Origin of the sequence: Sulfuricurvum sp. (assembly GCF_022759005.1) — a bacterium.
Lineage (GTDB): Bacteria > Campylobacterota > Campylobacteria > Campylobacterales > Sulfurimonadaceae > Sulfuricurvum.
Map to the genome: position 1 here is coordinate 1 of NZ_JAEMQA010000084.1, position 40,757 is coordinate 40,757.

The following is a 40,757-nucleotide window of genomic DNA, read 5'->3' on the forward strand; positions in this document are numbered from 1 at the left end:
AATGGACGATTCTCCATTTACGACCTCCTTAAAGATTCAAAGCATAAGAGCCTATTAGGGCACCTCTGACTTCGCAAAAATTGTGAAATCAAAGATGCCCTTAACACTTTTGTAACAAAAGTAGGCTATTAGACACTCTAATGATAGCAATCGGAGTATTTAAGGAATCTTAAATTATTAAATGTTTTTAGCTATATTGAAACTCAACGATTAATTTAAGTTTATTTACAGGATCTAGGGAAGAAAAGTAACACTTTTGTACTTTAAGAGAGAATTTAAACGGCTTTGGTCATCCAAAGCCGTTTTATTGACGTTGTAGAAGTTGAAGAAATTCACCGAAAATATATCGGCTCTCTTTTGGTCCCGGACTCGATTCAGGATGGTGTTGCACCGAAAAAACATGGCCGCTATTGTAGCGTAACCCTTCAATGGTGTTATCAAACAGATTCACATGCGTCACTTCAGCGATTTCGCGCACTGTTTCAGGGACGTTATAGTTATGATTTTGTGCAGTAATCTCTACCATCCCCGTTTTAACGTTTTTCACGGGATGATTTCCGCCGTGATGCCCGAATTTGAGTTTGTGGGTATCGTAACCGTGCGCGATGCTAAGGAGCTGATGCCCTAAGCAAATTCCAAATAAAGGTATTTTACGTGCAATGAGCTTTTTGATCTCATCTTGTTCTCGTTTTAAGACCAAAGGATCTCCGGGGCCGTTTGAGAGAAAAACACCGTCTATCTCTTTCGCATCATATCGCGCAATCAACGCATCCGCACTAAAGGTATTCGGGAGAACTTCCACTTCTAAGCCCGCTTCGGTGAGTTCGTTAAGGATATTGCGTTTTACCCCGAAATCGATCGCCGCGATACGTGCTTTCGGTGCAGGCGCATCGTTATAGCGGAAGTTGAACGGATCATAAATACCGTTTCGATGAGTATACGCGGTTTTAGTACTTACCTCTTCGATGTAGTTAATCTCTTCGATACGAGGGGAACGCTCCAACATCGCTTTGAGCTCGTCTTTGTCTGACACTTTTGTTGAAGCGATCATCATCATCGCCCCTTCGGTGCGGAGCATTTTTGTAATAAAACGGGTATCGATATCGCAAATACCGATAATTCCATTTTTTTCTAAAAAAGTATGCAATGCCTCTTCAGCACGGAAACTGGAGTACTGAGATTGATATTGACGTACAAGCACCCCTTTGCAGTGAGCTTTGCTGCTCTCCATATCTTCATCATTCACACCGACATTCCCGATCTCCGGCATAGTAAACGTGACAAACTGTCCTGCATACGATGGATCGGTGATAATCTCCTGATATCCGCTCATAGAGGTGTTGAATACGATTTCACCGACCGCTGTCGTATCGGCACCGAAACTTTTGGCACTCAGATAGGTACCGTTTTCGAGATAAATCCATGCGTCGCGTAACATTATGCCATCCCCCGTCGTAGCAATTCATCTTTGTAGAGTTTTTCGTATACGATCTCATATTCGTCTGTTCCAGGGATCAAATTGCGTTTATAGCTTTTGATCTTTTGGAATACGGCAGATTCGATTTCGCTCGTATCGGCAATCGATCCGGTAATCGCATCGTAAATGATATTTTTGATTCGGTTTTCACTCACATCGTAATTGATCAAATCTTCTTCATACAGTTCATTAAGGATTTGGTGGGCAATATCGGAATAGCGATCTTCATACGAGAGGACAACACCGAACTCCGGTGCCAATTTCTTTTTAATCATGAAAAAGAGCTGACGTTCATCGGCAAGATAAAAATCGATTTGATCTTCATTGGCATTAACGATCTCTTTGACTTTTTCTTCGAGTGCCATTTCTCGTTTGATGTTGGCGATTAAGACCTTTTCAGCCTCTTTGGCGGTACTTTCAAGCCCTTTGGTCATCGTGACCAATCCGCTGCGGCTAAGATCGACAGCGATTCGCGTCGCGATATGGGGTACGTGTGTCAGTGAAACCTTCATTGCCAGCCCTGAGTGAAATTTTTTGCATTTTAGCCAAAAATACCTCTCAAATCGCTTAGAGGAAATAGCGAATTATTTAGGAGGTTCCGGTATTTTTCTCAATTTTTCGGTAATTTCAGACCCTTTTTTTGGATCCATCTTCGCCAATATTTGTCCAACAACTTTTGAGTTCAATGTACTCATAATATCTGAAGCATCCGAAGCGGACATCTGAGAAAGGATTTGTGCGGATGCGGCAGGTTTCATTTTGGCAAAGGTTTGAGAAACTTTATCCGCCTTTAACTGCTTGATTTCATCCAGCACTTTTTTATTTTCATCTAACATTTTTTTAATAGAAGCCTCTTTTGCTTTAATCTCACCCAGCTTTTGATCTACTTTTTGATCTTTACCCTGAACCATTGCCTCTTTTTTACGTAATAAATCTTCCGTTGCCCGCTTGAGGGAATCAAGCGATTGTTTTTGTTCATCAATCCGCTCCAACTCAACCAAAAGCTCATTTTTACGGTCTTCAAAAATTTTGGTACACTCAAACGATTTCGTTGCCTGCGCTCCATAGAGTGACGCGAATGTTACGAGTGTTAATAGAGCGATTTTCTTCATAGTTCCTCTTTTTTATAAGCCATGATGCCGATCTCATCGATCATTTTATCTTCTTGGCGTTTGAGATGTTTAAGTTTCATGTTCATCTCTTGTACTTCCAAATATTTGAATTTTTCAAAGTCGATCATCGCCTCTTTGAATCGCTCTCGCATCCGATACTGTTGGTGTTGCGCACTTTGCAGTGTATGCTGATACGTTTCGATGGTTTGATGCTGAGCATGAATCATAGCGGCGGCTTGGGTAAATTCACCGACAGATCCCTGCGTCGGCAAACTCATGCGTGAAAGTTCATCGTAGGCTTGATTGAGTTTGTCGGTTGCAGAGGAAAGAGCATTGTTTGCAGAAATGAGGGCACGCTCAGCGGTGTCGAGAGCCTTTTTCTTTAGTTTTACCAAAGGCTCATAACGCGACTTTGCCATAGCGCCTCCTCAAAATTATAAAATAATCGTGTCGTTTCGATCCGGAGAAGTGGAGATCATGCCGATTTTGGTTTGGGTCAACTCTTCAAGGGCGCGAAGATACTCTTGCGCGGTAACCGGAAGATCTTCAAAACGGCGAACACCCTCTGTTTTATCCCATCCAGGGAAGCTTTTATAGACCGGTTTGACGTTTTCGAGATCAAGCGGCATATAATCAATCACTTCGCCATTCACTTCATATGCGACACACACTTCGATTGTCTCAAACCCGTCTAATACATCCAGTTTCATGATGGATAGATCATCGCATCCGTTCAATCGGCTCGCATAGCGGCATGCTACGGCGTCAAACCATCCGCAACGGCGAGGACGTCCGGTAGAGGTTCCAAACTCATGCCCTATTTTGCGCAATCTCTCACCCACTTCACCGTGATCTTCCGTCGGAAACGGTCCGTTTCCGACACGGGTGCAGTATGCTTTGACAATCCCCGTCACTTTGCCGATGTCTTTGGGATTAACCCCAAGACCGGTACATGCTCCAGCAGAAATGGTCGATGAGCTGGTAACGTAGGGATAGGTACCGTGGTCGATGTCGAGCATCGTCCCCTGTGCACCCTCAAGGAGGATTTTTTTCTCATCATCCATAAGCTTCCATGCCATTTGGGTTGTATTGGCTAAAAACGGTACCAATTTTTCAGCATAGCCGTTCAGCTCCACAACCAAATCCGCACGACTCGGCAAAGCAATCTCCAACGCATCAAAAATCGCTTTATTTTGCTCAAAATACTCCATAATGCGGTTACTCAAAGTTTCAACGTCACGAAGTTCACCGAGACGGAATCCAGCACGAGCGATTTTTTCGCTGTACGCCGGTCCGATACCGCGTCCTGTCGTACCGATCGCTTTTTCACCACGACGTTTCTCTTTTGCTTGATCGATTAAAATATGAAAGCCCAAAATCATGTGTGCCGATTCAGAGACGAACAAACGCCCGAGCAAATTATCAAACTGTTTCATCTCTTTGATCAACGCTTCAGGAGAAACAACGACACCGTTACCGATGATATTGATCGCTTTTGGATTCAAAATTCCTGAGGGGATCAGATGAAGAGCGTGTGTTTTACCGTCTACAACGATAGTATGACCCGCATTGTGTCCCCCCTGATAACGGGCAACACAATCGTAGCGCTGCGCGAGCAAATCGACGATTTTCCCTTTTCCTTCATCTCCCCATTGGATACCGACAATCAAATCTGCTTTCATAAACAATCCTATCTTTTATTGGCGTAATGCGTCAATCAACGCATCGGTGTAAATTGCAAAACCGACCGAAACGGTCTCGTCGCTTTTGTAGCGTCCGCCCATCGCGTACACTTCGTTGCCTTCAATAACGCGGAAAAACAGCTCATCATAATAGAGCATTTTAGCGTAATACAACGGCGCAATGACTATATTGGGATATTCCAACCCAACGCAGAGCTCTTTTATTTTGAGTAATTCCGGTTTTAACGCTTCAGGAACAATCGTAACAACCGCATCAATTTCTTCCGCATGCTGCATATAGACCAAACGGGTCAGCCAGTCGATTTTAAGCGATAAAAACTTCTCAATATTCACATGGCGAAAATCGTCCAAAGTGAGATCCAATATTTCGCTCAAAATGCGAGGGATATTGATGTTCGAGATTTGAAGCAACGGAGCCATTTTTAGCTCATTTAAAATCCGTGTTGCTTGTACGAGCGCTACCGATAAATTCGGCTCATCAATAATTTCGACCCCGATTTGATACTGCTCATCGGCAGGGTAGCGATACACCGGTTGAATATAGAACCATTTTTTATGCTCCGTATTACCGCCAAGCCGTTTATTGAGAATACGAACCACGTCAATCGTCGAATCGGCACGGAGGCTGATCGGGTGGTTTTCGCTGTCATTGACACGGATAAGCTCACGCTGATCACAGACACTCATGTGCTGATGGTACGAAAACAGCGGTGTAATGATCTCTTCAAATCCGGCATCACTTAAAAGCGTGCTGGCTTTTGTTTCAATATTCCGCTTGGTCTTTGCCGTCGCGGCAAAGTAAAGCTTCGAGCCTTCGGGAATTTCGTGTTCAAATACCATGAGATTAGAGTCCGAAATAGGCGGTGTTAAACACACGGTTCGCGGTTCCGTCATACGCTCTGCGTCCCATTTTATCGAGTGCCAATTCTACCGCATTCGCTGCCCAACACGCTTCGTAGGGAGCGATGAGCCCCATGTGGTTGATACGGAAGATCGAATCTTTGATGTGATCTTGCCCACCCGCGACGTTGACATCGAACGCTTTGAGGGTGGAACGGATTTTTTTCGCTTCCGCATCCCCTACCGTCGTCATCGAATCGGCAGGATTGGTCGGATAGATGGAGAGACCGATCGCCTTCATCGCTTCACGGGTCGCACGTGCGCGGCGAGCCGTATCGGCATAAAGCTTATCCAAACCGCCCTCGGCTTTGATACGGTTCAATACCGATTCCAAACCGATGGTAATCGTCGTAGCCGCCGTCCATGCCGTCGTATTTTTGCGTTGGTTTTTGATTTCGGTCGCAAGGTTGAAATAATACCCTTTGCCACTTCCGATCTTTTCAATAGCCGCATTGGAGAGTCCCATAATCGCGAGCCCTGGAGGGAGCATCAACGCTTTTTGGCTCCCTGAAATCAAACAGTCGATATTGCTCACATCGATTTTCTCAACGCCCACCGCCGTGATACCGTCCGCAATCACCATGATGGCTGGGTTGTGCGCTTTGACTGCTGCGGCAATCGCTTCAACGCTGTGGCGCAATCCGCCGGCACTCTCGCAGATTTGGATCGCGATGGCATCGATGTCAGGGTTGGCATTCAACGCTGCTTGAACTTCTTCAACACTCGCCGGGGTATCCCATTCGTGCTTAATCTCAACGTTTGCAATCCCATGAGCAACAGCGATTTTCCCGAAACGCTCACCGAATTTCCCCGAGTTGATCGAAAGCAATTTGGAGTGAGCCAAATTGATCACCGCCCCCTCCATCGCACCGGTTCCGGAGGATGCGAGCATCAGTACCTCATCCATGCCGAGAAGTTCAAAAAGCAATGCGCGTGTTCGCTCAAAAATCGCTTCAAATTCAGGAGTTCGGTGGTGCAGTGTCTCACCGGCCATAGCGATACGTACGGACTCAGGTACCGGAGTTGGTCCAGGGGTAAAAAGTAACATTCAAAAATTCCTTGAGGGAAAGTGTCATAAATCCGCGAATTTTACCCTATGTGAGGTTAGGAGAGGTTTAAGGTTAATAATCATGTGTTAGAATTCCGCTAAAAAGAGATTCTATGACATTATTTGACTCACTGATTTTGGGCGCATTGGAAGGGGTAACCGAATTTTTGCCCATCTCTTCAACCGGACACCTTATCCTCGCATCACAGCTTTTAGGGCTGCAACAGACCGCCACCCATAAAGCGTTCGAAGTCTCTATTCAACTCGGAAGCATCCTCGCCGTCTTATTTTTGTACGCCCAGCGCCTCTTGCAAGATAAAACCCTCTGGTTCAAAATCGCCGTCGCATTTCTCCCAACCGGAGCACTGGGATTTTTGTTCTACAAACACATCAAAGCCCTCTTCGGTGTCGAGACGGTAAGTATTATGCTGATCGCCGGAGGGGTTATTTTTCTCATTATTGAGTATTTTCGTCGAGACAAAGCGATCGATGAGGGGAAAGATCTCAGTGCTCTTACGATCAAAGAGGCGTTTACTATCGGCTTTTTCCAAAGTCTCTCGATGGTTCCAGGGACAAGCCGCTCAGGCGCCACCCTCATCGGCGGATTGTTTATGGGACTCAACCGTAAAAGTGCGGCAGAGTTTTCGTTTCTCCTCGCAATTCCGACCATGTTTATCGCCACCGCCTATGATCTAATCAAACATCGTCATGAACTCGTTGTGGATGATTGGTCGATGCTCATCATTGCGTTTATCACCGCATTTGTGTTTGCATTTGTAACCGTCAAAGCCTTTGTCGGTTTCGTCAGTCGCCACACCTTCGTCCCGTTCGCAATTTACCGCATTATCGTCGGGGTTATTTTCTTTTATTTTGTAGCTACGCTTCCGGCGTGAGAACGTAAAAACTTAATCTGATCGATCAAAATCTTCGCCAACTCGAGCGCTTTGGATCGGTGCGATAGCCCTTTTTTCACATCATTGTCCAACTCTCCGAGCGTAAGCTCAAAACCGCTCGGGAAAAAAATCGGATCGTATCCAAAACCGTTCTCGCCTCGCAACTCCGTGATAACATCCCCGTGCATCCACCCGTGAACACAACTCTCCCCTTCCCGCGAGACAATCGCGATCGCCGCCGTATAGTGGGCGGGTGATGTGGAGAGATTTTGTGTTTTTAGCGCCTCTACCAGTTTGAGCAAATTGTCCCGATCGCTAACCCCTTCACCCGCATAACGGGCACTGTAAATCCCCGGAGCCCCGTCTAACGCGTCAACACTGATTCCGCTATCATCGGCAACCACAATCGCTTCTCTATCCCCCAAAGCATTGTAAACGGCACGCGCTTTGATCAGGGCGTTGGTTTTAAACGACTCACCGTCTTCGATAATCTCGAACCCCTCCATCAAATCGGTATAGGGAAATACCTCCCGATCGTGCAAAAGTTCGATAATCTCCCGAACTTTCCCTTTGTTTGACGTTGCCAAAACGATTTTCATTGCTTTCCTTACAGTAGACTTTAACGTTCAATGTTTACCCGACGTTTCATCTAAGGGTGTAATATAATGTTGAAAATTTTAACGTATCTAAGGTTGCACGGTGTTTAAAACAGTTCTTCCCCTCTCGGCGATTCTTTCGCTTCGATTTTTCGGTCTTTTTCTTGTTCTTCCGGTTCTCTCGGCCTATGCGCTGGGGCTAGAGGGTGCTACACCTCTACTCATCGGTGTCATCGTCGGCGGCTACGCCCTCACACAGGCAATTTTCCAAGTACCGTTTGGGATCATGAGCGACAAAATCGGTCGCAAACCGACACTGCTCCTCGGTCTCGTCATCTTCTTGATCGGTTCAATCATCTGTGCAGTGAGTACCGATATTTATACGTTGATGGCAGGGCGCTTTTTACAGGGTGCCGGAGCGATCGGTGCCGTTATCCCCGCTATGATCAGTGATCTCGTGAATGAAGAAAAACGGGGTCATGCGATGGCACTTATGGGGGGAACGATCGCTATCAGTTTTGCGGCGGCGATGGCTCTGGGACCTGTCCTTGCGGCTGGGTTTGGGTTTTCATCGCTTTTTTGGATCGCGGCTGTTTTGTCGATCCTCTCGATGATCGTCCTTTTCACGAATGTTCCAAACCCTCCGAAAATCCGCCATATCTACCACTCAACCACAACCACCAAAGATATTCTCAAGAATCCGAATTTGCTCAGCATGATCATCACCAACGGGATGCAAAAAGGGCTGATGACCGTTTCGTTTGTCCTCATCCCTATCTTTTTGACCAAACCTGAATACGGCTTTTTATGGGATAAAAAAGATCTTTGGCAAGCATTTATCCCTGCAATGGTGATGGGGCTTTTGGCGATGGGACCCGCTGCCGTTTTCGGAGAAAAGTACAACAAGCCGCGCGAGATTTTCCTCATCTCCATCGTATTGTTCATCGTCGCATTTACCCTTATGGGATTTGCAACCAAAGGGTGGGAGTTCATCGTCGGAGTAGTGAGCTTTTTCATGGCGTTTAATATGATGGAGCCGTTGGTTCAGTCTATGATTTCCAAATACGCCAAAGTACACCAAAAGGGGGCGGCACTCGGTATCGCCAACGGGTTCGCCTATTTCATGACGTTTGTCGGCGGTGCGGCGGCAGGGATCGCACTGCAATACTCAAGTCGTGAAGTGTTCACCATCGCGTTGATCGTTATCAGCACATTATGGCTGTTATGGACACTTAAAATGCAAAATCCGCACCGCTATTCCCACCTCTATATGCCAGTAGATCACGTTGATATGGAGAAATTAAACGCTTTGGAGCATGAGCATATCGCGGAGTGGTTTATCAATGAAACCGAACAGATCGTTGCGGTCAAATACCGCAAAGATATGATCGAAGAAGAGGCGATTAAAGCGAAGATTGCGAAATAATCTTCGTTCGTGGTGAGCTCGTCAAACCATAAACAAAACACCCTTCGACTGGCTCAGGGCGAACGGAGAAGACAGAGATTAAAATTTGATAACGCGAACCAATGTCCCCACTTCCAAATCCCCATCCTCTTCACCGCAGATCATCAATCCCGCATTGCCGAGTAGATTGGTCAAAATCGCAGAGCTTCCCGTCTTTTTCCCCTCAAAATCGACCCAATAGCGCCCCTCTTCAAAGCTCAGATTGCACGCCGTAAATTCGCTTTTGTTGGAACGCTTGGCAAACGGCACTTTGAGCGTCGCTTCAATCACCTCGTAAGGACTTTCTACCCCCAACATCCGTGCGATCAGCGGCGCGGCATAGAGGATAAAAGTGACGGTAGAGGAGTAGGCAAATCCCGGTAGAGAGACGATAAAGCTCTCACCTCGCTGAGCCACCATGACATGCTGCCCCGGTTTGATATTGACCCCTTTGAAGATCACTTCGGCACCGAGTTTCGGGACGATGTGTTTGACGAAATCGTAATCGCCAACACTCACCCCTCCCGTACTCACTACGATGTCACACGAGCTGATCGCCTCTTCGAACCGCTCCATAATCGCCGTTTTGTCATCTCCAACAATCCCCATCTGAACGCTCTCACCGCCGAGTTGATCGACGAGCGCTTGGAGGGTGTAGCTGTTAGAACTTCGGATTTGTCCCTCGTGACGCGCAACCTCTCCAATGTCGAGAATCTCACTCCCCGTTGCGATAATCGCAACACGTGGGCGCTGAGCCACACGAACCATAACTCGGTTGATCCCTGCCAATACACCGATCTGCGCAAATCCGATTTTTGTCCCACGCGGAATCAGGATTTCCCCCTCACGGTAGCTTTCGCCGACCGGACGAACGGCAAAACCGTGCGGAACCGCTTTTTCGATGATGATAGAGGAGCCATCGACACGGACATTTTCAATCGGTATAAGGGTATCAGAACCCTTGGGCATCAAGGAGCCGGTAAAGGTCTTGATACACGCACCGCTCATCACCCCTCCGATTTCATCGGCTCCGGCTGGATTATCCCCGAGGATTTCAAGCGATTCATACACTTCCAAATCACTGTGCAGTATTGCGTACCCGTCCATCGCAGAGGTAGGATGAAGGGGATAGTCGCCATCGGCAATGATGTCTTCGGCTAAAATCCGTCCCAATGCTGAGGTGAGAAAAATACGCTCGCTTCGGACATTGCCGATACTGAGGAGGCTGATCATATTTTGGGAGGTCTCATACGAAATCATCGTTTTCCTCCCAAAATACCCGCTCCCGCAATCGCTGTTGAACGATCCGCAGCATAAAGGCGCGCACCGTTTTTGAGATCGTATTTCCAAATCGGAGCCGAAGCTTTAAAATCTTCGACAAATTTCTCGATCGTCTCCAATGCGACACGACGCTTCGGCGAAAATACCGCTGCAATATAGGAGCTTTCATGCACCAAAACATCCCCTCGACTGTGCGCCATTTTGAGCTTCGCACCAAGAACTTCTGTCTTGGTTTGCCATGCATCAAACCAACTAGAGAGAATCGGCTCATATACATCGAAACTCAATCCCTCAATACCGTCCTCTTCGCGTACCGTACCGATAAAAGGGATATACGCACCGTAGTTGTATTGCGACTCTTCCGCGTACCAGCGGGTAATGATTTCGGGGACGTTCAATGCCCCCTCATAAAGCTCTAACGTACTCATCCGCCGCACACCGGAGGAAGAAGCGATACTTTATCTCCGTCTTTGAGAGGCGTATCGAGAGTCGATACCAACGTATCGTTGACGGCTACCGCGCAGTTTTCGATCCACTGTGCCATTTCGCTATCGTGTTTCAATACTTCAGCAATATCATGCAACGATGCGGCGTCCAATGTGAGCGGAGCCTTTTGGATCGGTCCTAAAAATTCGATTGTCACCATAATAATTTCCGTAGTTAAATTGGATAAATTATAGCGAATGATCAATAACAATCCCTTGTTAGCTATGGGTTAGTATAATACATTCATATTTTAACGCCAAAGGGATACATCCCTTTGGCTACCCTTGCAGCACAAGGCACTAAAGCTTGCCTCTATCAAGGCAGAAGTTTAAAGAGGATTAGGTGTGATTTTCGGAAAAATTGATTTTATAAACCTTTTGCCGTTTCATGTTTTTATTAAACGCTATACGAGGAGCACCCGATTTCACCAAAGCCTCCATTACCATAAAGGGGTCCCCTCGGCGCTCAACCGTGAGTTTGCCATGCGGCGAATCGATGCGGCGTTTATCTCCAGTATCACTGCCAAAAATTGCTACCACTTCGGAGTCGGAATCGTCGCACAGCGCGAAGTGCTGAGCGTCCTTTCACTTCCCAATGCGGACAAAGCGGATGAGGATTCGGCAACCTCCAATCTCTTGGCTCAGATTTTAGACGTTCACGGAGAGGTGCTGATCGGAGACAAAGCGTTACGCTACTACTACAGTGGCGGTGAGCATATCGATTTAGGTGCACTTTGGCATAAACGGACAGGTTTGCCGTTTGTTTTTGCTCTGCTGTGCACCCATCATCACACCGACGACCTTCGCCGACTTAGCCATGCGTTTGTTTCTAAAAAGGTGAAAATTCCCTATTATATACTGATGGAAGCGTCTCGCCGAAGTGGACTTACCCCTGCACAAATTATCCATTATCTAAAATTTATCAGCTACAAAGTTGGGGTGAAAGAAACGAGAGGATATAAACGATTTGTGGGAGAGGCGAAAAGGAGGGGGTTAAATCCCTCTCTTTCAAAGATTAGATATTAGTGATTCAATAGCGCTTCGATACGAGCCAACGTCTCATCAACACCGATAATCGCCATCACCGTATCGAGTCCCGGTCCTGAGAGTTTCCCCATAAGGGCAATACGGAGCGGCTGACCGATTTTCCCGAAACCGATTTCGAGTTTTGCGACCACCTCTTCCATTACATGGTGGTAGTCGCTCGGCAAGTGAAGTTCGGAAGCATTGCGCAACGCTTCGGCAAATGTTTTGAGGATCATCGGGGATTCCTCTTTGTACCCTTTTTTGAGTGCCGCTTCATCAAACATCTCAGGACGTACCAAAATCTCGTTGATCTGAGCGGCCATCTCGACGAGAGTTTTGGAACGCTCTTTGAGAGCATCAAGCAAAATTTCGCGTTTATCGTGGCTGACCAGCATCACCCCATGAAACTCCAACAGTTCGCACAATTTGTCATTCGGGGTATTTTTGATGTAGTGGGCATTGAGCCAGTCGAGTTTTTCGACGTTATAGACCGATGCGGAGCGGTTGATATCGTTCGGATCGAAAAGCTCCAACATCTCTTTCATCGAAAAAATCTCCTGATCGCCGTGACTCCATCCCAAACGGACCAAGAAGTTGAGCAACGCTTCAGGGGTATATCCGAGCGTTTTGTACGCCATGACGTCGGTAGCACCGTCCCGTTTTGAGAGCTTCTTCCCCTCGTGATTGTGAATCATCGGAACATGGAAAAATCGCGGTATCGGGAACCCGAGCGCTTCATACACGACCATCTGTTTAGGGGTATTGGAGAGGTGATCGTCGCCTCGTATAACATCAGTTACCCCCATCAGCGCATCATCGACGGCGACAACAAAGTTATACGTCGGCGTCCCGTCCGCGCGGGCAATAATGAAGTCATCCAAGATGTCAGCAACATTAAACACCACATCCCCTTTGACCCCGTCATGCACGGTAATCGTCCCCTCTAACGGCGCTTTGATACGGATAACCGCTTCACGTCCTTCCGGCGGAGTTCCGGTAAAATCGCGATAGCGGTTGTCGTATTTCGGTCGCTCTTTACGAGCGCTCTGCTCTTCACGCAAGGCATCGAGTTCTTCACGGGTCATATAACATTTATACGCTTTGCCGCTGTCAAGAAGCTTTTGGACATACTCTTGGTAGATCGCCAAACGTGAGGACTGATATTCGATCGTTCCGTCATGCTCCAATCCCACCCATTTAAACGCTTCGACGATCGCAAGAGCGGCCGCTTCATCGTTACGGCTAAAATCGGTATCTTCGATACGGAGCAAAAATTTTCCGCCGTTGCGGCGCGCCCACAAATAGTTGAGCAAAGCGGTTCGTAAACCGCCTATATGTAAATACCCTGTCGGGCTTGGGGCAAATCTGGTAACTATCATCGGTTAATCCTTTGTGGATACAATGTCGGAATTTTAGTTAAGGCTTTGTTAAAAGCGGGTAAAATAGAAAACTTTGACTTAGGAGTATCAATTGCGCTCATTCACCCTTTCGGCATTACTAGCCACTTTTTTATGGAGTGCCCCGATCGGCGGTGTCGCCGTTCTCGTCAAAAACAGCCCCATTACGTTGTATGAAGTACAGCAAGAGATGAAACAAAGCGGAACTGGCGCAAACCAAAGCGCCGATACCCTCATCCGTAAAAAGCTCGAACAGCTTGAAGCGGCAGAAAAAAAGATCACGGTGAGCTCCACCGAGATTGATGAAGAATTAGCCCGTATGGCAGCCCAAAACAACCTCTCTAAAGAGCAGTTTTTAAATGCGATGCAGACGGTCCGTGGCTTGAGCGAAAAAGAACTTCGCGGCAAAATCGAAGAGAGTATCAAAGGGCAAAAACTTTATAGTGCTATCGCATTTTCAAAAATGTCTCAGCCGAGCGCTGAAGAGGAAAATGAATACTATCAACTCCATTTGGACGATTTTTCACGACCCGAAAGCTTTGAGGTAACGACCTACGTCTCTCCGTCCCAAGAAGCTTTGGCAGCTAAGATTGCCGATCCGATGCGCCATATCGAAGCGATTGAAAGCAAAGACGAAACAATCCCGTTCGCTAAAATCAACCCTCAATTGGCACAACTTCTCAACAAAATACCTAACGGGAGCTTCGGACCAATCCTCCCGAACGGAAAAAACGGTTTTATGAGCTTTTATATGCGTGATAAAATCAATGTCGTAACAGAGAACGTTGATTCAGTACGCCCTCAAATCGATAATATGATCATGGGAGAAAAACGTAATCAGGTGCTTAACGATTATTTTACCCGCCTTCGTCTCAGCGCAGATATCAAAGTATTGCGTCTCCCTTAAATCAGAGAGCTGCTTTTTATTTTACGACCATCTCGTGGGTGGGTGAGTGGTTACGAAAAAAGGGGAATTACAGCGGCAATCAGCCGTTGTAATTTTCGAGATATTTGGTATCGAAGTGATTATTGATGAAATCGGGGTTTTTCATCATTTTCATGTGAAACGGAATCGTTGTTTTGATCCCCGTGATCGTAAATTCGCTGAGCGCTCGGTGCATTCTCTTAATCGCATCATCACGATCTTTTCCGTAAACGATCAATTTTCCGATCATCGAATCGTACGTCGGAGGGACAATGTATCCCGCGTGGGCGTGGGTATCGATACGGACATTACGTCCGCCCGGAGCGATCCACTGTGTGATTTTTCCCGGACACGGCAAAAATTTCACCGGATCTTCGGCGGTAATACGACACTCAATCGAGTGTCCGGTGAGAACCACGCTTTCTTGGCTCGGAAGCGCCTCACCCTCTGCCACGCGGATCATCATCTCGATCAAGTCAAGCCCACTCACCATCTCGGAGACGCAGTGTTCTACTTGAAGACGGGTATTCATCTCCATAAAGTAGAAATTTTTATCGGCATCGAGAAGATACTCGAATGTCCCTGCGCCCTCATATTTGATGTATTTGGTGGCACGAACCGCCGAGGCGTGCAACTCTGCACGGATTTCAGGAGTCAACGCTACTGCAGGGGATTCTTCGATCAGCTTTTGGTGACGGCGCTGCATAGAACAGTCACGCTCGCCGATGTGCAATACGTTGCCGTGGCTGTCCGCGATCACCTGAACTTCGATATGGCGAGGATTTTTAATGAATTTCTCCATGTAAATCGTACCGTCACCGAATGCACCGATCGCTTCCGCTTCGGCCGCCAAAAAGGCGTTTTCGATATAGCTTTCGTCTTCGACAACACGCATACCGCGTCCACCGCCGCCGGCTGCGGCTTTGAGGATAACCGGATAACCGACCTCTTTGGCGCGTACTTTTGCTTCGGCGATGTCTTTGATCGCACCATCAGATCCCGGAACGACCGGAACGCCTGCGGCGATCATCACCTCTTTGGCTTTGGATTTATCCGACATCATCACCATAACTTCGGGAGTCGGTCCGATAAATTTGATCCCGTGGTGGGTACAAATCTCTACAAAATGTTGGTTTTCAGACAAAAACCCGTATCCTGGAAATACCGCGTCACATCCGCTGATTTCACACGCCGCAATAATAGCGGGGATATTGAGATAACTTTGAGAGCTTGGAGCCCCACCGATACAAATCGCTGCATCGGCAAGCTTCAAATAGGATGCCTCTTTATCGGCAGTGGAGTAGACCGCTACCGCTTCTTTTCCCATCTCTTTGATTGTACGAATGGCACGAAGCGCGATTTCACCACGATTCGCGACTAAAATACGTTTGATCTCTGCCATGATTTAGAGCTTCTTGACAGCAAATAACGGCATATCGTATTCGACTGCTTGAGCATCAGATACCAAAATACTCACGATTTCGCAATCAAATTCAGCTTCCAATTCATTCATAATTTTCATTGCTTCCAAAACAGCGATCACTTGTCCTTTTTTAACACGGTCACCAACTTTGACAAACGGAGCCGAATCCGGTGACGGAGCCGCATAAAATGTCCCTACCATAGGTGAGAGGATCATGTCTCCGGTATGAACCGGCGCAGCAGGAGCAGCGGCTTCAATCACAGCCGCCGGCGCAGCAGGGGCTGTCGCAGCAACCGCCACCGGAGCAGCCATAGCTGGTGCGGCAGCCACACCGATATTTTTTTCAAGTTCAATCGAAAAAGCGTCTTGAGTAATTTTTAATTTTGAAAGAGTACTTGCATCAAACTCTTGCAAAAGGGCTTTAATTTGTTTCATATCCATTGGAAAATGCTCCTAAAAGTAGGGTAATAGATGTGCTATACTACCACAAATAAAATTAACAACGGATAGAAGATGGGTCTTAAAAGCGACGGATGGATACGAGAAAAGGCGTTAAACGAGGAGATGATTACCCCGTTTTGTGAAGATCAAGTGGGAGTCGGCGTCGTCAGTTACGGGCTTAGTTCGTACGGTTATGATATCCGCGTGACGAATGAATTCAAAATTTTTACCAATCTAAATTCGACGGTCGTCGATCCGAAACATTTTGACGATATGAACGTCGTCGATTTTGTCGGGGATGTCTGTATCGTTCCCCCTAACTCGTTTGCATTGGCACGTACAGTGGAGTATTTCAAAATCCCTCGTGACGTTTTAGCGATCTGCTTGGGAAAATCAACCTATGCACGCTGCGGAATCATCGTCAACGTCACCCCGTTCGAACCCGAATTCGAAGGGCACATCACGATCGAAATTTCCAACACTACGCCGCTTCCGGCCAAAATTTATGCCAACGAGGGGATTGCACAAGTACTCTTTTTGCAAGGGGATGAAATGTGTGAAACATCCTACAAAGACAAAAGCGGAAAATACCAAGGGCAAGAGGGGATTACCCTTCCACGGATTTTAAATTAAGTAATGGTATAATTTCGATAAATTTCCACGCAAGGACACTCAAATGTTGCACGAATACCGCGATGTTATCACTCACATGAAAGAAAACGGTGCGGCAAATGCCCACTTTTTGAAAGTTTTTGACAAACACAACGAACTTGATAACCAAATCACAAAGGCTGAAAACGGCGAAATTCCGTTGAGCGATCTTGAACTCGAAAAACTAAAAAAAGAAAAACTATCACTTAAAGACGAAGCATACGCTATGATCATTGCGTATAAAAAAGAGCACAATCTCTAAAACTTCTCTCCCTTTTGAAGGGAGAACTTATCCTTCTATACTCAATCCGCATCAAAAAATTTCCTTTTTAAGCTTTAATATAGATACGATTTATTTTTTATGATTTTATTTTGTTGGGGTTATCCATGCAAACTTCGTTTACTGCACTAGCCGATTTTGGACGAGCGCTGCTGAAACATCCGACCCTTTCCGAAGGGCTCCACATGATTTCTGAATATGCCAAGCAAGTCAGCGGGGCTGAACGCTGCTCTATTTTTATCTACAATCCGAAAATTCAAATGCTGTGGACAACGTTGGCTGACGGTATCGAAAAAATCATGGTACACAAAGATGACGGGATTGTCGGGCATACCCTCAAAGAGGGAAAACCTATTTTGGTCAACAACCCCTATGAGGATGAACGGTTTTTACATACTATCGACAATAAAACGGGGTTTGTCACGGAAAACATCGCATCTATCCCCATTTTTGTTTCTGCCCGTCATATTATCGGTGTGTTTCAGCTCCTGAATAAACCGGGAGGATTTTCCAAGGAAGATGCAAAATTTATGATCTTTTTTGCACATTATATCAGCGGGTATCTAGAGCTTGCTATGCTCTTTGATGATGAAGCTACTTTACTAAAAAAAGGGGTAGAATGAGTTTAGAAATCTACAAACGGATTGCCGATTTCGGTAAAAAACTGAGCGGTCTGGATCATATCGAAGAGGCGTTACCGACGATCGCGGAAGAGGCAAAAGCGATTGTCAATGCCGAACGCTGTTCCATCTTTATCGTCGATCGCGAGGGAGGAATGCTATGGACAAAACTGAGTGACGGAATCGGACGTATCGCTATCGGAATCGATTCGGGAATCGTCGGCGATACCGTTTTGAAAAAAGCAGTGCAACTTGTCAATACACCGTATGAAGACAGTCGGTTTTTGGCGAAAATCGATGAAAAAAGCGGTTTTGTAACCCGTAATATCCTCGCCATCCCCATCTTCAACTCTCGCCAAGAGGTGATCGGTGTTATCCAGCTTCTCAATAAATACAACGGAGATTTTGATGACAAAGACGAGGGGATTATGAGCTTTTTTGCAAATTACGTTAGCGGAACATTAGAACTCGCCTTGTTGTTGGAGAAGAAGTAATTCTTCTCTTCGTCATTCCCGTGAAGACGGGAATCTAGCTGGATGCCCGCCTACGCGGGTATGACAACATTACAATAATTCCCGCTTTATCCAATGACTGAGGACATAAAGTCCCCAGACATGCTGTTTAAATTTCCCTCGTCTGGCTAACTCCAAGTATTCTTCAATCACTTCGGGATAGAACAATCCCGTTTTTTCATTCACTTCCCGTATCAAATCCAACCGTCCAGAGGCGATCAACCACTCCATGTAGGGGTTAGCAAACCCTTTTTTACGCCGATCGATAATCTCATCGCCAAGATAGTTTCGGGCAATCTGCTTGAGAAGTGTTTTACTCTTCCCGCTACCGATACGAAGTGCGGGATCAACCAAGAGCACCGTCTCGGCAAGCCGATGATCCAAAAACGGCGTCCGCGCTTCGAGGGTGTGCGCCATCGAAACCCGATCCAGTTTACTCAAAAAATGCTCTCCGACAAAGAGTTTCAAGTCGATCATGCTGTACCAAATGCTTGGATCGGTGTGTCCCGTTTTTTCAAATTCATCCCGATATTTCTGTAAAAATCGGAGTGATTCATTATCCCGAACATTGCGGCGAAAGAGCTTATTTTGCTGCAAATCGGTAAATTTTTCCCCCGAAGTGCGAAACAGCAGCGTCTCATCAAACACCCGCTTGTACCACTCCCATTCACGATTCATCGAAAAATGGCTGTGAAAATATTTTTTGAGCCAGTTTTTATGGTGAAGCGATGCGGCTTTTTCGATGTCGAGATACTCGAAATACTGCCGATACCCCAAAAATAGTTCGTCCGAACCTTCCCCACTGAGGAGGACTTTGTACCCATTCTCGCCGATTTTTTGCATCAGCAGATACAGAGGCAACGCGGCGGGATCATTGAGTGGCTCATCCATATGGACCAACAGCTCATCCAAATGCTTATCGAAATCGTTTTGAGAAATAACCACCTCGGTGTGCGCTAACCCTAAATATTCCGCCGTAATTGCCGCATTACGCCGCTCGTCATACGCGCCGTATTCATCGTACCCGAGAGTAAAAACGGGGAGTTTCTTCCCCTGAGCTGAAGCGACGGCGCAAATCATCGCACTGTCCAAACCGCCCGAGAGAAGCGCCGCAATCGGCGCATCCGTATCCAGACGAGCGGAGATGGAGCGATGCAACTCTTTTTCGATCCGTTGCAACGCATCCTCACGATCCGTGATTACGGAAGATGGAGTATTGAGTAGATCGTAATAGCGGTGCTTGGTAAGGATACCGTGTTCATAACAGAGCCATTCGCCGCTCTCTAATTTTTCGATCCCCTCATAAAACGTATGGGGCGGCGTGGGGGCTAAAAAGGAGAGATAGGAGTGAAGTGCCTCATCGTTGAGTCGAACCGACGATAAAAAAGGTTTGATCGCCTTGATCTCCGAAGCGAAAACCAATGCCTCTTTTCCTTGATAATAAAAAAGGGGCTTTTTTCCGAATCGATCTCGCACGAGATAGCATTTGTCCCCATCTACCAAAGCAAACGCGAACATCCCCTCCAGATACTCAACACATCCAATCCCCCACCGCGCATACGCCGCCAAAATCACTTCGGTGTCGCTCTGCGTTTCCCAATGGTGCGGGTTCAGCTGTTCTCGCAATGCCGCATGATTGTAAATCTCGCCGTTAAAACTGATAAGAACTTTTTCTCTGCGCATCGGCTGATGGGAACGGGGATGATTGTCGGTGATGGAGAGGCGCTGATGGGCTAAAAAAAGATTTTCTTGCTCAACGATACCGCAATGGTCGCGTCCTCGATGAGAGAGTGTCTGGAGGGCGGTACGGGCTTTTTGCGGGCTATACTCACCGATGATTCCAAATACTCCGCACACGCCAACCCTTTTTGGTGCAATTATACGCCATAAGCCCTAAGAAAATTTTTGCCTTAAATATCTTATAATGAAGCTATTCATGTTACCATCAATATTTAGCAAGGAAATAACCGTTTTATGTACCTCTTTACTTCTGAAGTCGTCTCCCCAGGGCACCCCGATAAATGTGCCGATATCATCGCCGACAGTATCGTCGATCGCCTCATCATCGGTGATCCGAAAAGCCGTGTCGCCAGCGAAGTTTTCGTTGCCGGCAAACATGTCGTTATCGGAGGAGAAGTTACTTCCAAAGTTGAACTCAGCACCAAAGAGTACAAACAAATCGCCCTCGATGCTCTGAAAAAAATCGGCTATAACGGTCATCCCCATTTCACGCGCGAAGAGTGCCTCCACCCAGATGACGTTCAGGTACAGGTGCTCCTTAACCGCCAATCTCCCGACATCAACCAAGGTGTTGACCAAGAAGACGGTGAGACGGGTGCAGGAGATCAGGGGATCATGTTCGGATACGCTGATTGTGAAACGGCAAACTATATGCCCAGCGCAATCACCTATGCACGAATGCTGATGGAGAAAGTGTACCACTACGCATTGGCACATCCGCATAAACTCGGTGTCGATATTAAAACTCAAGTCACCATGGATTACGGCTGTAAAGACAATTTTGAGACGTGTAATCCTCAATCGATCCACACCATCGTCGTCTCCGCTCCGTGTGTCAACACCATGAATATCGACCAAGTGCGTGAGCTGATCATGGAGCTGATCCTCGATACGGGGCTTCCGACCAATCTGTTTGATCCAAAAAACTGCATTATCCACATCAACCCGACCGGTAAATACGTCTCTCACTCAAGTCTCCACGACAGCGGTTTGACGGGACGCAAACTGATCGTGGATAGTTTCGGCGGCTACGCTCCTATCGGTGGAGGTGCTCAAAGTTCAAAAGATTATACGAAAGTAGACCGTTCAGGATTGTATGCGGGGCGTTGGATCGCGAAACACATCGTGGCCGCAGGGTTAGCGAAAAAAGCAATCGTTCAAATCAGCTACGCGATCGGGGTTGCCAAACCAACCTCGGTTGCCGTCGATACCTGCGGTACCTGTATTGAGGGATTGAACGACGATATTCTCTCCTCATTCGTACATGACAATTTTCCCCTCACACCCAACTGGATCACCCGTAAATTTAATCTCGATCACCCGAGCGAAACAACATTCCTCTATGCCGATGTCGCCTCTCGCGGTCAAGTCGGCCAAAGCGACTATCCGTGGGAAAAATTGGATGAATTGGATACGTTTGAAAGGCTAAAATCTTGAAAAATACACGGATTGCTATTGTTGGTTTAGGGTACGTCGGTTTACCGTTAGCGCATGCATTTGCCGAAAAGTACCATGTAATCGGATTCGATATCAATCAAAGTCGCATAGACGAACTGAAAAATGGGATCGATCGTACGTTAGAGCTTGATAAATCTCAGATTGAAGCGGTCAAAGAGAGCCTTTTTTTACTGAGGGCATTGATGATTTAAGAGCAGCAAATATCTTTATTGTTACCGTACCAACCCCTATCGATGACAGCAACCGCCCAGATTTGACACCACTTATAAAATCATCGCAAACCGTAGGAAAAGTGCTCAAAAAAGGTGACATCGTCATCTATGAAAGTACTGTTTATCCCGGTGTTACCGAAGAGGTATGTGTCCCTGAACTCGAGCGTGCGTCAGGATTCACCTTTAATGTCGATTTTTTCTGCGGCTATAGTCCAGAACGGATCAATCCGGGAGACAAAGAGCACACGGTTAAAAAAATTCTCAAGGTGACATCAGGCAGTACACCTGAAATTGCCGATCAGGTAGATACACTTTACCGTTCAATCATTACGGCCGGAACCCATAAAGCCAGCTCCATCAAAGTCGCTGAAGCATCAAAAGTGATTGAAAACACCCAACGAGACGTCAATATCGCACTCATCAATGAGCTTGCTCTCATTTTTGATACCATGGGGATTGATACCAACGAAGTCATCGAAGCCGCTGGTACAAAATGGAACTTTATCAAACTAAAGCCCGGTCTTGTCGGTGGGCACTGCATCGGTGTTGATCCGTATTATCTGACATTTAAAGCCGAAGAATTGGGCTATAAACCTAATCTCATTTTGGGTGCGCGACAGATCAATAACGGGATGAGTAAATACATTGCCGAAAAAACAATCAAATGTATGATTGAATCGGACAAAAAGATCAAAAATGCACGTGTACTTGTTTTAGGTGTCACGTTCAAAGAAAATTGTCCGGATATGCGAAACACAAAAGTCTTGGACATTGTCGCAGAACTTGAATCCTATGGTTGTGCCGTCGATATTTACGATCCATGGGTTGATCCTACCGAAGAAAAACACCATTACCGAGTTGAAATCATCCCTAATCCTTTTCAAGCTGAAACCCTTTATGACGCAATCATTTTAGCCGTGGCACATAATCAATTTCAAAATTTAAGTGAAGACGATTATCGCCGTATTTCCAGCGAGTCTCCTGTTGTCATCGATGTCAAAGGAATCGTTCCCAACCCTGCATGGAGATTATAATGAGTAAAAATTTTGCATTGATCGGCGCTGCTGGCTACATCGCTCCTCGCCATATGAAAGCGATCAAAGAGACCGGAAATACCCTTGTTGCTGCATTGGACAAATACGATGGAATCGGAATTATGGATAGCCATTTTCCACAAGCCCATTTTTTTACCGAATTTGAACGTTTTGACCGATTTGTCGATAAGTTTCACCGCGAAAACGATAAAAAAATCGAGTACATTGCGATAGCCAGCCCCAATTATTTGCATGACAGTCATATCCGTTTTGCTCTCAAAAGCGGAGCTCATGCTATCTGTGAAAAACCGCTCGTTTTAAATCCCCATAATATCGATCAACTCAAAATCATCGAAGAGGAAACGGGGAAAAAAGTGTATACGATACTTCAACTGCGTCTACACGATTCCATTATTGCTCTAAAAAACAAAATAGCCGCAGAGATAGAAGCTGACCCAACCAAAATTTACGATTTGGATCTTACCTATCTAACCAGTCGGGGAAAATGGTATTTTGTGAGCTGGAAAGGGGACGAAGCCAAAAGCGGCGGTATCGCTTCCAATATCGGTGTCCACTTTTTTGACATGCTCTCATGGATTTTTGGTCCTATAGAAGAAAATATTGTCCACATCAAACAAGCCGACACCAACGCAGGATACATGAAGCTCAAAAATGCACGTGTTCGCTGGTTTCTCTCAGTCAACTACGAGTATATCCCCGATGATGTGAAAGCTAACGGCAAAACGACGTATCGCAGTATCACCGTAAACGGTGATGAATTCGAATTTAGCGAAGGCTTTACCGATTTGCATACGACAAGCTATAAACATATTCTCGAAGGCGGCGGCTTCGGTTTGGATGAAGCACGCAACTCAATCGAAATTGTTTCTGCTATTCGAAAACTCTCTCCTATCGGCTTAAATGGAAACTATCACCCGTTTTGCGAGAAAATTTAATATGTCCGGCTATATTGCTCACGAGAGTGCCTATATTGACGATGGAGTAACCATCGGCAATCATACAAAAATATGGCATTTTAGCCATATTCTCTCCGGCACTGTCATCGGAGAAAACTGCTCTTTCGGTCAAAACTGTGTAATAGGACCAAAAGTGAAAATCGGAAACGGTGTCAAGGTTCAAAACAATGTGAGCATCTACGAAGGTGTTGAGTGCGAAGACGACGTCTTTTTAGGTCCGAGTATGGTTTTTACCAATGTCATTAATCCCAGAGCTTTTATCGTTCGTCGAGAAGAGTTCAGAAAAACACTTCTAAAACGGGGTTGCAGCATCGGTGCCAATGCAACGATTGTTTGCGGTGTCACGATCGGTGAGTACGCCTTGATCGGCAGCGGCTCCGTGGTGAACCGTGATGTCAAGCCCTATGGACTAATGGTCGGTGTCCCTGCACGTCAGATCGGTTGGGTCAGTCGCGCTGGAAATACGCTCTCCTTTGATGCTGATGGAATCGCAATAGATCCTTATGACGGAAGCCGTTATCAACTCGAAAATGATCTATTAAAGGTACTTGGATGAACATCGATTTCGCCAATCTACAAAAACATTATCTTCTCTATAAAGAAGAGATCGACACAGCCGTGCATGCCGTCATGGAAAAATGCAACTTCATTATGGGTGAAGAGGTAATACAACTCGAAGAAGAACTGGCTAATTACGCCGGTGTCAAACACGCTATTACGTGTTCGAGCGGGACAGACGCATTGCAACTCTCATTAATGGCAATCGATATCGCACCCGGCGATGAAGTGATCACCACCCCTTTTACGTTTATCGCAACAGCCGAGATGATTGCTCATTTAGGAGCCATACCCGTCTTTGTCGATATCGACGAAGCGACCTATACCATTGATCCTACTAAAATCGAAGCCGCCATTACTCCCAAAACCAAAGCAATCATACCCGTCAGTCTCTATGGGCAATGTGCCGATATGGATGCGATCAATGCCGTTGCAGAAAAGTACCATCTCATTGTCATTGAAGACGGAGCCCAAAGCTTTGGCGCTACCTACAAAGGTAAAAAATCGTGCGGACTCAGTGAGATCGGTTGTACGAGTTTTTTCCCCGCCAAACCATTGGGATGCTTTGGAGACGGAGGAGCCGTTTTTACCGATAATGATCGGCTTGCTGAGAAAATTCGTTCCCTTCGGGTACACGGTCAAAGCAAACGCTATCATCACCGTTATATCGGTATCGGAGGACGCCTTGACACGATTCAAGCGGCTGTTCTTTTGGTCAAACTACGACACTATGAATGCGATCTCTCGATGCGCCAAACAGTTGCTCATCACTATGATACAGTGCTCTCTTCAAAATATCCCATCCCTTTTATCGCACCTGAATACACCTCTGCTTATGCACAATACTCGATTCGGGTACAAAACCGTGATGTAGTCCAAGAAAAACTCAAAAGTGCCGGAATTCCAACAGCCGTCCATTACCCAATGCCGCTGCATTTACAGGAGTGTTTTACATATCTTGGATACCGAGTAGGAGATTTCCCGGTGTGTGAACGCGTTTCAAAAGAGATTATGAGTCTTCCGATGAACCCGTTTCTGAGTAATGAAGAGATTGCATACATTTCTCATAAGGTTATCGAATGTTTGGGATAATCCAAAAAGCATTACGCCGTTTAAAAATTCTTCCCCCTATTCAACCGCTGTATACCATTGGAAATGTTAAATACAACAATTCCATTATCGATGGGTTGGTTCCCCAATTTGTAGAAATCGGCGATAATTTTATCTCGGCTCCAGGATCAGTAATTCTCGCACACGATGCAAGTCTTTTGTACCATACCGGAAGTTACCGAATCCAAAAAACACTCATCGGCAACAATGTTTTTTTAGGGGCGAATGCCATCATTTTACCCGGAGTGACCGTTGGCGACAATGCTATCATCGGTGCGGGGAGCGTAGTTACAAAAGATATCCCTTCAAATATGGTAGTAGCCGGCAATCCCGCCAAAGTACTCTATTCTGTGCAAGACTATATTCAAAAATGCGAAGATAAAAATATTTTGGTACAAGCACCCGATTCGTTTCAAAAAATTTTTCATGGACAACGACTCACACAAGATGATATAGCAGCCTTGCAAAAAACTGCTATTGAAAAATATGTTCAATGAAATTACTGCATAAAGCACTCTCAAGTATAGTTGCTTTCCGAGAGCGGCAAGGTTTTTGGATTTTTGGCTCCATTCTTATAGAACGGTTAGGAAGCTTTCTTCTGACGGCTGTTATGGCTCGAACCCTTTCACCCATGGGTTTTGGTCAACTCTCTTCAATACGAACTGCCCTAGGCGTTGTTCAGCCACTCGCCGGAGGAGGTGCCCAACACGCACTGCTTCGATACGGTGTTTTACTACCCACGGATGATGAGCGTCGAATATTGACTTTAGGCGCTATCGCATTTGGATCGTTTTTTTCTATCATTCCAATCATAGGGTTAATCCTTTGGTATCTTTATTTTTCCCCTTCTTTTTCGGATGAAGGAGAATACTCTTTCTGGATCATCGTTTTTTCACTTGCGAGCTATAATCTTTTCGAGATCGTTCGCAACTATTGTCGTATAGTGTCCGACAACAAGCGTTTTGTTTTTTTAGGTATGACGTACACCGTGTTGCTCATTATTCTAGGATGGCTTGTTTCCCGATGGGGAATTGTCGGTTTTGCATCCCTTTTTGCACTCATCCCCTTGCTTCTCGGTCTCAGTGCAATACCTCAGCTTTTAATTCATCACCGAAACATTGTGATGCCTAAGCGTGATTTTTGGTACTATGGGTTTCATGTCGGAAGCGGTGCTATGGTGAATCAACTTTTTTTCTCACTGGATATATTGTTGCTTACCGCGACGGGCACCGATTCATCTTTGATCGCGGCATACAAAATTGCGACGATCATCCCCTACAGCCTCTTCATTTTACCGGGATCATTTTTGAGTGCCGATTTGCTTCATCTCACTCGCCATAGCCATGATAGATCTGCCCTCATGGAATATATTCGATCCTATTTTTCTATTTTCGCTTTATTGACTCCGATCCTTATCGCAATGCTGTGGTTCCTTTCGGAACCCCTTATAGAGTGGTGCTTTGGCAACAATTATCCTCTATCGGCATCCCTGCAAAATATTTTTTTAGTCGGTTTAGCGGGAACCTTTCTTTTGCGTATCCCCTTTGGTAATATCCTACAAGCCGTAGGCAAAGCAAACTGGAATGTATGGCATGCCGTTTTATTGATTCCGCTTTCCGCTATAGCTATGCATCAAGCGATTGAAACACATGGTGTCATCGGAGCTGCATGGGTAACATCCATCACGTTTCTCATATCGGGAATCATATCCCTGCTGCTCTTTGGACTGTATCTCCGTACCCTTGCAAAAAGTAATCACCAATGAAGCTTTTTATTCTCGGGAATCCAGACTCACCGTTTGTCCACTTTTTCGCCCTATGGCTCAAAAAAATACGCGGAGAAACCCTACATATCGATGGGGTAACATTTGATTCATCTGAGAAAAAATATTCCGAAGAGGTTATCCATACATTGACTCCTACCCCTCATGCCAAATGGGTACGCTTTTTTTGCCGTTTACCGAAGGTAGGGTTACTGATTCAAGCCGCCACACTGCATTCAAAATGTGCAAAAAAAGAGCCTTATGACATCTGTCATATTCAGTTTGTCATGCCTTTGTATACAATTATTCTCTCTTTGTTGGGAATACGCTATCGTACCTTGATCCTCTCTTTTTGGGGAAGCGACTATTATCGCGTCTCAGGAATTTGGCGGTGGATGCAAAAAATTTTGGTGAAGAGAGCCGACTGGATAACCTTCGCCAATGAAACCACTCGCAACGATTTTCAAAACTCGTTCTCTATCGATCCCAAAAAACTCGTTATTGCGCGCTTCGGACTTGCCCCCTTGGAGACAATCGATCACCTTTCAATGTCTGTTTCCGAGTGTAAAGAAGCCCTCAGCATCAATCCCGCCTATACGGTTGTCGCTTGCGGATACAACGCCAGCCCTTTTCAACAGCACGAACGAATTATCGATTCATTGGAGACCCTCTTGGATCAGCTCCCCTCCGATATTATTTTTGTGTTTCTCTTGAGTTACGGCGGATCCGTTTCGTACCGTGAACGCATCCGTGAACGATTAAACCGTTCACCTATCCGCTCCGTTTGTCTGAACGACTACCTCAACAACACCCAAGTGGCTATTTTTCGAAAAGCTACCGATATCATGATTCATATCCCTACAACCGACCAGTTCTCGGGATCGATGCAAGAACACCTGTATGCTGGGTCAAAAGTTATCACAGGGGCATGGCTCCCCTATTCTCCATGGATTGAGCGGGGATTACTTCTGGAACAAATAGATACTCCTGACGAGATCGGCATCGCACTTCTGCGCGTTTTGAACCACAAAACCGATAATAGACTTATTCAAGAGCAAAACCGAAAAGTCATCCGAGCTCTATCGAGTTGGGAAACGTGTATCGAGGATTGGAGTCACCTGTACGACAGAGCGCTAACGCACAAGGAGCCACAATGAAAATAGCTTACTTAACCCATGAAGATATCTCCCGTCCCAGTGGTGTAACCAACAAAATGAACGGTCAAATCACACAATGGAAAGAAATTGGGATGCAAACCAAACTTTTTTCATTGAAATCTTCAAAACCCGATAGTCCCGTTGCCGAGAGTGAAATCTTATCGGTGTGCACCTCCAAAAAATTTAGCCGAAAATATCTCGCAATGGCACGATCGGTTACCCAACTACATAAAAAACTCGCGCTGTTCCAACCCGATATTATTTACACACGCGCCCTTTTATATGTACCGAATCTTATCTCAACCCTCAAACGCGCTGCACCTTATGTCGTCGAAATTAACTCGAACGATGTGGCCGAGCTAAAAACATTTAGCCGTGCCGGACATTGGTATAATCTTCTGACACGAGATCTTTTTTTCAAAAATGCCGCTGCATTCGTATGCGTATCGCGGGAGCTCTCTTTGATTGAGCCTTTTGCGAAATACGGCAAACCGACCCTCGTGATAGGCAACGGAATCGATACGCAAAAATATAAAAACATCCCATCAACAGCCCCAGAGGAGGGTTCTTGCCGATTTGTATTTATCGGAACACCCGGACAAAGTTGGCATGGAATCGACAAAATTGCCTTTTTAGCCTCCGCATTGCCAAATGAGCATTTTACGATTATCGGGCTCACAACCCAAGAACTCGAAAAAGAGCTCAACTGTAACGTTCCGTCCAATCTTGAAGCAATCGGCTATTTAGACGATCAGGCTTCTTCTGAAGCGATTGCATCGGCACATATCGGCATCGGAACCCTCTCCTTATATGCCAAAGAATTAGAAGAGGCATCCGCACTGAAAGTGCGCCAATATCTCGCACTCGGGTTGCCGGTTATTTTAGGCTGCAAAGATACCGATCTCTCCTCGCATTCAGAACCGTTTATTCTCGAACTTCCCAATACGCCTGATAATATTTCTGGACACATAGAAGAGATTAAACGCTTCAGCATATCAGCAAGAGGCATTGATCGTACCCTGATTCGAGATTTTGCTGCACGTGTTCTCGACACACGGGTAAAAGAAAAAAAACGTCTCGATTTTTTGCAAACCATCCTATCTCAGACACAAAAGAAAACTCGATGAATCTTTTACGCTTCGGCTTCCTCTCTCACCTTGATCTCAATCTCTATCTCTTTCGCACCCCTATTATGAAAGAGCTAATCCGCAGAGGGCATACCGTGTATGCCATATGTCCAAAAGGGGATAAAAACAAGGCGTTACGGGAGATTGGATGCCATGTGATCAACTATGAGATTGATCGAAAAGGGCTAAACCCTTTTAGCGAAAAGCAATCGATCGATAACATCTATCATGCACTCAAAAATTTGAACATCGATATTCTGCATACGTTTACCGCCAAACCCAATATCTACGGAACATTCGCGGGACACAAAGCAGGTATACCCGTCATTTTAAATCTTGTGGAGGGGTTGGGGTCTTTTTATATCAAAAATACCCCTAAAACCATACTCATTCGAACAATCATGGAGCGGTTGTACAAACGAGCGTTTCATCTTTCGCAAGGATGCGTGTTCGTCAACACCGACGATCCGGCGTATATGATCAACAAAAAACTACTCCCCAAAGAGAAAGTCAAAATCATTAAAAGTGTCGGGGTCGATACCCAAAAATTCAGTATGCAAAACTACTCCGACGATACAATCATTTCGCTAAAACAGATCCACAATCTAAGCGACAAAAAGGTTGTGCTGATGGTAGCGCGGGCAATCTGGGACAAAGGAGTCCGCGAATATTATGAAGCGGCCAAAATCGTGAAAAACCGCTATCCCGATACCGAATTTTTACTCGTCGGAGGAACAGATGAGGGAAATCCGACCTGCGCAAGTGAAGCTTTTTTAAATTCCGATGGTGTAAAATGGCTAAAACATAGAAACGATATAGCCGATCTCACGGCTCTTTGCGATATATATGTTCTTCCAAGCTATCGAGAAGGGCTCCCCGCAACTTTAATGGAGGCGGCATCTATGGCAAAACCCATCGTCACCACCGATACAGTCGGCTGCAAAGAGGTGGTTGATGATGGCATTAACGGCTTTTTGGTCCCTGTGAAAGATTCCCTAGCCTTAGCAGAAAAAATCGCCCATTTACTTGAGGACAACCAGTTGCGCATCTCAATGGGAAATGCAGGAAGAACAAAAGCATTGAGAGAATTTGCTATAGAAAACGTAGTTCAACAGTATATGGAATATTATGAAACGTTTATTTGATTTTTCGTTGGCAAGCCTCTTGTTATTATTATTTTCACCCCTCTTTATCGTAACAATTTTGCTCATTTTAATGAAGATAGGAAAACCGGTATTTTTTCTCCAAATCCGTCCGGGCTATAAAGAAAAACTTTTCACCATTTATAAATTTCGTACCATGAGCGATGAGCGAGACAAAGAGGGAGAATTATTACCGGATGAGCAACGACTAAAAGGGGTCGGAAAATTCATCCGCAGTGCCAGTTTGGACGAGCTTCCCCAACTCATAAACGTCCTCAAAGGGGAGATGAGTTTTGTGGGACCGCGACCATTGTTATGCGAGTATCTTTCATTGTATAATGACGAACAAAAACGGCGGCATGACGTTCTCCCCGGAATTACCGGATGGGCACAGGTTAACGGACGAAACGCTATCAGTTGGGAAGAGAAATTTCAATACGATGTGTGGTATGTCGACCATCAATCATTTTGGCTTGATATGAAAATACTTTGGCTCACCTTTTTAAAAGTACTCAAACGAAATGATATTAACTCCTCAACAAGTGCAACAATGGAAAAGTTTAAAGGAGATCAAAAATAATGCAAATCCGTTTCAAAAACTGGCAATACCCTGAAATAGAAGAGGGTAAACCGACCAAATACAATTGGATTGTGCAAAACAAAGAGGGGCTCCAACTTGGTTTTGCCACGGATATTGGAGCGTTTTCTTATATCAACGCCAAATACGGGGTAGTTATTGAAGATGAAGTCCAAATCGGTTCTCATTGTTCCATCTATTCTATCTCGACCATCGACGATAAAAAAGGAAAAGTGGTGCTCAAAAAAAATTGTAAAATCGGAAGCCACTCTACCATTTTACCAAACGTCACCGTCGGTGAAAACTCCATTGTCGGTGCACACAGTCTCGTCCTCTCGGACATTCCTGATAATGTTATAGCCTTTGGTGTCCCTGCAAAAATAATTCGAGGTATACATGAATAACCGTATTTTCTTATCCCCTCCACACATGGGAGGAAATGAGCTTGCTTATATCCAAGAAGCGTTTGAGAGCAATTACATTGCCCCTTTGGGACACAATGTTGATGTATTCGAATCGCAGATCAAAGAGTATACCGGGGCAAAATACGCACTCGCGCTTACCAGCGGAACAGCTGCAATTCATTTGGCACTGCGGGTTCTTGGGATCAAAGACGGCGATGAAGTGATGGCAAGCACATTCACATTTATCGGCTCGGTTGCTCCGATCCTATACGAACGATGTACTCCGTTTTTCATCGATTCGGATGCAGCGAGTTGGAATCTCGATCCGAACCTCCTCGAAGAGGAGCTTGCCCATCGTGCCGCTACAGGTAAAAAACAGCCTAAAGCACTCATCGTGACCCACCTCTACGGACAATGTGCCGATATCAAACGGCTTGCTGCTTTGTGTGAGCACTACGGCGTTTATCTGATTGAAGATGCGGCGGAGAGTTTGGGGGCGACCTATGAGGGAAAACAAAGCGGTACATTCGGGAAAATGGGAGTCTACAGCTTCAACGGAAATAAAATCATCACCACCAGCGGGGGGGGAATGCTCGTCAGTGACGATGAAAAACTCATCGCTCACGCACGCCATCTCAGCACCCAGGCACGTGAAGCTGCTCCCCACTACGAACACATTGAATTTGGCTACAACTACCGTATGTCCAACATCGTCGCAGGAATCGGCAGAGGACAGATGGAAGTGCTCGATCAACGGATACAACGCCGCCGCGAGATATATGAGCGCTATCACAGAGCCCTTGCCTCTATCGAGGGAATAGCGTTTATGCCCGAACTTCCGAACAGTGTAGGAAACCGCTGGCTCACAACACTCATGTTACCTGAATCTATCGCACCGGAGCAGGTTCGTCTCGCCCTTGAACGTGACAATATCGAATCTCGTCCGTTGTGGAAACCGATGCACGCACAACCTCTGTTTCAAGGGGCACAAAATCGACTGAACGGCATAAGCGATACATTATTCCAACACGGGATTTGTCTTCCGAGCGGCTCATCTTTGAGCGATGAAACGGTTGATAGGATTGTTTCTCGTCTGAAAGAGTTGATTCATTGATAATGCTACCCCTTTTGGCTAAAATACCCCTACTAAAAAACGGAGTGTAAACCAATGCTAAAACTACACGAAGATACGACCTCTTTTCGCACCCTCTTTATCTTCATAGCGGTAGCGTATCTGTTCTCTCTCTCGCTCCGTTTTATCTGGGTCGATACGTTTAAAAACACCCCCCAGTTTCGCTGGAATAATGAGTTGATGATCAACAACAATGACGGCTATTTCTTTGCCGAAGGGGCACGTGATATTCTTCAGGGGCATCACGAGCAAAACGATCTCTCTCCGGTAGAAAGCCCACTCTCAAAACTGACCGCATTTTGCAGTAAAATCCTCCCCGTCAGTTTTGAAACGCTCATTCTCTATATGCCTGCGGTTATAGGCTCATTGATCGTCATCCCTTTGATTTTGATCGGGCGCGCCCTCCATCAAACCACGATGGGATTTATAGCGGCACTTGTCGGATCCATTGCCAACAGTTACTATAACCGCACCATGATGGGATACTACGATACCGATATGCTCAATATCGTTTTTCCCGCCATGGAGACGTTTTCGCTCATTCTTGCTATGACGCATCAGCGCAACCGCTACCTTATTCCCATTACCGTATCTATCGCATTGTATCAATGGTGGTATCCGCAAGCATATACCCTCGATACGGGACTCTTTGGGATTATTATCGCTTATGCGCTCCTTTTTGATCGCAAAAATATCTATCTCTATAAAATCGCGCTCTTTATTCTCATCGGTATTTTGGCACTTCCGTTTACTGTAAAAGTTGCGTTAGCCGTAGGATTATTTGCCTTTTTCCATTTTCAAAAAGAGCTCTCGACAAAACTGTTTTGGGCTATTTTTGCCGTTGTGATTGCGCTGTACTTTTTTACGGGCGGGTTCACTCCGATCTTAGGAAGCCTCAAATCGTATCTTGGAATAGGCTCCAAAAACGTCATTGCTGCGGCATCATCGCTGCACTATTACGACGTTGTCTCAACCGTAAGAGAAGCGGGGCATATCCCTTTTAGCGTTTTTGCAGAACGGATAAGCGGACACACGGTGACTTTTATTATCGCATGCGTCGGTTATCTCATGGCGCTTATCGCTTATCGTCCTCTCGTAGTGACACTTCCGCTTGTAGGACTTGGTTTTATCGCGATGTCTGCAGGGCTCCGCTTCACCATCTATGCCGTTCCCGCTATGGCATTGGGATTTGGTTTTTTTGCCGTATGGATTTCTCAACGGATCCAAAATTCATGGTTCCGTTATGCAACACTCATGATCCTCAGCTTCGGTGCGATCTACCCCAACTATCTACACATCCGCGAATATCTGACCCCGACAGTGTTCACGGCACAAGAAATAGAAATTCTTGAGCAATTTCGTAAAATCGCCTCCCGAGAAGACTACGTCGTATCTTGGTGGGATTACGGATATCCTCTTCGATACTACAGCGATGTCAAAACATGGGTCGACGGTGGAAAACACAGCGGTGACGTCAACTATCCGACCTCATTCGTTCTCTCCGCGCAAGATGGATTTTCTGCGGCCCACATGATGCGCCTTTTTACAGAATATACCGAAAAAGGGTTTAGCGAGACCAATAAAACGTCGAATGATTTTGAAACGATGATTAAAAAAGAGCATTTTCAAGATCCGAACGACTTTATTACCGCTCTTGCACTTCCCGAATATAAAATGCCCTCAAAAACACGTGACGTATACCTTTGTCTCCCCTTACGTATGATGGAAATTTTTCCGACCGTTACCTTGTTTAGTAATCTCGATCTAAAATCAGGGAAAAGTCCCTCTCAGCCTTTCTTTTACTCCTCTCAAAATTTCAAAGATATGGGTGCAACGATTGATTTGGGACAAGGTGTCTCGATCAACAAAACAAACAGCACCCTAAAAATAGGAGCCAAAGAGGTACCGATCAAAACGTTCTATCAAGTCGGATACGATAACGATAAAAAAGTTCAGGTCAATCAACAACCGTTTGCCTCAGACGGGCTGAATGTTGTTTTTATGGCAAGCTATGGACAGTTTTTGGTTTTAGATGACTATTTCTTTAACTCCACCTATATCCAAATGTTTGTATTCGAACACTACGACCACAATTTATTCGAACCGGTCATTTTGAATCCTATGATGAAGCTCTACAAGCTAAAAATATAACGATTGTCTCTTATGCAAAAACAAAACGCATCCTTCACCTTATTTCAGCCCAGCTTTAAAAAGAGACTCCTCTTTTTTTTAGCGGCAGATTTTGTCCTTTTTTTTCTATCGCTCCATTTTGCGTATTCGCTACGGTTTGACTTTGCCATTCCCCCTGAGCATATTGCTAAATTTTACACGGTCTTTTTTACTCTGACTCTCCTAAAATGGGGAAGTTTCTACCTATTCGGAATTTATCGTGTTACGTGGCGATTTTTTGGTCTGAATGACGCAAAAAAATTGGTATACGCACATATTCTCGCCTTTTTTTCTTTTTTCGTCCTCTATCTTTTGAATGCGTCGCTCTTTCTTCCGATGCCAAGAAGTGTGATAGGGATCGATTTTATTTTGTCACTCACCCTCGTCGGGGCTTTGCGTTTTTCTAAACGGCTCACCTTGGAAACCAGCAAAGGTGCCATTCACAAACCGACTCTGGTTGTCGGAATTTCCCCCAATACCGCCAATCTGATTAAAAGTATGATTGAGGATTCCAACGATTATTATCCCGTTGCCATCCTCTCCGTTGAAGATCACACCCACAATTTAATCAACTCCACCATTCAAAATCTCAAAATCTCCGGCAAATCAGCTCTTCCGACACTCATCGAAACCCAAAAGATCCAAGCCGCCATTATCGACGGCACTCTACCTAGCGAATCGCTTCAAAGCGCCTATCAGCTTCTCTCCAATGCAGGGATCAGCGATATAAAACGATCAACCCTTTTATCGGACGGAAAGGAGTCAATTACCCCTCTCTCGGTCGAAGAGCTTTTGGCGCGCCATCCCAAAGATCTTGACACCCAAACGGTTGAAAACTTTATACGAGGGAAAAACGTTCTCATCACGGGTGCAGGGGGAAGTATCGGAAGCGAAATTTCACTCCAATGTCACCAATTCGGTGCGGCAAAACTACTTTTGATCGACCATAGCGAGTTTAATTTGTATCAAATCGGTGAAAAACTCCCTTCTGCGGAACTCTATCTGTGCAGCATCACCGACAAAGAGACGTTGGATACGATCATACAAAACGGCGCACCCGATATTGTCATCCATGCCGCCGCCTACAAACACGTCCCTCTGTGCGAAGCGAACATCCCAATGGCGATCAAAAACAACATCATCGGGAGTCGCAACGTTATCGACAGTGCGATCGAACACAATGTCCCCAAAATCGTAATCATCTCGACAGACAAAGCGGTTCGCCCGACGAACGTCATGGGGACAACCAAGCGGATCGTAGAGCTTTATGCCCAAAACGTCGATCCGAAAAACAGTGAGATCGTAGCCGTCCGTTTCGGTAACGTCCTCGGATCCAGCGGAAGCGTTATCCCAAAATTCAAAGCCCAAATCGAAGCAGGCGGACCCATCACCCTCACCCATCCCGATATTACCCGCTATTTTATGCTCATCAGCGAAGCGTGCCAGCTGGTACTCCAAGCGGCAGCCATTGCACGGGGAGGCGAACTGTTTATCCTCGATATGGGTGAATCGGTCAAAATTGCCGACTTAGCCCAAACGATGATCCGTCTCTATGCCACCCAGCCGATCGAAATCGTCTATACGGGATTACGCCCTGGGGAAAAACTCTACGAAGAGCTCTTGATCGATGAGAGCGAACAAAAAACCTCATATGAGTCAATTATGATTGCCGGTTCAACCCATTATCCGATCGAAATGTTAAAAGAGGATATTGAAAAGTTATCCGAGAGCACGAATATTATAGAAGCGTTACAAAAAATCGTACCGGAGTTTCAACCCTCCGGTACTTAAAATGTTATAACTCTGTTTTAAGAGCAGCGCCGTTAGAGGCGTTGGAGACAAGAAGACTGTAGCGTTTGAGCCATTTGGACGAGATCTCTTTTTGGATCGGCTTCCAGTGAAGGCGACGTTGTTCCAACACTTCATGGCTGACGTTGAGTTGCAATAGATGGGCATCGACATCGAGCTCGATCTCATCGCCGTCTTCGATGAGGGCGATCAAACCACCCTCAGCCGCTTCAGGACTGACGTGACCGATCGATGCTCCGCGTGTCGCACCGCTAAAACGTCCATCGGTGATGAGGGCAACGCTCTCTCCGAGCCCCATACCCATAATCAGTGCCGTGGGTGCGAGCATCTCTTGCATCCCCGGCCCCCCTTTAGGACCTTCATAGCGGATTACGACAACATCGCCCGCTTTGACTTTGTGCCCTACGATTCCGGCAATCGCCTCTTGCTGACTGTTAAAACAGACAGCACGTCCTTTGAACTTGCGCATATTCGGAGTGATTCCCGCCGTTTTGACAACCGCCCCCTCTTCTGCAAGATTTCCGAAAAGAATCGACAAACCGCCCACCGGCGAGTAGGCGTTTTCATTGGTGTGGATAATGTTCGGATCTTTGATCACCGCGTCTTTGATACGCTCACCCAGTGTCTCACCCGTAACGGTCATCGCATCGGTACGGAGGATTCCGCCGCGACGGCTCACCTCTTTCATAACGGCATTAACGCCCCCCGCGCGGTTGATGTCATCCATGTGCACGGTTGAGAGCGATGGAGAGATTTTCGCGATGTGAGCGACGTTTTCAGAGATTTTGTTGATTTGGGTAATGTCGAAATCAACCCCCGCCTCTTTGGCGATGCCGAGCATGTGCAATACAGTATTGGATGATCCCCCCATTGCCATATCGACGACGAACGCATTATGGATCGCTTTTTCGTTCAGAATATTTTGGATATTCCACTTTTGGGAATTTTCGTCTTTGACCATCTCGACGATGCGGCGTGCCGCTGTTTTGACCATCTCGATCCGCTCAGGAGTCATAGCGAGAACCGTACCGTTACCCGGCAATGCAACCCCCATTGCTTCACAGAGGGTATTCATCGAGTTTGCCGTAAACATCCCCGAACAGCTTCCGCCGCTCGGACACGCCTCACACTCAATCTCATAGAGCTCTTCATCGCTCATTTTGCCATCGGCGTGTTTTCCGACCGCTTCGAAGGCGGTTGCCAAATCGATCGGCGTCCCGTCTTTTTTGTGCCCCGCCTTCATCGGTCCGCCTGAGACGAAAATAGTTGGAACATTGACGCGCAGCGCCCCCATGAGCATCCCCGGAACGATTTTGTCACAGTTGGGGATACAAATAAGTCCGTCAAGCTTATGGGCATTCATCACCGTCTCGATACTATCCGCAATCAACTCACGACTCGGCAACGAATACAACATTCCATCATGCCCCATCGCGATCCCATCATCTACACCAATCGTATTGAACTCAAACGGTACCCCGCCCGCTTCGCGGATCGCCTCTTTAACGATACGGCCGTACTCTTGGAGAAAAAAGTGTCCTGGGATAATATCGATATGGGAATTCGCTACTCCGATAAAGGGTTTGTTAAAATCGTCGTCTTTAAGTCCGGTAGCCCGAAGTAAACTACGGTGAGGAGTTTTGTCAAATCCTCGTTTGATGGTATCGCTGCGCATAAAATATCCTTTTGGATCCGTTTTTTCATGATTCATAAAACGGAAATCATCATTAATTATCGTATTATACGAAAATTTTCTCTAAAAACTCTTTACAGCGAATATTTTTTTTGCTATACTTCCATCTCACAAAAACAATGCGGGAATAGCTCAGTGGTAGAGCACAACCTTGCCAAGGTTGGGGTCGCGAGTTCGAACCTCGTTTCCCGCTCCATTAAAATAATTATTATTTATTGAAGTCAAAAAATAGTATGTATCTGCCCGGATGGCGAAATCGGTAGACGCAAGGGACTTAAAATCCCTCGGTGGTAACACTGTGCCGGTTCAAGTCCGGCTCCGGGCACCATAACATTAATAATAAAAGAACTGGCGCCATCGCCAAGTGGTAAGGCCGGAGCCTGCAAAGCTTCTATCCCCAGTTCAAATCTGGGTGGCGCCTCCAAATTATTATTAAACTTACAAAATTAGTGGATAGATGGCAGAGCTTGGTTTAATGCACCGGTCTTGAAAACCGGCGAGGGTCATACCTCCCAGGGTTCGAATCCCTGTCTGTCCACCACTAAATAGAAAATAATCAGAAAAGAAAAACTTGGATAGATGGGTGAGCGGCTGAAACCACATCCCTGCTAAGGATGCGTACTGGTAACGGTACCGAGGGTTCGAACCCCTCTCTGTCCACCACCAACAGGTGATATTCCGAATTAGCTCAGCGGTAGAGTAGGTGACTGTTAATCACTTGGCCACTGGTTCGAATCCAGTATTCGGAGCCATTAAAAAAACTTTTAAAGATACATTGGGGTGTCGCCAAGCGGTAAGGCCTCGGTTTTTGGTACCGATATTCAGGGGTTCGAATCCCTTCACCCCATCCAACTTCGAAAAAACATCGCGGAATAGAGCAGCTCGGTAGCTCGTCGGGCTCATAACCCGAAGGTCATAGGTTCAAATCCTGTTTCCGCAACCAATATTATCCCCTAAAATACGGACTTTCAAAGCCTATCTTCCTAAAAAAATCTTATAACTCATTTTAGTTTTATTGCCTATTTATTGGCATATTTAAAATTAAAAGCTTATATAAACGTGACACTTTTATAAAATATCTTGTATAATCTAGTCACATTTTAAAAGGAGGAACAGAATGCATACCATAGATAAACTTGAGCGTAAAATCAATGCTTTACCGATAGGTGAAATCATTCCTTTCTCGCTAGTTGATATAGATGGTGTTTCAAAAGTCACCATCAGAAAATATTTACATCGTTTGCACGAGCGAGGGATAATTTCAATCGTTAAACGAGGCTATTTTCAACGAATAGAACCCTTTCATGAATTTTTATTTGTATATGGATCGCTCAAGAAAGGGTTTGACAATTACAAGCTTTTAGAAAAATCGACGAGAAGACTCGGCAAAGCCTCCACCGTTGGGAAGTTTGGTATGTTTGAAGATAGTTTTGGCAACTACCCCTATCTGGTTAAAAAACCAATCAACCATATAAGCGGAGAACTGTATGAAATTCAACGTAAAGAACTTTTATACCAAATCGATGAGTTTGAAGGGGCACCTGATTATTATCAAAGAAAAAAAATCAAAGTGAAAACCCATCACGGTGTCCATTTCGCATATACTTATATTCGAGAAGATGCACAGATTCCAGATCATCAAACGCCATTAAAGATTTGGGAAAACAACACCGATTATAAAGTAAAACAATTGAAAAACTTTTTAGAAAAGTTGCACTAACAGATGTCAGGCACAACACAAAGATATAAAGCAACTCCTAATAATACGGTAAATTGTCATAACGTTGGAGAAAACGACGAGTATCAATTTGGATGTGAATTCGAATTTTACATTGATATTGAAAACCACGATTTTAAAGATGCCATAGAGAGAATCAAAAATAAGATACAAGCATTTACCAATGCCGATATTTTGGTTGATTTGTTAAATCTACCCATCGAAGATGATAAGAATCATTGTATTCAAATCAAACCAGATCAATCGCTACAAAGTCATGGACTGGAAATATCCATACCTATTACTTCGCAAACGGGAGTAAAGCACTATATCCGCCATATACTTCCCCTCATAGAAGAATTTGGCTATACCAACGAAGATACAGGATTGCATTTTCATATTTCTACCATCCAAAAAGATGGAGTCAATTTTCCATTTTACATTTTTATGCTCATGTGTCATGATAAAAACCTACTCTCATCATGGGAACCACGACTAGGGTACAGTCAAAATGTTATGGATATTTTATTGAAAAGTACCAAGACTGAGGCAAGGATTATAAAAACTAAAAAAGGGACAATCTGGAATCTTGAAAAGCTAGAAGCAAACCATATTGAAATCAAATCAATGGGTGGTATCAATTATCACCGTCAAATGGACAAAATCATAGATGAGTTCGATACGTATGCAGATTGCTTTGATCGAGTATATAAAAATATCGATCATGATTATAGGGCAAAGCTAATAGAAGAGCATAAAATTCTT

At 45.5% G+C, this 40,757-nt stretch carries 40 protein-coding genes, 8 tRNA genes and 1 pseudogene; 33 read left to right on the forward strand and 16 right to left on the reverse strand.

The features are described from left to right. Window positions 1–304: 304 nt before the first annotated feature. The 7 genes from carA to JHC35_RS05475 form a co-directional block, all read right to left on the reverse strand. Window positions 305–1,438, reverse strand: coding sequence for a glutamine-hydrolyzing carbamoyl-phosphate synthase small subunit (gene carA / locus JHC35_RS05445; RefSeq protein ID WP_295042783.1), 1,134 nt, complete (start codon window positions 1,436–1,438; stop codon window positions 305–307). Beyond that, window positions 1,438–1,989 carry a DUF507 family protein gene (locus JHC35_RS05450; RefSeq protein WP_295042785.1) on the reverse strand — a complete coding sequence of 184 codons (552 nt, stop codon included), beginning with the start codon at window positions 1,987–1,989 and terminating at the stop codon, window positions 1,438–1,440. The genes carA and JHC35_RS05450 overlap by 1 nt, the downstream gene beginning before the upstream one ends. A 72-nt stretch (window positions 1,990–2,061) precedes the next feature. After that, window positions 2,062–2,589 carry a PDP protein gene (locus JHC35_RS05455; RefSeq protein ID WP_295042787.1) on the reverse strand — a complete coding sequence of 176 codons (528 nt, stop codon included), beginning with the start codon at window positions 2,587–2,589 and terminating at the stop codon, window positions 2,062–2,064. After that, window positions 2,586–3,008 (reverse strand): flagellar export protein FliJ, encoded by a 423-nt coding sequence (locus tag JHC35_RS05460; RefSeq protein WP_295042789.1) that lies wholly within the window; start codon window positions 3,006–3,008, stop codon window positions 2,586–2,588. Before JHC35_RS05460 ends, JHC35_RS05455 begins: the two co-directional genes overlap by 4 nt. Before the next feature lie 15 nt (window positions 3,009–3,023). Continuing rightward, window positions 3,024–4,271: an adenylosuccinate synthase gene (locus tag JHC35_RS05465; protein WP_295042791.1), complete on the reverse strand. Its 1,248-nt coding sequence runs from the start codon at window positions 4,269–4,271 to the stop codon at window positions 3,024–3,026. A 15-nt stretch (window positions 4,272–4,286) separates the two neighbouring features. Further along, window positions 4,287–5,132: an ATP phosphoribosyltransferase regulatory subunit gene (locus JHC35_RS05470; RefSeq protein ID WP_295042793.1), complete on the reverse strand. Its 846-nt coding sequence runs from the start codon at window positions 5,130–5,132 to the stop codon at window positions 4,287–4,289. Between the two features lie 4 nt (window positions 5,133–5,136). Then, window positions 5,137–6,240 carry an aminotransferase class V-fold PLP-dependent enzyme gene (locus JHC35_RS05475; RefSeq protein ID WP_295042795.1) on the reverse strand — a complete coding sequence of 368 codons (1,104 nt, stop codon included), beginning with the start codon at window positions 6,238–6,240 and terminating at the stop codon, window positions 5,137–5,139. Between the two features lie 113 nt (window positions 6,241–6,353). Here JHC35_RS05475 and JHC35_RS05480 point away from each other — a divergent pair, with 113 nt between their 5' ends. Then, window positions 6,354–7,133: an undecaprenyl-diphosphate phosphatase gene (locus JHC35_RS05480; RefSeq protein WP_295042797.1), complete on the forward strand. Its 780-nt coding sequence runs from the start codon at window positions 6,354–6,356 to the stop codon at window positions 7,131–7,133. On the opposite strand, the gene rdgB is transcribed toward JHC35_RS05480, so the two are convergent. Further along, window positions 7,106–7,732 carry an RdgB/HAM1 family non-canonical purine NTP pyrophosphatase gene (gene rdgB / locus JHC35_RS05485; protein WP_295042799.1) on the reverse strand — a complete coding sequence of 209 codons (627 nt, stop codon included), beginning with the start codon at window positions 7,730–7,732 and terminating at the stop codon, window positions 7,106–7,108. The two genes, JHC35_RS05480 and rdgB, sit on opposite strands and share 28 nt — an antisense overlap. A 100-nt stretch (window positions 7,733–7,832) precedes the next feature. Between rdgB and JHC35_RS05490 the strand changes: the two genes are divergently transcribed. Further along, on the forward strand, window positions 7,833–9,155 hold the full coding sequence (locus JHC35_RS05490) for an MFS transporter (RefSeq protein WP_295042801.1): 1,323 nt from the start codon (window positions 7,833–7,835) through the stop codon (window positions 9,153–9,155). 78 nt (window positions 9,156–9,233) lie between these two features. On the opposite strand, the gene JHC35_RS05495 is transcribed toward JHC35_RS05490, so the two are convergent. Genes JHC35_RS05495 through JHC35_RS05505 form a run of 3 tightly spaced genes read right to left on the reverse strand, consistent with a single transcriptional unit; the run spans window position 9,234 to window position 11,100 of the window. Further along, window positions 9,234–10,433, reverse strand: a complete 1,200-nt coding sequence (locus JHC35_RS05495; protein WP_295042803.1) for a molybdopterin molybdotransferase MoeA — start codon at window positions 10,431–10,433, stop codon at window positions 9,234–9,236. Beyond that, entirely contained in the window at window positions 10,430–10,882 is a 453-nt protein-coding gene (locus tag JHC35_RS05500) for a molybdenum cofactor biosynthesis protein MoaE (protein WP_295042805.1), read from the reverse strand. The genes JHC35_RS05495 and JHC35_RS05500 overlap by 4 nt, the downstream gene beginning before the upstream one ends. Then, window positions 10,879–11,100 (reverse strand): MoaD/ThiS family protein, encoded by a 222-nt coding sequence (locus tag JHC35_RS05505; RefSeq protein ID WP_295042807.1) that lies wholly within the window; start codon window positions 11,098–11,100, stop codon window positions 10,879–10,881. Before JHC35_RS05505 ends, JHC35_RS05500 begins: the two co-directional genes overlap by 4 nt. Before the next feature lie 184 nt (window positions 11,101–11,284). On the opposite strand from JHC35_RS05505, the gene JHC35_RS05510 reads away from it, so the two are divergent. Next, on the forward strand, window positions 11,285–11,965 hold the full coding sequence (locus JHC35_RS05510; protein ID WP_295042809.1) for an MqnA/MqnD/SBP family protein: 681 nt from the start codon (window positions 11,285–11,287) through the stop codon (window positions 11,963–11,965). Here the strand turns inward: JHC35_RS05510 and gltX are convergent. Beyond that, window positions 11,962–13,344, reverse strand: a complete 1,383-nt coding sequence (gene gltX / locus JHC35_RS05515; protein ID WP_295042811.1) for a glutamate--tRNA ligase — start codon at window positions 13,342–13,344, stop codon at window positions 11,962–11,964. The genes JHC35_RS05510 and gltX overlap by 4 nt on opposite strands. Before the next feature lie 91 nt (window positions 13,345–13,435). On the opposite strand from gltX, the gene JHC35_RS05520 reads away from it, so the two are divergent. Beyond that, complete coding sequence (locus JHC35_RS05520) at window positions 13,436–14,269, forward strand: peptidylprolyl isomerase (protein ID WP_295042813.1); 834 nt, start codon at window positions 13,436–13,438, stop codon at window positions 14,267–14,269. Between the two features lie 79 nt (window positions 14,270–14,348). Here JHC35_RS05520 and JHC35_RS05525 read toward each other — a convergent pair whose 3' ends face one another. Next, window positions 14,349–15,689 carry an acetyl-CoA carboxylase biotin carboxylase subunit gene (locus JHC35_RS05525; protein WP_295042815.1) on the reverse strand — a complete coding sequence of 447 codons (1,341 nt, stop codon included), beginning with the start codon at window positions 15,687–15,689 and terminating at the stop codon, window positions 14,349–14,351. Window positions 15,690–15,692: 3 nt separating this feature from the next. Next, window positions 15,693–16,151, reverse strand: a complete 459-nt coding sequence (accB, locus tag JHC35_RS05530; protein ID WP_295042818.1) for an acetyl-CoA carboxylase biotin carboxyl carrier protein — start codon at window positions 16,149–16,151, stop codon at window positions 15,693–15,695. A gap of 72 nt (window positions 16,152–16,223) precedes the next feature. Between accB and dcd the strand changes: the two genes are divergently transcribed. The 4 genes from dcd (at window position 16,224) to JHC35_RS05550 (ending at window position 18,196) form a co-directional block, all read left to right on the forward strand. Beyond that, window positions 16,224–16,784, forward strand: coding sequence for a dCTP deaminase (dcd, locus tag JHC35_RS05535; RefSeq protein WP_295042820.1), 561 nt, complete (start codon window positions 16,224–16,226; stop codon window positions 16,782–16,784). Window positions 16,785–16,827: 43 nt separating this feature from the next. Then, window positions 16,828–17,064, forward strand: a complete 237-nt coding sequence (locus JHC35_RS05540) for a DUF465 domain-containing protein (protein ID WP_295042822.1) — start codon at window positions 16,828–16,830, stop codon at window positions 17,062–17,064. Between the two features lie 125 nt (window positions 17,065–17,189). Then, window positions 17,190–17,705 (forward strand): GAF domain-containing protein, encoded by a 516-nt coding sequence (locus JHC35_RS05545; protein WP_295042824.1) that lies wholly within the window; start codon window positions 17,190–17,192, stop codon window positions 17,703–17,705. Then, window positions 17,702–18,196, forward strand: a complete 495-nt coding sequence (locus JHC35_RS05550; protein WP_295042826.1) for a GAF domain-containing protein — start codon at window positions 17,702–17,704, stop codon at window positions 18,194–18,196. The genes JHC35_RS05545 and JHC35_RS05550 overlap by 4 nt, the downstream gene beginning before the upstream one ends. Window positions 18,197–18,265: 69 nt before the next feature. Here the strand turns inward: JHC35_RS05550 and asnB are convergent, their stop codons facing one another. Further along, window positions 18,266–20,071, reverse strand: a complete 1,806-nt coding sequence (asnB, locus tag JHC35_RS05555) for an asparagine synthase (glutamine-hydrolyzing) (protein ID WP_295042828.1) — start codon at window positions 20,069–20,071, stop codon at window positions 18,266–18,268. Window positions 20,072–20,188: 117 nt separating this feature from the next. Here asnB and metK point away from each other — a divergent pair, with 117 nt between their 5' ends. The 15 genes and pseudogenes from metK to JHC35_RS05630 all read left to right on the forward strand — a co-directional run bounded on the left by metK (window position 20,189) and on the right by JHC35_RS05630 (window position 36,564). Next, a complete protein-coding gene (gene metK / locus JHC35_RS05560) occupies window positions 20,189–21,391 on the forward strand; it encodes a methionine adenosyltransferase (protein WP_295042830.1) in 1,203 nt (400 codons plus the stop codon). After that, window positions 21,388–22,658 (forward strand): annotated as a pseudogene (locus JHC35_RS05565) (nucleotide sugar dehydrogenase). The gene metK and the pseudogene JHC35_RS05565 overlap by 4 nt, the downstream one beginning before the upstream one ends. Next, the gene (locus JHC35_RS05570) at window positions 22,658–23,614 is read left to right on the forward strand and encodes a Gfo/Idh/MocA family oxidoreductase (protein ID WP_295042832.1); all 957 of its coding nucleotides are present in this window, start codon (window positions 22,658–22,660) and stop codon (window positions 23,612–23,614) included. The pseudogene JHC35_RS05565 and the gene JHC35_RS05570 overlap by 1 nt, the downstream one beginning before the upstream one ends. A gap of 1 nt (window position 23,615) precedes the next feature. Continuing rightward, a complete protein-coding gene (locus JHC35_RS05575; protein ID WP_295042834.1) occupies window positions 23,616–24,191 on the forward strand; it encodes an acyltransferase in 576 nt (191 codons plus the stop codon). Continuing rightward, window positions 24,188–25,285, forward strand: coding sequence for a DegT/DnrJ/EryC1/StrS family aminotransferase (locus JHC35_RS05580; protein WP_295042835.1), 1,098 nt, complete (start codon window positions 24,188–24,190; stop codon window positions 25,283–25,285). Before JHC35_RS05575 ends, JHC35_RS05580 begins: the two co-directional genes overlap by 4 nt. Beyond that, window positions 25,273–25,800: a DapH/DapD/GlmU-related protein gene (locus JHC35_RS05585; RefSeq protein WP_295042837.1), complete on the forward strand. Its 528-nt coding sequence runs from the start codon at window positions 25,273–25,275 to the stop codon at window positions 25,798–25,800. The genes JHC35_RS05580 and JHC35_RS05585 overlap by 13 nt, the downstream gene beginning before the upstream one ends. Then, window positions 25,797–27,068, forward strand: coding sequence for a hypothetical protein (locus JHC35_RS05590; RefSeq protein ID WP_295042839.1), 1,272 nt, complete (start codon window positions 25,797–25,799; stop codon window positions 27,066–27,068). Before JHC35_RS05585 ends, JHC35_RS05590 begins: the two co-directional genes overlap by 4 nt. Continuing rightward, window positions 27,065–28,222 (forward strand): glycosyltransferase, encoded by a 1,158-nt coding sequence (locus JHC35_RS05595; protein WP_295042841.1) that lies wholly within the window; start codon window positions 27,065–27,067, stop codon window positions 28,220–28,222. The genes JHC35_RS05590 and JHC35_RS05595 overlap by 4 nt, the downstream gene beginning before the upstream one ends. Continuing rightward, on the forward strand, window positions 28,219–29,349 hold the full coding sequence (locus tag JHC35_RS05600) for a hypothetical protein (RefSeq protein WP_295042843.1): 1,131 nt from the start codon (window positions 28,219–28,221) through the stop codon (window positions 29,347–29,349). The genes JHC35_RS05595 and JHC35_RS05600 overlap by 4 nt, the downstream gene beginning before the upstream one ends. Further along, window positions 29,346–30,494: a glycosyltransferase family 4 protein gene (locus tag JHC35_RS05605; protein WP_295042845.1), complete on the forward strand. Its 1,149-nt coding sequence runs from the start codon at window positions 29,346–29,348 to the stop codon at window positions 30,492–30,494. Before JHC35_RS05600 ends, JHC35_RS05605 begins: the two co-directional genes overlap by 4 nt. Beyond that, entirely contained in the window at window positions 30,478–31,071 is a 594-nt protein-coding gene (locus JHC35_RS05610; RefSeq protein ID WP_295042847.1) for a sugar transferase, read from the forward strand. Before JHC35_RS05605 ends, JHC35_RS05610 begins: the two co-directional genes overlap by 17 nt. After that, window positions 31,071–31,472: an acyltransferase gene (locus JHC35_RS05615; RefSeq protein ID WP_295042849.1), complete on the forward strand. Its 402-nt coding sequence runs from the start codon at window positions 31,071–31,073 to the stop codon at window positions 31,470–31,472. The genes JHC35_RS05610 and JHC35_RS05615 overlap by 1 nt, the downstream gene beginning before the upstream one ends. Then, complete coding sequence (gene pglE, locus JHC35_RS05620; protein ID WP_295042851.1) at window positions 31,465–32,586, forward strand: UDP-N-acetylbacillosamine transaminase; 1,122 nt, start codon at window positions 31,465–31,467, stop codon at window positions 32,584–32,586. The genes JHC35_RS05615 and pglE overlap by 8 nt, the downstream gene beginning before the upstream one ends. A gap of 54 nt (window positions 32,587–32,640) precedes the next feature. Next, window positions 32,641–34,755, forward strand: coding sequence for an STT3 domain-containing protein (locus tag JHC35_RS05625; protein ID WP_295042853.1), 2,115 nt, complete (start codon window positions 32,641–32,643; stop codon window positions 34,753–34,755). Between the two features lie 12 nt (window positions 34,756–34,767). Continuing rightward, window positions 34,768–36,564, forward strand: a complete 1,797-nt coding sequence (locus tag JHC35_RS05630) for a nucleoside-diphosphate sugar epimerase/dehydratase (RefSeq protein ID WP_295042861.1) — start codon at window positions 34,768–34,770, stop codon at window positions 36,562–36,564. A gap of 4 nt (window positions 36,565–36,568) precedes the next feature. Here JHC35_RS05630 and ilvD read toward each other — a convergent pair whose 3' ends face one another. After that, entirely contained in the window at window positions 36,569–38,257 is a 1,689-nt protein-coding gene (gene ilvD, locus JHC35_RS05635; RefSeq protein WP_295042855.1) for a dihydroxy-acid dehydratase, read from the reverse strand. Window positions 38,258–38,396: 139 nt separating this feature from the next. On the opposite strand from ilvD, the gene JHC35_RS05640 reads away from it, so the two are divergent. From JHC35_RS05640 to JHC35_RS05685, 10 genes are all read left to right on the forward strand, one after another. Further along, a tRNA-Gly gene (locus JHC35_RS05640) sits at window positions 38,397–38,471 on the forward strand. A 45-nt stretch (window positions 38,472–38,516) separates the two neighbouring features. Then, window positions 38,517–38,603 (forward strand) — tRNA-Leu (locus tag JHC35_RS05645). Between the two features lie 22 nt (window positions 38,604–38,625). Then, window positions 38,626–38,699 (forward strand) — tRNA-Cys (locus JHC35_RS05650). Between the two features lie 27 nt (window positions 38,700–38,726). After that, window positions 38,727–38,816 (forward strand) — tRNA-Ser (locus tag JHC35_RS05655). Between the two features lie 32 nt (window positions 38,817–38,848). Continuing rightward, window positions 38,849–38,938: transfer RNA gene (locus JHC35_RS05660), tRNA-Ser, on the forward strand. A gap of 14 nt (window positions 38,939–38,952) precedes the next feature. Further along, window positions 38,953–39,027: transfer RNA gene (locus JHC35_RS05665), tRNA-Asn, on the forward strand. Between the two features lie 24 nt (window positions 39,028–39,051). Continuing rightward, window positions 39,052–39,126 (forward strand) — tRNA-Gln (locus JHC35_RS05670). A gap of 15 nt (window positions 39,127–39,141) precedes the next feature. Next, a tRNA-Met gene (locus JHC35_RS05675) sits at window positions 39,142–39,218 on the forward strand. 174 nt (window positions 39,219–39,392) lie between these two features. Next, the gene (locus JHC35_RS05680; protein WP_295042857.1) at window positions 39,393–39,995 is read left to right on the forward strand and encodes a gamma-glutamylcyclotransferase; all 603 of its coding nucleotides are present in this window, start codon (window positions 39,393–39,395) and stop codon (window positions 39,993–39,995) included. A gap of 3 nt (window positions 39,996–39,998) precedes the next feature. Further along, window positions 39,999–40,757: hypothetical protein (locus JHC35_RS05685; protein ID WP_295042859.1), on the forward strand; the 759-nt coding region annotated here is incomplete at its 3' end.

Excerpts from the sequence above, each read along its gene's own strand:
- carA (WP_295042783.1), bottom strand. The coding sequence starts at position 1,438 with ATGTTACGCGACGCATGGATTTATCTCGAAAACGGTACCTATCTGAGT.
- JHC35_RS05450 (WP_295042785.1), bottom strand. The coding sequence starts at position 1,989 with ATGAAGGTTTCACTGACACACGTACCCCATATCGCGACGCGAATCGCT.
- JHC35_RS05455 (WP_295042787.1), bottom strand. The coding sequence starts at position 2,589 with ATGAAGAAAATCGCTCTATTAACACTCGTAACATTCGCGTCACTCTAT.
- JHC35_RS05460 (WP_295042789.1), bottom strand. The coding sequence starts at position 3,008 with ATGGCAAAGTCGCGTTATGAGCCTTTGGTAAAACTAAAGAAAAAGGCT.
- JHC35_RS05465 (WP_295042791.1), bottom strand. The coding sequence starts at position 4,271 with ATGAAAGCAGATTTGATTGTCGGTATCCAATGGGGAGATGAAGGAAAA.
- JHC35_RS05470 (WP_295042793.1), bottom strand. The coding sequence starts at position 5,132 with ATGGTATTTGAACACGAAATTCCCGAAGGCTCGAAGCTTTACTTTGCC.
- JHC35_RS05475 (WP_295042795.1), bottom strand. The coding sequence starts at position 6,240 with ATGTTACTTTTTACCCCTGGACCAACTCCGGTACCTGAGTCCGTACGT.
- JHC35_RS05480 (WP_295042797.1), top strand. The coding sequence starts at position 6,354 with ATGACATTATTTGACTCACTGATTTTGGGCGCATTGGAAGGGGTAACC.
- rdgB (WP_295042799.1), bottom strand. The coding sequence starts at position 7,732 with ATGAAAATCGTTTTGGCAACGTCAAACAAAGGGAAAGTTCGGGAGATT.
- JHC35_RS05495 (WP_295042803.1), bottom strand. The coding sequence starts at position 10,433 with ATGATTTCGTATGAGACCTCCCAAAATATGATCAGCCTCCTCAGTATC.
- JHC35_RS05500 (WP_295042805.1), bottom strand. The coding sequence starts at position 10,882 with ATGAGTACGTTAGAGCTTTATGAGGGGGCATTGAACGTCCCCGAAATC.
- JHC35_RS05505 (WP_295042807.1), bottom strand. The coding sequence starts at position 11,100 with ATGGTGACAATCGAATTTTTAGGACCGATCCAAAAGGCTCCGCTCACA.
- gltX (WP_295042811.1), bottom strand. The coding sequence starts at position 13,344 with ATGATAGTTACCAGATTTGCCCCAAGCCCGACAGGGTATTTACATATA.
- JHC35_RS05525 (WP_295042815.1), bottom strand. The coding sequence starts at position 15,689 with ATGGCAGAGATCAAACGTATTTTAGTCGCGAATCGTGGTGAAATCGCG.
- accB (WP_295042818.1), bottom strand. The coding sequence starts at position 16,151 with ATGGATATGAAACAAATTAAAGCCCTTTTGCAAGAGTTTGATGCAAGT.
- dcd (WP_295042820.1), top strand. The coding sequence starts at position 16,224 with ATGGGTCTTAAAAGCGACGGATGGATACGAGAAAAGGCGTTAAACGAG.
- JHC35_RS05540 (WP_295042822.1), top strand. The coding sequence starts at position 16,828 with ATGTTGCACGAATACCGCGATGTTATCACTCACATGAAAGAAAACGGT.
- JHC35_RS05545 (WP_295042824.1), top strand. The coding sequence starts at position 17,190 with ATGCAAACTTCGTTTACTGCACTAGCCGATTTTGGACGAGCGCTGCTG.
- JHC35_RS05550 (WP_295042826.1), top strand. The coding sequence starts at position 17,702 with ATGAGTTTAGAAATCTACAAACGGATTGCCGATTTCGGTAAAAAACTG.
- metK (WP_295042830.1), top strand. The coding sequence starts at position 20,189 with ATGTACCTCTTTACTTCTGAAGTCGTCTCCCCAGGGCACCCCGATAAA.
- JHC35_RS05570 (WP_295042832.1), top strand. The coding sequence starts at position 22,658 with ATGAGTAAAAATTTTGCATTGATCGGCGCTGCTGGCTACATCGCTCCT.
- JHC35_RS05575 (WP_295042834.1), top strand. The coding sequence starts at position 23,616 with ATGTCCGGCTATATTGCTCACGAGAGTGCCTATATTGACGATGGAGTA.
- JHC35_RS05580 (WP_295042835.1), top strand. The coding sequence starts at position 24,188 with ATGAACATCGATTTCGCCAATCTACAAAAACATTATCTTCTCTATAAA.
- JHC35_RS05585 (WP_295042837.1), top strand. The coding sequence starts at position 25,273 with ATGTTTGGGATAATCCAAAAAGCATTACGCCGTTTAAAAATTCTTCCC.
- JHC35_RS05590 (WP_295042839.1), top strand. The coding sequence starts at position 25,797 with ATGAAATTACTGCATAAAGCACTCTCAAGTATAGTTGCTTTCCGAGAG.
- JHC35_RS05595 (WP_295042841.1), top strand. The coding sequence starts at position 27,065 with ATGAAGCTTTTTATTCTCGGGAATCCAGACTCACCGTTTGTCCACTTT.
- JHC35_RS05600 (WP_295042843.1), top strand. The coding sequence starts at position 28,219 with ATGAAAATAGCTTACTTAACCCATGAAGATATCTCCCGTCCCAGTGGT.
- JHC35_RS05605 (WP_295042845.1), top strand. The coding sequence starts at position 29,346 with ATGAATCTTTTACGCTTCGGCTTCCTCTCTCACCTTGATCTCAATCTC.
- JHC35_RS05610 (WP_295042847.1), top strand. The coding sequence starts at position 30,478 with ATGAAACGTTTATTTGATTTTTCGTTGGCAAGCCTCTTGTTATTATTA.
- JHC35_RS05615 (WP_295042849.1), top strand. The coding sequence starts at position 31,071 with ATGCAAATCCGTTTCAAAAACTGGCAATACCCTGAAATAGAAGAGGGT.
- pglE (WP_295042851.1), top strand. The coding sequence starts at position 31,465 with ATGAATAACCGTATTTTCTTATCCCCTCCACACATGGGAGGAAATGAG.
- JHC35_RS05625 (WP_295042853.1), top strand. The coding sequence starts at position 32,641 with ATGCTAAAACTACACGAAGATACGACCTCTTTTCGCACCCTCTTTATC.
- JHC35_RS05630 (WP_295042861.1), top strand. The coding sequence starts at position 34,768 with ATGCAAAAACAAAACGCATCCTTCACCTTATTTCAGCCCAGCTTTAAA.
- ilvD (WP_295042855.1), bottom strand. The coding sequence starts at position 38,257 with ATGCGCAGCGATACCATCAAACGAGGATTTGACAAAACTCCTCACCGT.
- JHC35_RS05680 (WP_295042857.1), top strand. The coding sequence starts at position 39,393 with ATGCATACCATAGATAAACTTGAGCGTAAAATCAATGCTTTACCGATA.